At 59.4% G+C, this 55,281-nt stretch carries 62 protein-coding genes and 1 tRNA gene (2 of these 63 only partly in view); 42 read left to right on the forward strand and 21 right to left on the reverse strand.

The annotated features are described in order from the left end of the window. Positions 1-776, forward strand: the 3' portion of a protein-coding gene (locus ABD997_RS10755) for a ParA family protein (RefSeq protein WP_345317017.1). Its footprint begins 13 nt before the window's first position; the window shows 776 of its 789 coding nt (coding positions 14-789); the start codon falls outside the window, past its left edge; it ends in the stop codon at positions 774-776. Here the strand turns inward: ABD997_RS10755 and ABD997_RS10760 are convergent. Beyond that, a complete protein-coding gene (locus tag ABD997_RS10760; protein ID WP_345317018.1) occupies positions 773-1,282 on the reverse strand; it encodes an SRPBCC family protein in 510 nt (169 codons plus the stop codon). The two genes, ABD997_RS10755 and ABD997_RS10760, sit on opposite strands and share 4 nt — an antisense overlap. Positions 1,283-1,445: 163 nt before the next feature. On the opposite strand from ABD997_RS10760, the gene ABD997_RS10765 reads away from it, so the two are divergent. Next, a complete protein-coding gene (locus ABD997_RS10765) occupies positions 1,446-2,135 on the forward strand; it encodes a pseudouridine synthase (RefSeq protein ID WP_345317095.1) in 690 nt (229 codons plus the stop codon). Positions 2,136-2,148: 13 nt separating this feature from the next. Here ABD997_RS10765 and ABD997_RS10770 read toward each other — a convergent pair whose 3' ends face one another. Next, the gene (locus ABD997_RS10770) at positions 2,149-2,934 is read right to left on the reverse strand and encodes an NRDE family protein (RefSeq protein ID WP_345317019.1); all 786 of its coding nucleotides are present in this window, start codon (positions 2,932-2,934) and stop codon (positions 2,149-2,151) included. 138 nt (positions 2,935-3,072) lie between these two features. Between ABD997_RS10770 and ABD997_RS10775 the strand changes: the two genes are divergently transcribed. Together ABD997_RS10775 and ABD997_RS10780 are read left to right on the forward strand one after the other, a co-directional pair. Next, a complete protein-coding gene (locus tag ABD997_RS10775; RefSeq protein ID WP_345317020.1) occupies positions 3,073-3,525 on the forward strand; it encodes a YtoQ family protein in 453 nt (150 codons plus the stop codon). 9 nt (positions 3,526-3,534) lie between these two features. Next, a complete protein-coding gene (locus ABD997_RS10780) occupies positions 3,535-3,771 on the forward strand; it encodes a YgjV family protein (protein WP_345317021.1) in 237 nt (78 codons plus the stop codon). Here the strand turns inward: ABD997_RS10780 and ABD997_RS10785 are convergent. Continuing rightward, the gene (locus tag ABD997_RS10785) at positions 3,747-4,394 is read right to left on the reverse strand and encodes an esterase/lipase family protein (protein ID WP_345317022.1); all 648 of its coding nucleotides are present in this window, start codon (positions 4,392-4,394) and stop codon (positions 3,747-3,749) included. The genes ABD997_RS10780 and ABD997_RS10785 overlap by 25 nt on opposite strands. Before the next feature lie 221 nt (positions 4,395-4,615). On the opposite strand from ABD997_RS10785, the gene ABD997_RS10790 reads away from it, so the two are divergent. The 3 genes from ABD997_RS10790 (at position 4,616) to ABD997_RS10800 (ending at position 8,258) form a co-directional block, all read left to right on the forward strand. After that, entirely contained in the window at positions 4,616-6,775 is a 2,160-nt protein-coding gene (locus ABD997_RS10790; protein WP_345317023.1) for a S46 family peptidase, read from the forward strand. A 96-nt stretch (positions 6,776-6,871) separates the two neighbouring features. Beyond that, positions 6,872-6,945 (forward strand) — tRNA-Gly (locus ABD997_RS10795). A 158-nt stretch (positions 6,946-7,103) separates the two neighbouring features. After that, on the forward strand, positions 7,104-8,258 hold the full coding sequence (locus ABD997_RS10800; protein ID WP_345317024.1) for a PilT/PilU family type 4a pilus ATPase: 1,155 nt from the start codon (positions 7,104-7,106) through the stop codon (positions 8,256-8,258). 81 nt (positions 8,259-8,339) lie between these two features. On the opposite strand, the gene ABD997_RS10805 is transcribed toward ABD997_RS10800, so the two are convergent. Together ABD997_RS10805 and ABD997_RS10810 are read right to left on the reverse strand one after the other, a co-directional pair. Continuing rightward, the gene (locus tag ABD997_RS10805) at positions 8,340-9,239 is read right to left on the reverse strand and encodes a 1,4-dihydroxy-2-naphthoyl-CoA synthase (protein ID WP_345317025.1); all 900 of its coding nucleotides are present in this window, start codon (positions 9,237-9,239) and stop codon (positions 8,340-8,342) included. Between the two features lie 121 nt (positions 9,240-9,360). Then, positions 9,361-9,786, reverse strand: coding sequence for a (deoxy)nucleoside triphosphate pyrophosphohydrolase (locus ABD997_RS10810; protein ID WP_345317026.1), 426 nt, complete (start codon positions 9,784-9,786; stop codon positions 9,361-9,363). Between the two features lie 114 nt (positions 9,787-9,900). On the opposite strand from ABD997_RS10810, the gene ABD997_RS10815 reads away from it, so the two are divergent. Continuing rightward, entirely contained in the window at positions 9,901-10,107 is a 207-nt protein-coding gene (locus tag ABD997_RS10815) for a dodecin (protein ID WP_345317027.1), read from the forward strand. 50 nt (positions 10,108-10,157) lie between these two features. Here the strand turns inward: ABD997_RS10815 and queG are convergent, their stop codons facing one another. From queG to ABD997_RS10835, 4 genes are read right to left on the reverse strand one after another with little or no spacing between them, the layout of a single operon-like run. Next, complete coding sequence (queG, locus tag ABD997_RS10820) at positions 10,158-11,288, reverse strand: tRNA epoxyqueuosine(34) reductase QueG (protein ID WP_345317028.1); 1,131 nt, start codon at positions 11,286-11,288, stop codon at positions 10,158-10,160. A 36-nt stretch (positions 11,289-11,324) separates the two neighbouring features. Beyond that, a complete protein-coding gene (locus tag ABD997_RS10825) occupies positions 11,325-12,287 on the reverse strand; it encodes a DUF4097 family beta strand repeat-containing protein (RefSeq protein WP_345317029.1) in 963 nt (320 codons plus the stop codon). Positions 12,288-12,297: 10 nt separating this feature from the next. Continuing rightward, positions 12,298-12,765, reverse strand: a complete 468-nt coding sequence (locus ABD997_RS10830; RefSeq protein ID WP_345317030.1) for a hypothetical protein — start codon at positions 12,763-12,765, stop codon at positions 12,298-12,300. After that, positions 12,765-13,304 (reverse strand): RNA polymerase sigma factor, encoded by a 540-nt coding sequence (locus ABD997_RS10835; protein WP_345317031.1) that lies wholly within the window; start codon positions 13,302-13,304, stop codon positions 12,765-12,767. The genes ABD997_RS10830 and ABD997_RS10835 overlap by 1 nt, the downstream gene beginning before the upstream one ends. A gap of 207 nt (positions 13,305-13,511) precedes the next feature. Here ABD997_RS10835 and ABD997_RS10840 point away from each other — a divergent pair, with 207 nt between their 5' ends. Further along, positions 13,512-14,846 (forward strand): ATP-binding protein, encoded by a 1,335-nt coding sequence (locus tag ABD997_RS10840; RefSeq protein WP_345317032.1) that lies wholly within the window; start codon positions 13,512-13,514, stop codon positions 14,844-14,846. Between the two features lie 8 nt (positions 14,847-14,854). Here the strand turns inward: ABD997_RS10840 and ABD997_RS10845 are convergent, their stop codons facing one another. Further along, entirely contained in the window at positions 14,855-16,345 is a 1,491-nt protein-coding gene (locus tag ABD997_RS10845) for a GGDEF domain-containing protein (protein WP_345317033.1), read from the reverse strand. A 104-nt stretch (positions 16,346-16,449) separates the two neighbouring features. On the opposite strand from ABD997_RS10845, the gene yfbR reads away from it, so the two are divergent. Both yfbR and ABD997_RS10855 read left to right on the forward strand, forming a co-directional pair. After that, positions 16,450-17,082 (forward strand): 5'-deoxynucleotidase, encoded by a 633-nt coding sequence (yfbR, locus tag ABD997_RS10850; protein ID WP_345317034.1) that lies wholly within the window; start codon positions 16,450-16,452, stop codon positions 17,080-17,082. 60 nt (positions 17,083-17,142) lie between these two features. Next, positions 17,143-18,048 carry a hydrogen peroxide-inducible genes activator gene (locus ABD997_RS10855; protein WP_345317035.1) on the forward strand — a complete coding sequence of 302 codons (906 nt, stop codon included), beginning with the start codon at positions 17,143-17,145 and terminating at the stop codon, positions 18,046-18,048. Here ABD997_RS10855 and ABD997_RS10860 read toward each other — a convergent pair. Continuing rightward, entirely contained in the window at positions 17,996-19,099 is a 1,104-nt protein-coding gene (locus tag ABD997_RS10860; protein WP_345317036.1) for an adenylate/guanylate cyclase domain-containing protein, read from the reverse strand. The two genes, ABD997_RS10855 and ABD997_RS10860, sit on opposite strands and share 53 nt — an antisense overlap. 125 nt (positions 19,100-19,224) lie before the next feature. Further along, positions 19,225-19,893: a DNA mismatch repair endonuclease MutH gene (gene mutH, locus ABD997_RS10865; RefSeq protein ID WP_345317037.1), complete on the reverse strand. Its 669-nt coding sequence runs from the start codon at positions 19,891-19,893 to the stop codon at positions 19,225-19,227. Between the two features lie 646 nt (positions 19,894-20,539). On the opposite strand from mutH, the gene rppH reads away from it, so the two are divergent. The 10 genes from rppH to ABD997_RS10915 all read left to right on the forward strand — a co-directional run bounded on the left by rppH (position 20,540) and on the right by ABD997_RS10915 (position 29,669). Then, positions 20,540-21,100 (forward strand): RNA pyrophosphohydrolase, encoded by a 561-nt coding sequence (gene rppH / locus ABD997_RS10870; RefSeq protein WP_345317038.1) that lies wholly within the window; start codon positions 20,540-20,542, stop codon positions 21,098-21,100. Continuing rightward, positions 21,097-23,331 carry a phosphoenolpyruvate--protein phosphotransferase gene (gene ptsP / locus ABD997_RS10875; protein WP_345317039.1) on the forward strand — a complete coding sequence of 745 codons (2,235 nt, stop codon included), beginning with the start codon at positions 21,097-21,099 and terminating at the stop codon, positions 23,329-23,331. Before rppH ends, ptsP begins: the two co-directional genes overlap by 4 nt. Before the next feature lie 124 nt (positions 23,332-23,455). Continuing rightward, positions 23,456-24,250: a prolipoprotein diacylglyceryl transferase gene (gene lgt, locus ABD997_RS10880; RefSeq protein WP_345317040.1), complete on the forward strand. Its 795-nt coding sequence runs from the start codon at positions 23,456-23,458 to the stop codon at positions 24,248-24,250. Then, positions 24,247-25,080 carry a thymidylate synthase gene (locus ABD997_RS10885; protein ID WP_345317041.1) on the forward strand — a complete coding sequence of 278 codons (834 nt, stop codon included), beginning with the start codon at positions 24,247-24,249 and terminating at the stop codon, positions 25,078-25,080. Before lgt ends, ABD997_RS10885 begins: the two co-directional genes overlap by 4 nt. A gap of 121 nt (positions 25,081-25,201) precedes the next feature. Next, positions 25,202-26,371 (forward strand): Na+/H+ antiporter NhaA, encoded by a 1,170-nt coding sequence (nhaA, locus tag ABD997_RS10890; protein WP_345317042.1) that lies wholly within the window; start codon positions 25,202-25,204, stop codon positions 26,369-26,371. Positions 26,372-26,398: 27 nt separating this feature from the next. Beyond that, on the forward strand, positions 26,399-26,776 hold the full coding sequence (locus ABD997_RS10895; protein ID WP_345317043.1) for a hypothetical protein: 378 nt from the start codon (positions 26,399-26,401) through the stop codon (positions 26,774-26,776). 10 nt (positions 26,777-26,786) lie between these two features. Next, positions 26,787-27,698 carry a transcriptional activator NhaR gene (gene nhaR / locus ABD997_RS10900; protein WP_345317044.1) on the forward strand — a complete coding sequence of 304 codons (912 nt, stop codon included), beginning with the start codon at positions 26,787-26,789 and terminating at the stop codon, positions 27,696-27,698. 66 nt (positions 27,699-27,764) lie between these two features. Next, positions 27,765-28,958: a Bcr/CflA family multidrug efflux MFS transporter gene (locus ABD997_RS10905; protein ID WP_345317045.1), complete on the forward strand. Its 1,194-nt coding sequence runs from the start codon at positions 27,765-27,767 to the stop codon at positions 28,956-28,958. Between the two features lie 29 nt (positions 28,959-28,987). Next, positions 28,988-29,254: an FAD assembly factor SdhE gene (locus ABD997_RS10910; protein WP_345317046.1), complete on the forward strand. Its 267-nt coding sequence runs from the start codon at positions 28,988-28,990 to the stop codon at positions 29,252-29,254. Next, on the forward strand, positions 29,178-29,669 hold the full coding sequence (locus ABD997_RS10915; protein WP_345317047.1) for a protein YgfX: 492 nt from the start codon (positions 29,178-29,180) through the stop codon (positions 29,667-29,669). The genes ABD997_RS10910 and ABD997_RS10915 overlap by 77 nt, the downstream gene beginning before the upstream one ends. On the opposite strand, the gene nadB is transcribed toward ABD997_RS10915, so the two are convergent. Further along, positions 29,639-31,252: an L-aspartate oxidase gene (nadB, locus tag ABD997_RS10920; protein WP_345317048.1), complete on the reverse strand. Its 1,614-nt coding sequence runs from the start codon at positions 31,250-31,252 to the stop codon at positions 29,639-29,641. The two genes, ABD997_RS10915 and nadB, sit on opposite strands and share 31 nt — an antisense overlap. Before the next feature lie 200 nt (positions 31,253-31,452). On the opposite strand from nadB, the gene rpoE reads away from it, so the two are divergent. From rpoE to acpS, 11 genes are all read left to right on the forward strand, one after another. Next, a complete protein-coding gene (gene rpoE / locus ABD997_RS10925) occupies positions 31,453-32,031 on the forward strand; it encodes an RNA polymerase sigma factor RpoE (RefSeq protein WP_345317049.1) in 579 nt (192 codons plus the stop codon). Between the two features lie 20 nt (positions 32,032-32,051). Continuing rightward, a complete protein-coding gene (locus ABD997_RS10930; protein WP_345317050.1) occupies positions 32,052-32,636 on the forward strand; it encodes a sigma-E factor negative regulatory protein in 585 nt (194 codons plus the stop codon). A 2-nt stretch (positions 32,637-32,638) separates the two neighbouring features. After that, entirely contained in the window at positions 32,639-33,628 is a 990-nt protein-coding gene (locus tag ABD997_RS10935; RefSeq protein WP_345317051.1) for a MucB/RseB C-terminal domain-containing protein, read from the forward strand. A gap of 10 nt (positions 33,629-33,638) precedes the next feature. Next, a complete protein-coding gene (locus ABD997_RS10940; protein WP_345317052.1) occupies positions 33,639-34,076 on the forward strand; it encodes a SoxR reducing system RseC family protein in 438 nt (145 codons plus the stop codon). Between the two features lie 149 nt (positions 34,077-34,225). After that, positions 34,226-36,019 (forward strand): translation elongation factor 4, encoded by a 1,794-nt coding sequence (gene lepA / locus ABD997_RS10945; RefSeq protein ID WP_345317053.1) that lies wholly within the window; start codon positions 34,226-34,228, stop codon positions 36,017-36,019. Positions 36,020-36,023: 4 nt separating this feature from the next. Then, positions 36,024-36,941 (forward strand): signal peptidase I, encoded by a 918-nt coding sequence (lepB, locus tag ABD997_RS10950; RefSeq protein ID WP_345317054.1) that lies wholly within the window; start codon positions 36,024-36,026, stop codon positions 36,939-36,941. Next, a complete protein-coding gene (gene rnc, locus ABD997_RS10955; protein WP_345317055.1) occupies positions 36,938-37,615 on the forward strand; it encodes a ribonuclease III in 678 nt (225 codons plus the stop codon). Before lepB ends, rnc begins: the two co-directional genes overlap by 4 nt. Then, complete coding sequence (gene era, locus ABD997_RS10960; RefSeq protein WP_345317056.1) at positions 37,612-38,517, forward strand: GTPase Era; 906 nt, start codon at positions 37,612-37,614, stop codon at positions 38,515-38,517. Before rnc ends, era begins: the two co-directional genes overlap by 4 nt. Next, positions 38,504-39,229 (forward strand): DNA repair protein RecO, encoded by a 726-nt coding sequence (gene recO, locus ABD997_RS10965; RefSeq protein WP_345317057.1) that lies wholly within the window; start codon positions 38,504-38,506, stop codon positions 39,227-39,229. The genes era and recO overlap by 14 nt, the downstream gene beginning before the upstream one ends. Then, positions 39,207-39,941 (forward strand): pyridoxine 5'-phosphate synthase, encoded by a 735-nt coding sequence (pdxJ, locus tag ABD997_RS10970; protein WP_345317058.1) that lies wholly within the window; start codon positions 39,207-39,209, stop codon positions 39,939-39,941. Before recO ends, pdxJ begins: the two co-directional genes overlap by 23 nt. Continuing rightward, positions 39,941-40,321 (forward strand): holo-ACP synthase, encoded by a 381-nt coding sequence (gene acpS, locus ABD997_RS10975; protein WP_345317059.1) that lies wholly within the window; start codon positions 39,941-39,943, stop codon positions 40,319-40,321. Before pdxJ ends, acpS begins: the two co-directional genes overlap by 1 nt. A gap of 100 nt (positions 40,322-40,421) precedes the next feature. Here acpS and ABD997_RS10980 read toward each other — a convergent pair whose 3' ends face one another. The 3 genes from ABD997_RS10980 to ABD997_RS10990 all read right to left on the reverse strand — a co-directional run bounded on the left by ABD997_RS10980 (position 40,422) and on the right by ABD997_RS10990 (position 43,030). Beyond that, a complete protein-coding gene (locus tag ABD997_RS10980) occupies positions 40,422-40,838 on the reverse strand; it encodes a hypothetical protein (protein ID WP_345317060.1) in 417 nt (138 codons plus the stop codon). A gap of 42 nt (positions 40,839-40,880) precedes the next feature. Then, positions 40,881-42,149, reverse strand: a complete 1,269-nt coding sequence (locus tag ABD997_RS10985; RefSeq protein WP_345317061.1) for an HlyC/CorC family transporter — start codon at positions 42,147-42,149, stop codon at positions 40,881-40,883. A gap of 89 nt (positions 42,150-42,238) precedes the next feature. After that, the gene (locus ABD997_RS10990; RefSeq protein WP_345317062.1) at positions 42,239-43,030 is read right to left on the reverse strand and encodes a cytochrome C assembly family protein; all 792 of its coding nucleotides are present in this window, start codon (positions 43,028-43,030) and stop codon (positions 42,239-42,241) included. A 245-nt stretch (positions 43,031-43,275) separates the two neighbouring features. On the opposite strand from ABD997_RS10990, the gene ffh reads away from it, so the two are divergent. The 7 genes from ffh to tyrA all read left to right on the forward strand — a co-directional run bounded on the left by ffh (position 43,276) and on the right by tyrA (position 49,196). Then, on the forward strand, positions 43,276-44,643 hold the full coding sequence (ffh, locus tag ABD997_RS10995; RefSeq protein WP_345317063.1) for a signal recognition particle protein: 1,368 nt from the start codon (positions 43,276-43,278) through the stop codon (positions 44,641-44,643). A gap of 166 nt (positions 44,644-44,809) precedes the next feature. Then, entirely contained in the window at positions 44,810-45,061 is a 252-nt protein-coding gene (rpsP, locus tag ABD997_RS11000) for a 30S ribosomal protein S16 (RefSeq protein WP_345317064.1), read from the forward strand. Positions 45,062-45,082: 21 nt separating this feature from the next. Further along, the gene (gene rimM, locus ABD997_RS11005; RefSeq protein WP_345317065.1) at positions 45,083-45,613 is read left to right on the forward strand and encodes a ribosome maturation factor RimM; all 531 of its coding nucleotides are present in this window, start codon (positions 45,083-45,085) and stop codon (positions 45,611-45,613) included. A 16-nt stretch (positions 45,614-45,629) separates the two neighbouring features. Next, a complete protein-coding gene (gene trmD, locus ABD997_RS11010) occupies positions 45,630-46,376 on the forward strand; it encodes a tRNA (guanosine(37)-N1)-methyltransferase TrmD (protein ID WP_345317066.1) in 747 nt (248 codons plus the stop codon). 30 nt (positions 46,377-46,406) lie between these two features. Continuing rightward, positions 46,407-46,754 (forward strand): 50S ribosomal protein L19, encoded by a 348-nt coding sequence (gene rplS / locus ABD997_RS11015; protein WP_345317067.1) that lies wholly within the window; start codon positions 46,407-46,409, stop codon positions 46,752-46,754. 217 nt (positions 46,755-46,971) lie between these two features. Next, positions 46,972-48,060, forward strand: a complete 1,089-nt coding sequence (locus ABD997_RS11020) for a 3-deoxy-7-phosphoheptulonate synthase (protein WP_345317068.1) — start codon at positions 46,972-46,974, stop codon at positions 48,058-48,060. Then, positions 48,060-49,196, forward strand: coding sequence for a bifunctional chorismate mutase/prephenate dehydrogenase (gene tyrA / locus ABD997_RS11025; RefSeq protein ID WP_345317069.1), 1,137 nt, complete (start codon positions 48,060-48,062; stop codon positions 49,194-49,196). The genes ABD997_RS11020 and tyrA overlap by 1 nt, the downstream gene beginning before the upstream one ends. A 78-nt stretch (positions 49,197-49,274) precedes the next feature. Here tyrA and ABD997_RS11030 read toward each other — a convergent pair whose 3' ends face one another. Both ABD997_RS11030 and hpf read right to left on the reverse strand, forming a co-directional pair. Next, positions 49,275-51,164 carry a chorismate mutase gene (locus ABD997_RS11030; RefSeq protein ID WP_345317070.1) on the reverse strand — a complete coding sequence of 630 codons (1,890 nt, stop codon included), beginning with the start codon at positions 51,162-51,164 and terminating at the stop codon, positions 49,275-49,277. Between the two features lie 207 nt (positions 51,165-51,371). Next, complete coding sequence (gene hpf, locus ABD997_RS11035; RefSeq protein WP_345317071.1) at positions 51,372-51,716, reverse strand: ribosome hibernation-promoting factor, HPF/YfiA family; 345 nt, start codon at positions 51,714-51,716, stop codon at positions 51,372-51,374. 216 nt (positions 51,717-51,932) lie between these two features. On the opposite strand from hpf, the gene ABD997_RS11040 reads away from it, so the two are divergent. Further along, on the forward strand, positions 51,933-52,136 hold the full coding sequence (locus ABD997_RS11040) for a hypothetical protein (RefSeq protein ID WP_345317072.1): 204 nt from the start codon (positions 51,933-51,935) through the stop codon (positions 52,134-52,136). Between the two features lie 48 nt (positions 52,137-52,184). Here ABD997_RS11040 and ABD997_RS11045 read toward each other — a convergent pair whose 3' ends face one another. Next, on the reverse strand, positions 52,185-52,352 hold the full coding sequence (locus ABD997_RS11045; protein ID WP_345317073.1) for a cytochrome c: 168 nt from the start codon (positions 52,350-52,352) through the stop codon (positions 52,185-52,187). Positions 52,353-52,729: 377 nt separating this feature from the next. Here ABD997_RS11045 and trpR point away from each other — a divergent pair, with 377 nt between their 5' ends. Together trpR and ABD997_RS11055 are read left to right on the forward strand one after the other, a co-directional pair. Continuing rightward, positions 52,730-53,014, forward strand: coding sequence for a trp operon repressor (gene trpR / locus ABD997_RS11050; RefSeq protein ID WP_345317074.1), 285 nt, complete (start codon positions 52,730-52,732; stop codon positions 53,012-53,014). 32 nt (positions 53,015-53,046) lie between these two features. After that, positions 53,047-54,303 (forward strand): amino acid permease, encoded by a 1,257-nt coding sequence (locus ABD997_RS11055; RefSeq protein ID WP_345317075.1) that lies wholly within the window; start codon positions 53,047-53,049, stop codon positions 54,301-54,303. A 75-nt stretch (positions 54,304-54,378) separates the two neighbouring features. Here the strand turns inward: ABD997_RS11055 and ABD997_RS11060 are convergent, their stop codons facing one another. Further along, a complete protein-coding gene (locus ABD997_RS11060) occupies positions 54,379-54,990 on the reverse strand; it encodes a YjaG family protein (RefSeq protein WP_345317076.1) in 612 nt (203 codons plus the stop codon). Positions 54,991-55,001: 11 nt separating this feature from the next. Then, on the reverse strand, positions 55,002-55,281 hold the 3' end of the coding sequence (gene barA, locus ABD997_RS11065; RefSeq protein ID WP_425557065.1) for a two-component sensor histidine kinase BarA. Its footprint extends 2,435 nt past the window's final position; 280 of the gene's 2,715 nt are visible here — the last part of the coding sequence; the start codon falls outside the window, past its right edge; it ends in the stop codon at positions 55,002-55,004.

The raw sequence follows: 55,281 nt of genomic DNA on the forward strand, positions 1-55,281 counted from the left end.
TGTTTAACCAGAAGGGTGGTGTGGGGAAGTCCAGTCTCAGCACTAACTTGGCGGCGATCAGCGCCGCGGCAGGGTACCAGACGCTGCTGGTGGATCTGGATGTGCAGGGAAACAGCAGTCACTACCTGGGCTTTGATCCTGAGCCGGGCCGACCGACGGTCGCGGATCTGTTCAAGCAGACGGTAGGCTGGTTGAGCCGTCCTCAGTCACCGCAGGAGTTCGTTTACGATACCGAGTGGGACAAGTTATGCCTGCTGCCCGCCTCGCCCCGATTGGCGGAGATTGAGCGGGATCTGGAGAGCCGTTACAAGATCTTCAAACTGCGGGACGCGCTGGATCTCCTGGCGCAGGAGTTTGACCACATTTTTATCGACACCCCGCCCAACTTCAATTTCTACTCGAAGTCGGCGCTGATCGCCGCCGATTCGGTGATCATTCCTTTCGACTGCGACACCTTCTCCGCTCAGGCTATTGAGCGACTGCTGGACAATGTGTTGGAGCTGAAGGGGGATCATAACCCTGAGTTGCAACTGGAGGGGATCGTGGTGAACCAGTACAACCCCCAGGCCAGGTTACCCCAGAGCCAGGTCGCGGCACTGAAAGCCCAAGCGTTGCCGCTGTTTGACACCCTGCTCGGGTCATCGGTGAAGATGCGGGAGTCACACCAACTTCGCCAACCGCTTATCCATTGCGCGCCCAAACATAAGCTCACCGCTGCACTGCTGACCCTGTTCGAGGAGATGGAGAGTCGGCAGAAAGCTTTGGCAGAGGCCTAGCGGTCAGGGTATTGCGGTGAGGATGGCTGTGTGGAGGGAGACGTCGCTTTTCCGGTGGGGCCATCGTCACTCTCCCACTCATCGGACTCGGCAAACCCTTTGAACTGCTCCATGCTCTTCTGGGTCTGGCGCCGGAAGAGCCAGGGCACCAGCGCCATCAGGCGCATCGCACCGCGAAAGGTAAATTCACACTCCATCTGCCATAGGGTACTGGAACCCTCGTCGATAAAGTGATGGTCACAGCGGTTATCGACCTGCCGTGTCTGGTAGCGTGCAACAAAGCGATCCGGCAGGGCCCGATCCAGCACCGTCTCCAGCACAGGCACATGCTTTTTCCCCATCCGGTAAAGTAACTGGCACTGGGCACCCGGCTGCCCCGGCACACCCTGTACCGGCTCTATCTCCAACAGTTGCGGCTGCCACTTGGGCAGGTTGTACGGGTTATCGAACAGTGCGACCACGACATCTCGGGGACGCGCGATGCGAACCTGGCATTCATAGCGCATGAGTCTGTCATCCCTAGGTAAAGCCTTGGAGGATCAGTGTAGACGGCTCTGGTCCGGTAACGGGAGGGGGCGCATTGGCTTGCGCGGGAGTGCAAAGGTTGAGAAAAGTGCACATCCTGTCGGAAAAGGCCCGATAATGCCGGTCTCAAAGGGGGAAGTGATGATGCGATTGGATAAGTTTTTAACGGCCTGTACCGAGCTGACCCGAAGTCTGGCCAAGCGGGAACTCAAGGCCGGGGCGGTAGAGTGCGATGGCGAGGTGATCCGTGATCCCGGCTTCCAGGTCGGAGAGGAGACCTCTGTCCTGTGGCAGGGGAGGAGACTGAGCCTGATCCCCACCCGCTACCTGATGCTCCACAAGCCCGAGGCGTACCTCTGCTCCAATGTGGATGAGCACTATCCCTCGGTGCTGGGCCTGATCGATCTGCCCAGGGCGGATCGATTGCGCATAGCCGGCCGCCTGGATGTGGATACCACCGGCCTAGTCCTGCTGTCAGAGGATGGCCAGTGGTGCCACCGTATCACCTCGCCCCGACGACAGTGCGCCAAGCGCTACCGCGCCTGGCTGGCGGATCCCCTGGTGGGGGATGCTGAGGCGCGTTTTGCCGAAGGGGTGGAGCTGCACCAGGATGGGTTGACGCAGCCCGCGGCCCTGGTCCGGGTCAGTGATACCGAGGTGCTGCTGACCATCAGCGAGGGAAAGTATCACCAGGTGAAACGGATGTTTGCGGCGCTGGGGAACAAGGTAGTGCGGCTGCACCGGGAGTCGGTGGGGCCGGTAGAGTTGGATCCTGCCCTGGCACCGGGCCAGTGGCGCCCACTGACCGAGCAGGAGGTCACCGCGCTCGGTTGAGGGGAATACCCCGTTAGTGGTTGGTCAGAAGCAGCGAATCGCCCTGGTGGGTTGGAAGTCGATGATGGCGTACCGGGCCCAAGGCCCCCTGGTGGTCAAAATGCTGCACGTGCCAATCCAACCGGCCGTCGGCGTGTTGCCGCCACAGCGTGGTTGTACGGGTGCCGTAGTCCGGTGAGTGGATGAAGATGGGAGAGAGGCGTCGCTCCAGCGCCAGGCCAACACCGGTGTCCGGTAACGCCGCATCCTCGGCCGCGGTGGGATCCCGCAGCAGGGCCAGCAGCGCACCGTCGCTGGCCCCGGAGTCTAGGCCCTGGGCCAGAGCTTTTTTAAGCCTCTGCACCTTGGGCCAGGGCGTATCGAGCAGGTGGTTGCTGAGGCCATACAGCCCGGGCTGAAGCGTCCTCACGCACCCCTCGCGGTTACTGAAGTAGTAGAGGCCATGGCGGTCGCCCAGCAGCAGGTTGAAACCAGCGAACTGTCGGGCCCTTGGGGCGATCCGGGTGAGAAACTTCGGCGCCAGTTCCGGTCGGCCGAGATAATCCAGCAGTAACTGGCCCCGGCTGGGCCCGGACTGCGGGGGCCACTCCCGGTAGTTGGTGATCAGGCCCCAGCGTCCGTCCGGGTGGTGCGCCATCCAGGTGCCACCGGCTTGTTGGTCCTGGCCGGCAAACAGGCCATCCGGCTTGCGCCAGCGGTGCGGCGGCAGGGTCGGGCGATCATAAAACTCATCCCGGTTGGCGAGCAAAACCAGGGGCGTGGGCGCCCCAGGCTGCCAGCGAAAAGCGACAAGGCACACGAACATTTCCCCCTTAACCGTTGGCGGATTGGTTCGCCAACGGTGTGCAACTTTGGCAAGCTGCCCGCCTTGGCGGGCCTTGGCCTACTACCTTACAGCGAACGAACAGAAGGAAACACCCCGATGAAAGAGCCGTCGATGAAATGGCGTGTCTACCTCTCCGGTGAGATCCACACCGATTGGCGTGAGCAGATCGCTCAGGGCTGTGCCGAGCGTAACCTGCCCATCACCCTGTTGGGGCCGGTCACCGACCATGCCGCCTCCGATGCCGCCGGTGATGGCCTGGTCGCCACCGATGGCGGGTTCTGGCGGGATCAGCAAAGTGCTCGGGTGAACCAGATCCGGACCCGCACCCTGATAGAAAAGAGTGATTTAGTGGTGGTGCGCTTTGGCGAGCAGTACCGTCAGTGGAACGCGGCGTTCGATGCGGGTCTCTGTGCCGCCCTGGGTAAGCCCTACATCACCTTGCACGATGAGAGCCTGGTGCATCCCCTCAAGGAGGTGGATGCCGCGGCCCAGGCCTGGGCACAAACCCCGCAGCAGGTCGTGCAGTTGCTGGCATACACTTGTAGCTCCGCCTGCGCTGATTGAGAGCCTTAGATGGATAACGCAACGATCTGGGAATGGGTGGGATACGCCGCATCGGTGCTGGTGGCGATCTCGCTGATGATGACCGACATCAAGAAGCTGCGCTGGTGGAACACCGCCGGCTGTGCCCTGTTCTCCGCTTATGGCGTGGCGATCTCGGCGTACCCGGTGGCGCTACTGAACGGCTTCATTGTCCTGGTCAATCTGTACTATCTCTGGCGGATCTACCGCTTCGAGCAGTCTGACTGATCGAAGTAGCCGTAACGCAGGAACTGGTCGGTCTGCCTCGCCACTTCGGCGGAGAGCAACATGCTGGTATGGGTGACCGGGAGGACCTTGTGGTCGCGCATGCCTGCGATGCGGGTTTCCTCGATCAACACGGTGCCATCGCTGTCCCGGCGTGGTGCGCCCAGTAGAGTTCCCATGCCAAAGCCGGTGCCACCGGCGAGACTTCCCAGGGCGGCGTCGCTGTGCCAGACCACCGGTTGGTCCCGCAGCAGGCCATGTTCGCCGGCGTTGCCCAGCAGGGCACTGAGGTTCCATTGGGCCAGTCGACGCGCCAGCAGTGCGCCCTGCAGGGGACTGCCCAAGGTGACAATGCGACTGCCCAGGGGAAGGGGCACCGCATGGGCGAGATGGTAAAGCAGTACCCCGCCGAGGCTGTGCCCCACCAGATAGGCCGGCTGATCCTGGGGCAGGGCAGAGAGGATTCGGTCGTAGAGGGACTCCGCCCGAATGGCCACGCTGTTGTAACTTAAGCACTCGGTCTCCCACTCTCTCTGTTTCAGGCGCTGGGCCAGCGGCCACATCACCGAGCCATGCATGTAGAGGCCGTGCAGCAGCAGGACTTTATTCCGTTTTTTCTTCCCCATGGCGCTGTTCGCTTTCCTATTTCGCCCTGCCGGTGAGAGAACCGGCTTCCTACCAGCAAACTACCAGTCTGCCCCCAAGGTTGGCTAGTAACACGATGATTTTCTCCAGTTTGTATAACTGTGACCAAATGTGTCTGGCCAGGTGAAATGCCCCCATCCCCCATGTTAACGTCGGCCCGTTTCGGGCCGCCGTGGCCCGCTTGCTTAAGATGGAGCCAATCATGAGAAGATGGACTTTTCCCCTGCTAGCCGCGGTGTGCACCCCGGCACTGGCGGTGGAGGGAATGTGGCAGCCTCATCAGTTGCCGGCACTGGGCCAGGAGATGAAGCAACTGGGATTGGAGCTGGATCCCGCCAGCATGGCTGATCTGAATGCCTTTCCGCTCAACGCCGTGATCAACTTCGGCGGCTGTACCGCCTCCTTCGTTTCTCCGAAGGGGCTGCTGGTGACTAACCACCACTGTGGTTACGGTGCCATCCAGTACCACTCCACACCGGAAGATAACATCTTGGAGAACGGCTTCTTGGCGCAGTCCCTGGCGCAAGAGAAGACGCCGGTACCGGGTTATAAGATCTGGATCACCGAGTCGATGACCGATGTCACTGATCAGGTCGTGGGCGGTTTACCGGCGGACCTGAGCGGGGTGGATTACTACCAGGGGGTGGAGTCTCAGCGGAAAGCCCTGGTCGCACAGTGCGAGGCGGATGGGCCGTACCGCTGCCAGGTGTCCAGTTTTCATCATGGGGCCAGCTACTACCTGATCAAGGCGATGGAGATCCGCGATGTTCGCCTGGTCTACACCCCCTCTCTCTCCGTGGGCAAGTACGGCGGCGATATCGATAACTGGATGTGGCCCCGCCACACCGGCGACTTCGCCTTCTTCCGCGCCTATGTCGGCCCGGACGGCAAACCGGCGGAGTACAGCGAAGAGAATGTCCCCTACCAGCCGCAACGTTTTCTGAAGGTCTCCGCCTCCGGCCTGGATGAGGGGGATTTTGTGATGGTAACCGGCTACCCGGGCAGCACGGACCGCTACCGCACTGCCCAGGAGGTGGAGATTTACTTCGAGTCACTCTATCCCGCGGCACGGGATCTGCGTAACCAGGTAATCGCGGTGATCGAACAGAGCAGTGAGCCCGGCTCCGACGCCCGGATCAAGTACGAAAGTACCCTGGCGGGATTGGCCAACTACGCCAAGAACTACCAGAGCATGGTGGAGTCCTACCAAAGCACCGGCTTTGGTGAGGCTAAGCAGCAGCGGGAAGCACAGATGTGGGCCTGGGTCGAGAGCGATCCCGCCCGGGCTGCCAAATACGCTGATGTGAAATCAGGGCTGGCCGAGCTGATCGATCAGAGCTGGCAGCATATGGAGCGGGATCTGATCCTCGGTTACCTGCGCTATGCCCAGCTGCCCGATACCGCGGCCCGTCTCTACCGCCTGGCTCAGGAGAAGAAGAAGCCCGATGCCGAGCGGGAAGCCGGTTTCCAGGAGCGCGACTGGGAGGGGATCGAGGCGGCGATGAAGCGGATGGATCGTCGTTTCGACGCCAAGGTGGAGCAGGCCATACTGGCACACCTTTTGAGCCGTTATGCCGAGCTGCCGAGCAGCGAGCGGGACCCGGTAATCGATCGTACCTTTGGTCTGTCGGCGGATCTGGATCCGCAAGCCCTGGCCGACAAGCTGGCGGGAATGTATGCCAAGACGCAGCTGACCGACCTGGAAACGCGACTGGCCTGGCTGGAGGCCTCGCCGGAGCGCTTTGAGCGCAGTGACGATCCCTTCATCCGCTTTGCGGTGGCGGATTATGATCGGGTGATGGCTAAGGAGCAGACGGATAAGCGTATCAGCGGTGAACTGTTGCAGCTTCGTCCCCGTTACATGGCGGCGATCATCGATTATCAGCAGAGCCAGGGGCACAGCGTCTATGCCGATGCCAACTCCAGTCTGCGTGTGACCTTCGGCACTGTTCAGGGTTACTCGCCCCAGGATGGACTGTGGGCCACACCCTTCACGACCCTGGAGGGGCTTGCCCGTAAAGCCACCGGCGAGAAGCCCTTTGATGCTTCCGATCGTCAACTGACTTTGATCAAGGAGAAGCAGTACGGCGGTTTCGACATGCCGACGCTCGGCTCCGTTCCGGTCAACTTCCTGTCTGATCTGGACAGCACCGGCGGCAATTCCGGCTCTCCGACCCTTAATGGCAAGGGGGAGTTGGTGGGGCTGCTGTTTGATGGCGTCTACGAGTCGATCATCGCCGACTGGGATTTCAACCCGGATAACGCTCGCTCTATCCACGTCGATAGCCGTTACATGCTGTGGGTGATGAAGGAGCTCGATGGGGCCGACCACCTGCTCAAGGAGATGGCGATAGTTCGTTAATCCGGCAGGGGGATGCCAGGTTGCTCAAACAAGCGTCAGTCGGGAGGCTGTCGCTTGCCAAGTGGCCACACAAATGAGTATGTTATTCCCTATCAGGCGACCATCGTATAATGGTATTACCTTAGCTTCCCAAGCTAATGACGCGGGTTCGATTCCCGCTGGTCGCTCCAGAATTTGATAAACCCTGCGTCTTTCGGACGCGGGGTTTTCTCGTTTTCAGGGGCCAGGAACTTCGTGAGGGCTGCCGTGGTCTCTTGCCAGGCTTTAGGACTTGCACCCGTTTTAATCTGACGGCAGACTCGGAAAAGTCTAATGATTTGAGGCAAATATGGATTTTCATCATTTATTGGATCGTCTGGCGAAAGAGGATGGATCCGATCTTTATCTGACCACAGGGGCACCGCCCATGGCCAAGTTCCAGGGCAAGCTGGTACGCATGAGCGAGGAGATTCTGACGCCGGAGTTGCTGTCGCAGATCGCCCATGAGCTGATGGACGGCGAGCAGCGGCAGGCGTTCGAGAAAGATCTCGAAATGAACCTGGCGGTCAGCCTGAACGGCATTGGCCGCTTCCGTGTAAACATCTTTCAACAGCGTAATGCCCTGGCGATCGTTGCACGGAACATCAAGACCGAGATCCCCAGGTTCGAGGATCTGCGTCTGCCCGAGGTGCTTAAGGACGTGATCCTGACCCAACGGGGACTGGTGCTGTTTATCGGTGCCACGGGATCGGGGAAATCCACCTCGTTGGCGTCCCTGATCGACCACCGTAACCGCAACAGTGAGGGCCACATCATCACCATCGAGGACCCGGTGGAGTATGTGCATCAGCACCGGGGTTGCCTGATCAACCAGCGTGAAGTGGGGGTGGACACCCGCAGCTTCCATGCCGCTCTTAAGAACACCTTGCGCCAGGCGCCTGACGTGATCCTGATCGGTGAGATCAGGGACCGGGAGACCATGGAGCACGCCCTGGCCTTTGCCGAAACCGGGCATCTGGCGATCTCCACCCTCCACGCCAACAACGCGAACCAGGCGATGGACCGTATCATCAACTTCTTCCCGGAGGAGCGGCGACCCCAGCTGCTCAACGATCTGGGCAACAACCTCAAGGCCTTCGTGTCCCAACGCCTGGTGCCGACGGTTGATGGCAAGCGGTGCGCGGCGGTGGAGATCCTGCTGGGCACCTTGACGGTGAGGGACATGATCAAGCGTGGCGACAGTGGCGAGTTGAAGCCGATCATGATGAGGTCCAAGGAGCTGGGTATGCAGACCTTTGACATGGCGCTGTTCGACCTGGTGATGGAGGAGCGGATCAGTGAAGAGACCGCGATCAAGTACGCCGACTCTCCCACCAACCTCAAACTGGAGTTGAAACTGCAAAAGGGCACTGTGGCTGAACCGTCGGAGCCCAGTGCCAGCCCGGCGCGCTCTGCTGGGTTGGAGCTCTCGCTGGAGCCCTTGAGAAACCATCTGGATCGCTAGGAGCAGCGGTTCCTACTCTGGACTAGCCAAACAAAAACGGGGCCCGTAGCAGGCCCCGTTTTTTGTCACGCCCTTTGGCGGTCAGTAGTGCCAGGGGAATTTGGAGAAATCCTTGGCGCGCTTCTCCAGGAAGGCGTCACGCCCCTCCTGGGCTTCTTCGGTACCATAGGCCAGTCGGGTGGCCTCACCGGCAAACAGCTGCTGGCCGACCAGGCCATCGTCCGGAAGATTAAAGCCGTACTTGAGCATACGCATGGCGGTGGGGGATTTACTGTTGATGGCCGCGCCCCAGCGCAGCGCCTCCTCCTCCAACTCAAAATGGGGCACCACCTTGTTGACCATCCCCATCTCGTAAGCCTCCTGGGCGGAGTAATCGAAACCGCAGAAGAAGATCTCCCTTGCCCGCTTCTGGCCGATCATTTTCGCCAGGTAGGCCGAGCCGTAACCGGAGTCGAACGAAGCCACGTCGGGATCCGTCTGCTTGAACACGGCGTGCTCCTCGGAGGCGAGGGTCAGGTCACACACCACATGGAGGCTGTGGCCACCGCCAACTGCCCAGCCGGGCACCAGGGCGATCACCACCTTGGGCATAAAGCGGATCAGACGTTGCACCTCCAGGATGTGCAGGCGCCCCATTCGGGCCACATCCGCCTGCCCCGCCTCGCCCTCATATTTGTAACCATCTTTGCCCCGGATCCGCTGATCGCCGCCGGCGGAGAAGGACCACTGCCCCTTCTTCGAAGGTCCGTTGCCGGTGATCAGAACACAGCCCACATCGGACCATTGCCGGGCATGATCCAGGGCCGTGAACAGCTCATCCACGGTCTTGGGACGGAAGCTGTTGAGGCAGTCCGGGCGGTTGAATGCGATCCGCACGGTGCCCTGATCTTTGGCTCTATGGTAGGTGATGTCGTCGAAATTGAAGCCGGGGACGGCGTCCCAAAGTTCGGGGTTAAAAATGGATTTGGCGCTTTGAGTCATGTTGAGGCCACTGGTTGCTCGCAAGATGGGAAAAGGCTAGGTAGTTGCCCCCCCGGCGTCAATCTCTACGCCTGAATTCCCTGATCGGGAACGAGTTTTAATCCGACTTCCGCTTCGTTTGCTAACGCTGAGAGGGGGACTGGAGCCGCGCGATCAGCGCCGTCAACAGGGGGTGATCCGCGGGAGCCAGGGTATCCATCCGGATCGTCTCGGGCGCTCGCCAGCAATAGCGGTCATGGCTGCCGGTCAGGTTGATGGGCTGCGCCTCCCAGGGGCAGAGGTAGCCGTGCAGGCGAATGCACTTTTCGCCTCCCCCGGTCAGGGGGTAGCGGTGTTCGCTGCTGGCGAGGTAAGGGCCGACCCTGAGCTGGACACTCAACTCCTCCTCGAGCTCCCGGGCCAGCGCCGCCTCCGGGGATTCTGTGGGCTCAATTTTGCCGCCCGGAAACTCCCACCACCCGCCCTGGGCAGCGTCCGGGTGACGGCGGGCGATCAATACCCGCCCGTCGTTACGCAGGATAAGTGCTGCCACCACATTGATGATCATGTCGTTACTCCTTAGATCCTGTTTGCGGCTCCTAAGACCCCGCCTCCCGCTGCGGCAGGGGACGCTACCGTGGCTATACTTGGCGCTACCTATCTCCGGCTTCGGGAGCCAGCCATGTCACACACTTACAAGAAGATCGAGTTGACGGGATCCTCGCCCGTCAGCAGTGATGATGCGATCCGCAACGCCATCGCCACCGCCCATGAGAGCTTGGAGCATCTGCGCTGGTTCGAGGTGGTGGAAACCCGCGGCCACATCGAGCAGGGCAAGGTGGCCCACTGGCAGGTCACCATCAAGGTGGGTTTCACCCTAAACCACTGAGCGTTTTCGGCGCCTGCTCTATCGGCCAATCGCCCAAGCGGAACTCTTTCTCAGGCGTCCCTCGCTAATCCCTTTTCGATGATCCGAATAAGGCGCTGCTGGCGCCGATCCGTTTCCGGGCCCTGCTGACGCTGTCGCGCCAGGGCCCAGTCGATATGCTCATCGACCATTGAATCGACGCGACCACGTCCCTGTTCCAGAGCCGAGATGATGGCATCGCTGTGCGGGGCATTGCCCAGGGCAACAGCCAGGTTACGCTGCCAGCGGCGATAGCCGATGCGGCGGATGGGGGAGCCCTCGGTCTGTTTCAGAAAGGTCGCTTCATCCCATTGCCACAGTGTCAGCAGCGCCGGTTGGTGCAGGCTCTTGCGGATATGGAAGTCGCCCTCGGCGGTGATTGGGGCCGCCCGGTTCCAGGGACAGACCAGCTGGCAGTCATCACAACCGTAGATGCGGTTGCCCAGGGCGGGACGCAGGGCCTCTGGAATGGGGCCGTCGGATTCGATGGTGAGGTAGGAGATGCAGCGACGCCCATCCACCACGTAGGGTTCGACGATCGCCCCGGTGGGGCAGGCGGTTAAGCAGGCGGTACAGGTGCCACAGTCGCCGTCGTGGCGCTTATCCGCCGGCAGCGGCAGATTGACCAGAAGTTCGCCCAGGAAGAACCAGCTGCCCGCCTTGCGGTTAAGCAGTAAGGAGTGCTTGCCAACCCAGCCAAGGCCGGCATTGCGGGCCAGGGGACGCTCCAGGAGCGGGGCGGAGTCGACGAAGGGGCGAAACTCGCAGGGGGGCATCTCGGCGCGGATCCACTCACCGAGTTGCTTCAGGCGTTGACGCATCACCTTGTGGTAATCCCGACCGCCGGCGTACCTTGAGATGTAGCCCTTCTCGGGGGATTTCAGGGTCTGGGCGAAACCGGCGTTGGGGGGGAGATAGTCCAGGGCAACGGTGATCACCGCCAGCGTACCTGGCAGCAACTGGTTCGGATGGCAGCGCATCGACTCGTTGCGGGCCATGTAGTCCATATCACCGTGGTACTGCTTGGCGAGCCACTCGCGCAGGCGTGGGGACTCCTCGCTGAGGTCGAGGTCTGCGATCCCTACGGCGCTGAAGCCCATCGCCTGGGCCTGACGTTTGATGCGGGCCGCGAAGGCGGCCCAGTCCGGTTGCTCTTTGATCATGGCCGCAAGGGTATCAAAAGCGCCACCACAGTGGGATCACTTTGCCAGGGTGATGGTGCCACTGACGGTGTTGAGCCGAGCGGTGGCGCCGCTGCCGGAGAGGCTCAGGCTCTCGCTGCGGCTGTACTTGCTGATCAGCGGCTTAGCGTCACTCCAGCGATTTCGGATCTCCCCGCCGGGGCCGCTTTGAGCCTCGATGGTGATCGGGGTCTGGCTTCTCAGGGTCATATCGCCACTGACCGTCTCCAGGTTGAGTATCGTGTTGGCCTGAGTTTGCTGCCACTGCACCTCGAGATCACCGCTGACGCTGCGGCCGCTCAAAGCGGTGAGTCGGCTCGCCTGAACCTCGACATCGCCGCTGACCGACTCCACCTTAACGGCGCCCTCGCTGCTTCTTACCTCGATGTCGCCACTGACACTTTGCAGGGTTAACTCCCCTTCCCCCTGCGAAAGCCGGATATCGCCACTGACGCTTTCGGCCCTCAGGTTCTCCTTGATCCCGTTCAGGGTGATGTCGCCGCTGATACTATTGAGCCGGATCTGCCCCTCACTGTTGCTGAGCTCGATATCGCCGCTGACGGTTTGAACCATCAGCAGGGTCAGGTTATCGGCAACCAGATCCGTACTGACGGACTCCATAGAGAGGGCGATGCTTCGAGGCAGGCTCAGTTGTAGATCGCTGGCGCCCTTCTGGTTACGATCCTGGTGCCACTGCTCAGGCAGCACGACCTTCAGAAGGATCCGCTGGTTTTGCACTTCGAACAGAAACTCACTGGCTTCCTCATCGACCCGCCCCTGCAGGTGCAGGGTGTTGCTGTCGTTACCGGTCAGCTTCAACTGACCCCGGGGCAGTTCAATTTCCACCGGCAAACTGCCGTCCCAGGTCAGGGTCTGGTCAACCTCCTTGGCTGATAATGGCAGGGAGAACAACAGGATCAACGGAAGGATGATCGCCCCGGCGGCACGGGTAAGCGCGGCATAAGTGGCTTGGAATAACATGGCAAGGCTCCTATAGGGGGTGGTAACTCTGTTGGGGATGACGAGTCTGCTGCTGGGTCAGATCGAACTCCCGCTGCTGGGTCCAAAGCAGCAGATCCAGCAGCGCCAGGTTGTCCGGCTGATTGCGCAGCGCCTGCTTCAACTCCAGGCGGGCTTCGCGCAACAGCCTGAGGTCGGTATTTTCGCTCTGGATCACCGTTTGCATTGTGTGGGGTTGGGGAAGGCTGGCCAGGCGTTGCTGGTGCTGCTGTTCCAGTAGCTCCAACAGGCGCTCGGTACTGACTGAAGGCACCGGTTCAGCGAGCCAAAGAGGACGAAGCTGACTGCCGATCAGCAGCCCGATAAACAGCGAGGCAGCCAGGGCCCAGGCACTGGTGCGGCGAACCGAGGGTTGAAGCCGGGACTCGATCCCGGGCCACAGGTCTCGCTCCGGCACCAAGGCTTTGGGGGCGTCTTGGATGAGGCGATCGAGTTCCATTACAGCAGCTCCTTCAGTTGTTGGCGGGCGCGATGATAGTGGGCTTTGCTGGCGCCTTCGCTGATTCTCAGCAGATGCGCAATCTCTTTGTGTTGATACCCTTCGATGGCGAAGAGGACAAAGACCTGGCGGGGCCGGGTAGGGAGGTTGGGAAGCAGTCGATCCAGCGGGCTGGGCTCGCCCAGTTCGGTCAGCGGTTCCGGTTGCTGGCCCAGGGGCAGCAGGCGCTGCCACCAGTGGGCCTTCCTGGCTTGGTCCAGTGCCAGGTTGACCGTAAGGCGATGCAGCCAGCTGCTGAACTGGGCTTCGAAGCGGAACTGGGGCAACCGTTGCCACACCCGGACAAACACCTCCTGACAGGCATCTTCCGCCGGCTGTGGGGCGCCGCATAGACGCAGACAGAGGGCGTAAACCCGTCCATGATGGATCCGGTAAAGGCGGGCAAAGGCGTGACGATCCCCCTGTTGGGCCAGCGTGATCAGGTGCTCCTCTTCCGAGCCTGAATGCTCGGGCAGTTTTCGCAGTGGTTCTTGACTCACCATGGGATCCTATATTTGGATTTCTCTATTAGACGAATGCAGTGAAGGAAAAGGTTTAACCGGGAAAGCGTTTTTTTCGCTGTCGTAAACACTTGGTGATCGGCAACAGGCAAAAGGGTGATCCCGATCTCTGGTCAAGCTCGGGCTGTGATGGCAAACTGCGCGACTTTTCGCCGCTTGGTTAAGGGACTTCCTGCTGTGACATCGATGTACCGACAAATTGTGGTTTGGCTCGTCCTGCTTCTGCTGCTGTGCAGCGGCTTGGGCGTGGCCGTGGCGTACCATGTCGGCATCGCTAAGTCCCGCGCCCTGCTGGACGGTAACCTGGTGTTTCGCAACCAGCAGTTGTTGCGCTTTGTCGAGATGGAGCACAGCGGCCTGAGTCTGAAGCAACGTCTCTCCAACCTCATTGAATCCCTGGATCACGCCCAGCTGCCCATCGAACCGGAGTTGGAGTCGTTCGAGGGCCATGCGCCCACGCCTTTTCGGATTCAGCTCTGGCGTGGCGATCACTGCGTTCGCGGTCTGCTCGCCCCGGTTTGTCAGCATGACACCGCCTTGAGGCTGACCCAGAGCGGGTTTGACGACCAGCAGTTGGGTGGCCAGGCGTGGCGAGTCCACTCTATCTACTCGGTCAAGCACGATGTCTGGCTGCAGGGTGCTTATCCTGCCTCGCTGCCGGTCTCGCTCAGCCGTGATGCCCTCGAGCGTATCGGACTCCAGGCCTGGTTTTTGATACTGGGATTGGCCGGTGTGGTTATCTTTGGCGGGGCTTACCTGATCCTGCGTCCCTTGCGCCGCTATACCCAGTTGATGATGACCAGCTCGTCGATCTCGGATCTCCCGCAGGGGGGCTGGCCCAAGGAGCTGGATAGGCTGCACCAGGGGATCCTCCTGCAGAAACGGCGTAGCGATGATCGGCAGCGGCAACAACTGAACTGGAGTCGTCATACGGTAGCCAAGCTGCAATCGTCCGTAGCCAAGTTGGAGCGGGCGATCGCCGATGGAGAGCTGGGTAGCGTTCGCGCCCAGTATCTGCTGGAGAAGATCCGTCGCCAGCTGCAGTTGCGGCAGCTGACGATGGCCCTGGAGGAGGGCAAGCATGAGGCCAGTGAGCCTCTGTCGCTGGCCGACGAGTTGGCCGCTTGCATCCGCCGGGCCAGGCCTCTTGCGAAGAAACGTCAGTTGATGATTGAGTTGCAGGATTGCTCCGGATTGGGTCCGGTCGAGCTGCCTCCGGCGGTACTGCAGGTGGTGTTGGATTCTGTGCTCGAGTCGGTATTCCGGCACAGTCTCCGCGGTGAGCGGGTTGTGATTGCAGTGACCCCTCAGGGGGAGCACCTGAAGCTGACATTTGCGACGCCGCGGCCGGGCGCCGGTTCGGCGGTTCGCCCGGATTGGGGGAGTTCGGAGCAGGGCTCCGCCATCGGTTCCAGTGTGAGACGCCTGGCACAAGCCTATGGCGTTAACCTGGGCGGGGCCGAGCCCCGTGCCAACGTGGGTGCCCAGCAGACCCTGCTGCTGCCCCGCTACCAAGGTTAACTGAGCCCTCAAGAGAGCGCCGGAAGTGGTGCCGACCGGGCGCATACCACCCGGTTTCGGCCCTGCAGCTTGGCCTGATAGAGCGCATCATCTGCCAGTTTCAGGAGCTGTTGTTGCGGCTGCGAGCTGACGTAGACCTCACTGGCGCAGCCGATGCTGATACTCAGCTTCAAGCTCTCCTTCCCAACGACGTAGGGCCGCTCACTAATGGCCCTGCGGAGCACCTCCGCAACGTGCTGGGCCCCCTGCTCATTGGTATCCGGCAGCAGGATCACGAACTCCTCTCCCCCAAAACGGCACAAGGCGTCGGCGGGCCGGCGTAGTCTGTAGTAGAGCCGCCGCGCCACCTCTTGCAGCACGGCATCGCCCGCAGGATGCCCATAGTTGTCATTAATCTGCTTGAAATAATCAATATCGACCATCAATAGTCCCAAGGGCGTTTGGTTTCGGGCACTGCATTGAAGCTCTGATCGATACTGGTCGTTGAAGTGCTGCCGGTTGCGCAGTCCTGTGAGTGGGTCAACCAGGCTTTTCTCATGCAGAATGCGGTTCTTGTCCGTGAGGGAGCGGATCTGGGTTTTCAGCCTGTTGAGGGTCGGCAGATGTGACTCCGGCTGGGGGTCCTGAGGGCGCCTGAGGGCGAGCGTTCTGGAGAGCTTGAGCAGGGGGCGGGAGAGTTGCGCATACTGCCACAGGAGCAGCAGCGTCAGTGCTATTGCCACAGGCGTGGCCGACCGCAATGGCAGCTCAATGGCACACAGCAGCAATGGCAGCGGCAACAGACGCTCCATGGCACTGAGTGCGGGGAGCGTCACCTGCCAACACAGCAGAGGACACAGGGTCAGCAGAGGCAACCAGCTTAGCAGGTTGCTGTCGAGCAGCCACAATGCGTCAATGACCACAGTGCTTACCAGCAGAGCGGCAACCGTCGTGCCCAGGGGCCAGCGCCATTGGGGCGGTGGGGGAAAGCTGATTGCTGACAGCAAGATTAATAGCGGGGCAGCGACCAGGGGGGGAGTGAGGAAAAACAGCAGCACCCAGACACTCAGGGCTGCCTGTTGCAGCAAACGCCGAGTTTGCCCGGCACTCAGCATCAGTTGGATGGAGAAAAGGGCCGCGGCAGCGCCGGCCAGTAGCGCACTGAGGCGAGCGTTTGCGGGACCAGTCCAGAGTCGGGCGCTGCCCATGGGCTGCCACTGCAACTGCACTAGGGCGGGCTTGTCGAAGGTAAATTGCTGCACCGGTTGGGTAAGGGTACTGACACCGAGGGTACTCAGCAGTACCTCGGGGCCCTGCTGTAACTGTAGCGACTGCGGCGTAACGCTGAACAGGTTCAGTGGATGGTGAGCATCGAGAAGCAGGGTGCGGGGGCGCTCGTTCAGGGGCGCGAGCCCCAGCGGGGTGGCCAGCTCCAATGCAAAATAGAAAACCCCCAGGCAGAGCAGTATGCCCACCCCACCTCGAAGCCATCCGATACCGGTTATTGCCATCCTTGCCATTAACCAATCCATTCCATGGTGAGTCATTTTTAACATTTACAGATCCGGCGGGCCAGCCTAATTTTTCTTATTAAAATCACCTAGTTCTGACTTAAGGAGACCCTATGCAACCGGTATTCTTCGCACTGCTGTCGCGAATGCAGAATGTGCATAGATGGGGGAAGTCCAACCCAACGCGCACGGAAAATGTGGCAGAGCACAGCTTTCAGGTCGCCCTGTTTGCTCACGCCCTGGGGGTGATCCGCAACCGGGTATTCCCTGACCAGCCCCCTTTGGATGAGAACCAGCTGGCGGTAGCAGCCCTGTTCCACGATGCCCCTGAGGTGCTGACCGAGGATGTGAACAGCGGGGTGAAGTACGCGGCACCAAGGATGCTGGCGCTTTGCCGGGAGATGGAGGCGATCGCAGCCGACCTGATGCTGGGCACCATCCCCGAGGTGCTCAAGCCCAGCTACGCCCCTCTGCTTGGTCATGATGAGGAGGAGGAGCTAGCCCGATTCGTCAAGGCGGCAGATCTGCTCTCCGCCTATACCAAGGCGCTGTCAGAGCTTAGGGCGGGTAATACCGAGTTTGAAGGGACGGAGCGGAAAGTGCTGGCGGCGCTGCAGCCCTTTATCGACGATCTCCCGGAGGTGGGTTGGTTCATGGCCCACTTCGTGCCGGCTTTCCATATGACCATCGATGATCTGGTGGAGGCGGCATTTGAGCCTCAGGGCACAAGTGGGGAGAAAGAGTAGGACGGTGTGGCCGAAATATGAGATAAACGTATAAACAAACTATTTATAATCGGAAAACCCATGAGCAAACTTCCGAGCCTAAAGAATCTCTACTACCTGGTGCAGCTGCACCGAGAGCAAAACTTCAATCGAGCCGCCAAGGCGTGCCACGTCAGCCAGTCGACCCTCTCCTCCGGGATCCAGAACCTGGAGGAGCAGCTCGGTGGTCAGTTGATCGAACGGGACCACAAATCCTTTATGTTCACGGCATTGGGCGAGGAGGTGGTCAATCGCTCGCGAAACCTGCTGGCGTCGGTTCAGGAGATGACGGACCTGGCCCGAAGCGCGGGTGAACCTATGTCCGGCACCATCCGCCTGGGTTGCATCCCTACCATCGCCCCGTTTCTGCTTAATCGGGTCGTTAAGGTCGTTGGCAAGGAGTACCCGGGCCTCAGCCTACTGCTTCGGGAGGACACCACGGAAAACCTAATCGCGGCCTTGGGCAGTGGTGAGCTGGACCTGCTTCTCCTGGCGTTACCGGTGGATACCAGCGGCTTCCACAGCATGTCCGTGGGCGTGGACCCCTTCAAGCTGGTTGCTCATCGGGATCAGCCTTTGCTGGGGGAGATCGAGTATGAGGCCCTGCCGGATGAGAGTATCTTCCTGTTGCAGCGGGAGCATTGCATCACCGGCCATGCTATCAGTGCCTGTGAGATGAAAAACCGGACGAAGATTAATCCATTTGCTGCCACCAGCCTGCATACCTTGGTGCAGATGGTGGACAGCAAACTGGGCACCACATTCCTGCCGCAGATGGCGATCGATGCGGGCATTCTCAATGGTACGGACCTGGAGGTATACCAGCCTCCTGGAGAAGCGCCCTACCGGGAGATAGGTTTGGTCTGGCGCCAGACCTCGAGTCGCCTGCGTACTTTCAGGACACTTGGGCAACTGATCCAGACACTGTTGCCGGCGAAGGGGCCGTAACGGCGTAAACCTCGACCTCATGCTGCTTGCCTTTTAATCGCATGGGACCGATGGAATCCAGCTGGTAATGGTTATCCTGCGCCAGCTGGGACGCAATCTGTCCGGAGATCAGCAGATCACGCTTCAGGGGACCGCACTGGTCCTGCAAGCGGGCCAGGGTGTTGAGCACGTCAGAAAAGTAGCTGATCTCCTGCTTGGTCACGCCCACGACGGCGGTCATCACCTTTCCTCCATGGACGGCACCCTTGAATCTGGGTAGGAAACCGTACTGCTCCTGGAAGTAGTGTCGGTTCCAGTACAGCATCTGTACGAACTCGTGGTAGAGATCCAGCGGCCGCTCCAGCTCCTGTCGGGGCCCCATCTTCCAGCTGATCATGACCGCATCACCGATGTAACGGTAGATCTCCCCCCGCTGCTGCTGAACGCAGCGAGAAAGCAGGTCGAAACAATCCTGCACCAGGCGGCTGAAGCGGTAATCACCCAGGGCTTCCGCGTGTGCGGTTGAGCCGACCATATCGATATAGAGGAACAACCGGTGCTCCTGCCGTGGACGGTGATACTTGCCAAGCCCCATGTTGATCAGGTTGCGCTGGCCCACCAGCAACACCATCTGCTCCAGGAACGCCAGACAGAGACGTACCCAAACCAGGTAGATAATCAGTGATTGAGTGGCCGGGCTATTGAGGATGTTCTGGGTGAGTGCGCTGTACTCCAAGTCCAGGTGCGGGGAGGGGGTCCAGGTGTTGATCCAGAGCGTGATTTTGATCAGCAGCAGTGCCCCGATCAACAGGAAAAGGCCCTTGAAGACGACGATCACCACATAGCTCATGCGGCGGATAGGGCTGGTGGCGCTGATCAGGTTGGATAGCCAGTGCAGGCAGCCCAGAATGGTTCCGAGATAGAGGCTCAGCGTGATCATGTCGGCGCTGGTGGCAGCCCACGCCATCGTCTCCGGGCTTTGGGCATACCGGAAGAAGACAAAGACACCCATCGCCAAAGTCCAGGCGATAACAGCGAAGGTAAATTTTCTGAGTTCGTGGCCAGCTTGCAAGATAAAGTACTGCTGTATCGCTTAGTAGGAAAGGAAAATAGGGTTGTGCGCGGCGGATTCTAATCAATTAGCTCCGCTTCATCTAGTGACCTAAGGCACTATCAACGCAATAAAGATGATCCATGTCATAGAAAATGGCTTTGCAGCAATGCCTTGGTAAATCGGCTTCGAAGATAAAAACCTCGGGGTAGGGTGCGGATCACCTCGCCCTCCGGGCCAATGGCATCGGTAAGGACCCGACGGTTGGCGGCTTTAGGGCGTAGCTGAAGTACTTCCCCCTGGTGGGCGGTGATGCGTTCGACCTGCCCCAAGGCGACCTGTTCGGTTAGCTCCTCCCAATCTTGCTGCAGCTGCTGCATCTGGTCGGGCGTGGGGTGCCAGAGCAACGGCATACCGATGATCCGATCCGAGGGGGGCAGGCGGCGATCACCCTGGATCGGGATCCAGAGCACCTGCCGTAACTTGTGGTACACCACCGAATCCTGCCATCTCAGCCCCTGCAGACCCGTCAAGGGGCAGACACAGATGTAGGTGGACTCCAGCGGGGCACCCTGGTTGTCCACGGGAATGGTTTTCAGCTCCACGCCCAACTCGGGGAAGTCGGGTTCGGGGCGAGAACCGGCGCTGGCACCCAGCCAAAGCTCCAGCAACTGGCCGCTCCAGCCCTTGTGGCGGCGCAGGTCTTGCGGTGGCTGAACCTGCAATGCCAAAGCCAATTCACCGAGTTGCCAGCCGGCAATATGGTGGGCACGTTCGAGCAGTTGGTCGATGGAGGTGGGTGGGGGGATTTGCATGGCGGCATTATAAAGTCACGCCCCTCAGACCACCAGCCCCACCGACCGCTCATTGCCCAGCGGGTGCGGTTATAAAATCACCACTTTTTCATCTCGAGAGTTACCAACAGACCTTTTTTAGGATAAGTGAATGAAAATATGGGATTTATCATGTCCCTGTTTGGCAGCTTTTCCCGAATTGTCCCCACTCTGGGGAAACTTGGGGGGCATTATGCACAGTCTCATCCACAAGATGTTGGGATAACTGATAAAACTTGCCGTAAACCTCGGGCTCATTGGGCAAGTCCCGGCAAGGATCGGATCAAAATGTGGATAACCTTGGGGGTTTTCGAGGACTTCCGGATCTTGTGCCCGATTGTCGAATCCCTGAGCAAATTCCTGTGTTCTACGACAAGCGCACTCGGCTTTTATTTATGTGCATGATTTTTATCTGTTTATTTTTGTTTCGTGGGTGGTTTATATACCCTGGGCGATAGGGGAGTGTGGTTATCATACAGATCCTGACAGTTATTCACCTGGTTATCCACAGAGTCTGTGGGTATCTTCTGTTTATAACTTGCCGAAGAGGGGCAACGCCACCGCGATTGCTGAGGGGGAGGCTTTGTGGAACAATCCCAACAAGTTACGAATTTTATCGGAATAGCGTGTGATCGATAACGACGGCTTTCGAGCCAATGTTGGGATCATTATCTGTAACCGACAGGGTCAGGTTTTGTGGGCACGACGTCATGGCCAACACTCCTGGCAGTTTCCCCAAGGTGGCGTCAATGAGGGTGAAAGCCCGGAACAGACGCTTTATCGGGAGCTGTATGAAGAGGTGGGCCTGAAGAAAGAGGATGTCCGCATCCTGGCCCGCAGTCGTTCCTGGTTGCGTTACCGTTTGCCGAAGCGCCTGGTGCGCCACGACAGCAAACCGGTGTGCATCGGTCAAAAACAGAAATGGTTTCTGCTGCAGATCCAGACTTCAGAGTCCCGTATCAACCTTTCGGCCACGTCTCACCCGGAGTTCGATGACTGGCGATGGGTCAGCTACTGGTACCCGGTGCGACAGGTGGTCTCTTTCAAGCGAGAGGTGTACCGTAAGGCTTTAAACGAGTTCATTCCGGTGGCCCTCTGGGGTCAACCACCGGTGGCCAAACCCCTCAAATCCAGCTCCAAGGATCGGACGGAGGCACCCCGCCATCGCCGAAGGCGTCGAAGCCGATGATCCATACCTTGCGTCAGATTGTGCAGCGCGTCAGTCAAGCCGAATCGGTAGAGCATTCGGTTGAGGAGCTGGTGCAACTGACCAAGGAGGCGCTTGGTGCCGACTGCTGCTCACTCTACCTGAATGACGACCAAGGTCTGGTGCTTTGTGCCACTCAGGGATTGGCGCCCGAGTCCGTTGGGCGGGCCCGCCTTCGCCTGGGAGAGGGGATCGTCGGAACCGCCGCGCAGCGGGAGGAGATCCTCAATCTGGCCGATGCCCCGCTCCATCCCGCCTTCAAACCATTGCCCATGACGGCAGAGGAGCCGTTCCGAGCGTTTCTGGCGGTCCCCCTGATTCATCGTCGCAAGCTGGTTGGCGTTCTGGTCGTGCAGCAAAAAGCCGCGCGTCAGTTCAGTGAGGAGGAGGAGTCCTTTGTCCTCACTCTCGCGTCCCAACTGGCGCCGGAACTGCGCGGTCGGGCGCTGACCCGCACTTTTACCCAGCGCCAGCACCACTTCAAGGCACTCAGCGCCGCCCCGGGGGTTGCCATCGCTACAGCGTGCCTGGCCCGCCCCCGGGTCAGTCTTAAGCGACCTCCTCAACGGGCCGACCACCCTCAGAGCGAGTGGGCTCGTTTGGCGTCGGCGCTTTCCCGTACCTCGGAGGAGTTGGAGCGGTTGATGACCCGGCTCGATGACGACCTGGGTGAGGAGATCCTCCAGATCTTCGACAGTTTTCAGCTGCTGTTGGAGGACAAGATGTTGCATCGCGCGCTACAGCGTCAGTGTCAGGCGGGCTGGAGCGCGGAAACTGCGGTATCTAAGGTGGTGTCGGAAACCGTCGAACGATTCGAGGCGATGGAGGATGAGTACCTGCGTGAACGGGCAGCGGACGTTCGTGATCTGGGACAGCGGGTGCTGGAACAACTGGCCCGGCCCGGTGGCCGTCAGGAGCGCTGGCAGGAGCCGGTGATCCTGGTGGATAAGGAGATCAGCGCCACCATGCTGGCCGAGGTGCCAGTGGAGAAGTTGGCGGGGATAATTAGCCTCAAAGGTGGTGTCAACTCCCATGCCGCGATACTGGCCAGAGCGATGGGGATCCCAGCCCTGGTGGCGGTGGACGGTGCGCGCGCTCAGCAGCTGGAGGGGAAAATCCTGCTCCTGGATGCCTTGGGAGGCCAGTTCTGGCTTGAACCGGACGAAGGCCTGTTGCAGCAGTACCGGCAGATCAAACGCAGTCGAGAGCAGCGTCAGGCTGATCTTGATGCCGAGCTGGTGCAGCCCTGTATCAGCCAGGATGGGGTCCAGGTGTCGTTGCAGATCAATGCGGATCTGGAGCTAGGCAGTGGCCGGCTGCAAAGAGCGGGGCTTGCCGGGGTTGGCCTGCTACGCACCGAAGCGCTGTTCATGTCCTTTAACCATTTCCCCACCGAGTTACAGCAGGAGCGCTTCTACCGTCAACTGCTGTCGCAGGCGGCGGGCAAGCCAGTGGTGATCCGCACGCTGGATGTGGGCGGGGATAAACCACTGCCCTACCTGCCTATCCGCGAGGAGAACCCCTTCCTAGGCTGGCGCGGGGTGCGCTTGTCGCTGGATCACCCTGAGCTGTTCCTCGGCCAGTTGCGCGCCTTGGTGCGGGCCGATCAAGGCCTGAACAACCTGCAGATCATGGTGCCGATGATCTCCCACCTGGATGAGATCCGTCAGTGCCGCCGGCTGTTGAGCCGGACAGTGCAGGAGTTGACCGAGGAGTTGGCGCAGCCGGTCAGAACACCACCGCTGGGGATCATGGTTGAGGTGCCTGCAGCGGTGCTTCAACTCTCCAACTGGTTGAGTGAAATAGATTTTGTTTCGGTTGGGAGTAACGATTTGACCCAGTACCTGCTGGCGGTGGATCGAAACAATGCCCAGGTGGGGGAGCAGTATGACCCCTACCATCCGGCCGTGCTGTCGGCCCTGGAGATGGTGGCGCGTCAGTGTCCGGTGGAGAAGCTGAGTCTCTGTGGTGAGCTGGCATCGGAGTTGCCCGGAGCCTTGATGCTGCTCTCACTCGGCTATCGGCGGTTGAGCATGAACGTGAATGCCCTGGGGGCGATCCACTACCTGATCCGCCACCTGGATTTTGCACAGTTGAGCGCCCTGCGTCAGGCGCTGCTGAGCGCGGAGGACAGCAAAACGGTGCATCGCTTGTTGCAGGCTCAGCTCCACCAGCCGGCGCTGGCCAAACTGTTGCCCTTCTATGCGCGATAGCGCCGTGCGGCGACGGCGTTACCTATCAAGCTCACGGGTCCCAGGGCGCCGGCATTGCCCAAGCGAAACAGAGTCTCTATCCTAGAGCCCTATTTTATCAGTCACTTTCCTAATTGAGCCCGGCATGTCAGAACCTTGGTTTACCTTTCCCAACATTGATCCCGTGATTGTCGCCATCGGACCGATCGCGCTGCACTGGTACGGTATGATGTATCTGCTCGGGCTGCTCGGGGCGATGTGGATGCTTAATCGCCATGCGGATAAACCCAATTCCGGCTGGACTCGGGATCAGGTGGCTGACCTGCTGTTCTACTGCTTTTTGGGGGTGATCGTCGGAGGCCGACTGGGCTATGTGCTGTTTTACGGCTGGCAGTGGCTGCTGGAAGATCCTCTTTACCTGTTCCGTATTTCCGACGGCGGCATGTCGTTCCACGGAGGCCTGATCGGGGTGATCACCGCCATGGGCTTTGTCGCTTGGCGGCAGAGGCGGGGCTACTGGGAAGTGGCAGACCTTATCGCACCCACCATCCCTATCGGATTGGGGCTTGGCCGCATCGGTAACTTTATCAACGGTGAGCTGTGGGGCCGAACCACAGAGATGCCCTGGGGCATCGTGTTTCCCGGCGCCGGACCTTTGCCCCGTCATCCCTCGCAGCTGTATGAAAGTTTTCTCGAGGGGTTGGTGCTGTTCCTCCTCCTGTGGTGGTTCTCCAAGCGGACCGATAAACCCGGTGCCGTCTCCGGTTTGTTCCTCGTGGGGTATGGCGTTTCCCGCTTCCTGGTGGAGTATGTTCGAGAGCCCGACGCGCACATGAGCCTCTACCTTGGGATGACGATGGGGCAGCTGCTGACAGTTCCGATGTTGGTGTTTGGTTTCTATTTGATGGTTCGACCGGTGCGAAAGGAGAAACAAGAATGAAAGCCTACCTGGAGCTGCTTCAGCACGTGATGACTCAGGGGACCGATCGGGGCGACCGGACCGGGACCGGTACCCGCTCTGTATTTGGTCACCAGATGCGCTTTGACCTGAACCAGGGGTTCCCGATGCTGACCACCAAGAAGCTGCACTGGAAATCGATCGTCCACGAGATGCTGTGGTTTCTCTCCGGCGATACCAATGTGCAATACCTTAGGGAAAATGGGGTTCGGATCTGGAATGAGTGGGCCACGGAAGAGGGAGAGCTTGGGCCGGTTTACGGCGTGCAGTGGCGCCACTGGCGAACGCCGGAGGGTGAGGAGATCGACCAAATCGCTAAAGTGATCGAGGACTTAAAGCAGCGTCCCACCAGTCGCAGGATCATCGTGTCCGCCTGGAACCCGTCTGATCTGCCCGATGAAGCCCTCTCTCCCCAGGAGAATGTCGCCGCTGGAAAGATGGCACTGGCCCCCTGTCATGCATTCATTCAATTCTACGTTGCCGATGGCAAACTCTCCTGCATGTTGACCCAGCGTTCCGTCGACTGTTTTCTTGGTTTGGCGTTCAATATTCCGAGCTATGCTTTGCTGACCCATATGGTTGCCCAACAGTGTGGACTGGAGGTTGGGGAGTTCATCTGGAGCGGCGGCGATGTGCATATCTATCGTAACCACTTCGAGCAGGTTGGATTGCAACTGCAGCGGCAGCCCACGGCTCTGCCACGGTTGGAAATTGTTCGGCAGCCGAATTCCATCTTCGACTACCGTTATGAAGATTTTGTTCTGCACGATTATGTGGCACAACCGCATATCCCTGCACCGGTAGCGATTTGACATCAAAGAGAGCGTGATGGACTTCACAATTCGGTATTCCCGATGATATACGGAGAAAGAAACGATTTTCTCGGTAGTAAGACTCTGATTACACTCACTCTGTTATCCCTTGGAGAAGTGTATGAAGCACGCGATTAAAAACTTTCTAAGTCAGGAGTCTTCCGGTGGAATTCTCCTGATGATCGCCGTGGCCATCGCCATGGTTTTGGCTAACTCCCCGCTCAGTGATCTTTACCAGGCCTTTTTGAACGTGCCCGTGCAGGTGCGGGTCGGTGCCCTCGACATCGATAAACCGATGTTGCTGTGGATCAACGACCTCCTGATGGCATTTTTCTTCCTGTTGATTGGTCTCGAAGTGAAGCGGGAGCTCCTGCAGGGGGCGCTCTCCAGCAAGGAGAAGGCAGCACTGCCGACCTTTGCCGCTATCGGGGGTATGGTTGCCCCGGCGTTGGTCTACTTGGCCTTCAACTACTCGGATCCCGTTGCCGCCAACGGTTGGGCCATCCCGGCGGCGACGGATATTGCCTTTGCCCTGGGCGTCCTTGCCCTGCTGGGCAGCCGGGTACCCTCCTCACTGAAAGTGTTCCTCTTGGCCCTGGCGATCATCGATGATCTGCTGGCGATCATTATCATCGCGTTGTTCTACAGCGATTCTCTGTCCGCGGCCAGCCTGGCTGTGGCGGCCGCTGCGGTTGTTGCGCTGACGCTTCTGAACCAACGTGGCGTGCGTAATTTGGGCCCCTACATGCTGATCGGCCTGGTGCTCTGGGTTGCGGTGCTCAAGTCTGGTGTTCATGCCACCCTCGCCGGCGTGGTTCTGGCCTTTACCATCCCGCTCAAGAAGGATGAGAAGGGGCACTGCCCAAGCGAACATTTGGAGCATGCACTTCACCCCTGGAGTTCGTACATGATCCTGCCGATTTTTGCCTTCGCCAACGCCGGCGTGAGCCTTTCCGGAATGTCGTTAAGCGACCTGACCGCGGCATTGCCGGTCGGTATCTCACTCGGCTTACTGCTGGGTAAGCCGCTGGGTATCATGTCCTTCTCTCTTATTGCTGTGAAGCTGAAACTGGCCGCGCTGCCGGAAGGCATGAACTGGAAGGGGCTGTTCGGCGTCTCGGTGCTCTGTGCCATCGGTTTCACCATGGCGATGTTCATCGCATCCTTGTCTTTTGAGTCTGGATTGATGAATTATGGAGACTTGGCACGACTCGGGATCCTCTTGGGATCTGGCATCGCGGCGGTGGGTGGTTATTTCTACCTAAAAGCAATTCTGCCCGAGCCCAAGTAGATCCCGCTCCATGATGAGTGAGGGAAGATGAAACATGCAAAGGGATTGCTGTTGGCGCTGGTGCTCTGTGCACCAGCCTCTGCCCAAGGGCCGGACTGGTCTTACTGTGATGAAGGGTCTGCGTCGGAGCGCTGTCTTGCCTATCTCTCCGGAGTGATAGACGGGGCCTTGATAATGCGGGAGATGGCTCATCCAGAACCGTTCAAAGGCCAGTCGCTCTCTGAGCGGGCGCTAAAATATCGCGTTGGTCAACGCTTCCAGCAAGCGAACAGGGCGCTGTGCGAGCAGAATCAGCCGCAACGAGACCATATGGTGACGGCGGTACGCGATCTGGTGGCTGACGGCGAGATCCGTTCTCAGGACGATCTGAAACAGGCGTTGACGGAGCTGATGCAGTGCCCATAAGCGAGAACCCATGGCTCATCTGAATTACAACCATCTCTACTATTTCTGGATGGTGCGCAAAAAGGGTTCGGTCGCGAAAGCGGCCGAGGCCCTTTTTTTGACTCCGCAGACCGTGACCGGGCAGATCCGTCAGTTGGAGCAGCGGATGGGGGGAAAGCTGTTTAAGCGACAGGGGCGCCAACTGGTGACCTCCGAGCTTGGAGAGTTGGTGTTTCGTTACGCCGATAAGATGTACAGCCTCTCCTACGAGATGCTGGACCTACTCAATTACTCGCAGGACAGCTCCATCCTGTTCGAGGTGGGGACTTCGGATGCCCTGTCCAAATCCCTCGCCAGTCGTCTTCTTTTGTCGGTGGTACCGGATGATGGCTCAATCCACCTTAACTGCTACGAGTCCAGCGACGATGATCTTATCGAGCGACTGTCACAGCACAAGCTGGACATCGTGCTGTCCGGCAGTGACTCCGAGTCCCTGAAGTACCCCGGGATCCTCAGTAAAAAACTGGGTCAGTGTGGCGTCAGTTTTGTGTCATCCAAACCCATCGAAGGGGAGTTCCCTGCAAACCTTGCCGAGGCTCGCCTGCTGATCCCCCATCGAAGAACGGCGCTGGGTCAGCAGTTGATCCGCTGGTTTGATGAGATTGGCCTCAGTCCCAATATCATGGGGGAGTTTGACGACGCGGCGATGATGAAGGCGTTTGCCCGCCTGAGTAAAGGGGTGTTTGTGGTCCCGACCCTCTACAGAGAGGAGATCCTTGGGCGGGGCTTCGTGCTGATCGGTGAAACCGATGAAGTGCAGGAGGAGTACCACGTTATGTTTGCTGAAAGGATGATCCAGCACCCCTCGGTGCGGAGACTACTGGACGCAAACTTTGCCGATTTCTTTGCAGGTCATGAAGCCTCCCGGTTGGCTACCGATTAAATTGTCCTTGCTGTGATAGGGGTTTAGCGCGATCCTAACCGGATTGTTGTTCCCGGAAGCCACTTTTTGTCCCGTCCCTCTTACTCACTGCTTATCGCCCTGCTCGGTGCCTTAGCGGGGTTGACTCCCCTCGCCATTGACATGTACCTGCCGGCGATCCCGGCACTCTCCGAGGCGTTTGGGGCTCCGGTGGAACAGGTACAGGTCAGCGTCAGCGTTTACCTGCTGGGCTTCTCTCTCGGACAGCTCTTTTACGGTCCCATCACCGATAGCATTGGTCGGATCCCGGTCCTGCTGTTTGGCATGAGCCTCTTCACCTTGGGCAGCTTGGGTTGCGCACTCTCTGGTGACCTGGAGCAACTGCTTGGATTCCGGGCACTGCAGGCGGTGGGGGGAGCCAGTGGTTCGGTGGTGATGATGGGCATCATGCGGGACCTGTTTGGTGGTGACCAGTTCGCACGAGCCGTCAGTTTCACCATGCTGGTGATGGCCCTCGCCCCTTTAGCTGCACCGATGATGGGCGGCTATCTTCTGCTTGCCTTGGGGTGGCGCAGTATCTTTTTTCTCCTGGCCATCACCAGTTTGTTTTTGATGGTGCTTTTTTGGCGAATCATTGGCGAGACACTGCCGGCAGAGGGGCGGCCGGCTCTGGGGTTACGTTCGGCGCTGCGCGGATACGCCAAGATCCTGCGTCACCGCCTTTGCATGAGCTACCTGCTGGTGGGGATCTTCGCTTCGGGTGCCCTGTTCTCCTTTGTTACCGGTGCCCCCTTTGTCTACATCGAATTCTTTGGTGTGGCACCGGAAAATTTCGGTTACCTGTTTGGTCTGAACATCGTCACCATGATGATGGTGACGAGCCTCAATGCCCGCTACGTGGCCCGGCTGGGATCGCCGAGGATGCTGCTTTACGGCGTGTTACTCTCCGCCTTTGGTGCTTCGCTGCTGCTCGGTTTATACCTGGCTGAGGTCAGGACGCTGATGGCCGTGGTCGTGCCGGTGATGCTGATCTTCGCCCCCGTCGGGCTGGTCTCCGCGAACGCCACCAGTCTGTCCCTGCAGCAGTTTCCCCACCTTAGTGGTTCGGTAGCGGCCCTCGGCGGCTGTTTGCGCTTTGCCGGCGGGGCGATGGCGGGGATCGGAGTCAGCCTGGCGCACACCGGAACGCCTCTGCCCATGGTCGTGGTCATGTCACTGTGCTCGCTCTGTTCCGCTGGGATCTATATCTACACGAGGCGTGGTAGACTGCGGGCGGAATAAGAGATCGAGCACGATCCCAAGGAGAGAGAATGAATACTGGCCAAGAGAACGCCATTCGGCGTCTGAAGTGGGCCTGCCGTCGCGGCATGCTGGAACTGGATGTGTTGTTGGAGCCCTTTGTTGACCACGACTATGCGGAACTGACACCTGAGCAGCAGCAAGCATTTGAGCGTCTGCTGACCTGTGATGATCCTGAGCTGTTCGCCTGGTTCATGGGCCATGAGAAATGTCCGGATCCGGTTTTGGCCGCGCAGGTGGCGCTGGTCCTGGAGCGTAACCTTGCCCGCGGCGCCTGATCGCTTTCAGCCCCAACCTTCCCGACAAGCCCGATATCTCCAGATGTCGGGCTTGCTGCTGTTACTGGTATCCGTCTGGAGTTGGCCGGGACCCATCCACGCTTTCTGGTGGGTAGGACGCCTGCTGCTCACCCTGTTTCTGATGTGGCAAATTTGGCGGTCACGGACGATGATGGTGCCCCCGGCCTTCACCCTCAGCCCGGACGGGGAGGGGCGCTGGAGCGCGACTGGGGAGCGCTTTGAACTGAGCCCCGCCAGTCGCCTGCTGCCGGGGATTGCCCTGTTGCGGATAGTCTCAGGTCAACAAAGGTACTGGCACTGGTGTCACCACGACAGCTTCGAAGAGCGACACTGGCGTCGGCTCTGCCGCGCAGTCTTGGTGGCTCAGCGCCGTGGCGTCAGCACTGTCGGCTGAGCGGTCGGCAGGGGGGCCGGGTAATCCAGGGTAAAATGCAGCCCGCGACTCTCTTTGCGGGCCATGGCGCTGCGCACGATCAGCTCCGCAACCTGCACCAGGTTTCGCAGTTCCAGCAGGTCGTTGCTGATCTTAAAGTCGGCGTAGTACTGCTGGATCTCCGACTGCAACATCTCCACCCGTCTCAGGGCGCGCTGCAGTCGCTTATCGCTGCGTACGATGCCCACATAATCCCACATCAGCAGTCGTAGCTCGTGCCAGTTGTGGCTGATGACGACCTGCTCATCGGAGTCCACCACCTGACTGTCGTCCCAGGCCGGCAGGTGGTCATGGGGTTGGGGAGCCGGCTGGGAGAGTCCTTGTCCGATAGCCTGAGCCGCTGCCCGGGCAAACACCAAGCACTCCAGCAGCGAGTTGCTGGCCATCCGGTTGGCCCCATGCAAACCGGTGTAGGCGACCTCGCCGATGGCATAGAGCCCCTTCAAATCTGTGCGGCCGGTTAGATCTGTCATCACGCCGCCACAGGTGTAGTGGGCCGCCGGTACGACGGGTAAGGGATCCCGGGTGATGTCGATCCCCAACTCCAGGCAGCGCTGATGAATGGTCGGGAAATGCTTGATGATGAAATCTGCCGGCTTATGGCTGATATCGAGGTACATGCAGTCTGCGCCCAGGCGTTTCATCTCGTAATCGATGGCGCGCGCGACCACATCCCGGGGGGCCAGTTCTGCGCGCTCGTGCACGTCCGGCATGAAGCGGCTGCCATCGGGGCGTCGCAATAGGGCCCCTTCGCCACGCAGGGCCTCGGTGAGCAGAAAGTTTTTTGCCTGGGGATGGTAGAGGCAGGTGGGATGAAACTGGTTGAACTCCATGTTGGCGATCCGGCATCCGGCGCGCCAGGCCATGGCGATACCGTCGCCGGAGGCAACGTCCGGATTTGAGGTGTATTGATACACCTTGGAGGCACCGCCGGTGGCCAGAACGACAAAGTGCGCAGCGATGGTTTCCACCGTTTCGCTGTTCCGGTTCCAGACGTAGGCACCAAGCACCCGATTCTCCCCAGCTTGACCCAGTTTTTTGGCAGTGATGAGGTCCACCGCGTTATAGCGCTCCATCACCTGGATATTGGGGTGGTCCAGGACGCGCTGTTGCAGGGTCTGCTGCACCTCTTTGCCGGTGGCGTCGGCGCTGTGCAAAATGCGCCGATGGCTGTGTCCACCCTCCCGGGTCAGGTGGTAGCGACGGTGACCGCAGGCATCAGTTTCGGTATCGAAATTTGCCCCTTTACTGATCAGCCACTCGAGACTGGCTCGGGCTTCCCGGGCGGTAAATTCCACCGCCTCCCGTTCGCACAGGCCGGCACCGGCAACCAGGGTGTCCTCTATATGGGAGTCGATGGTATCGCTTTCATCGAAGACGGCGGCGATCCCCCCCTGCGCGTAGTAGGTCGAGCCATCCATCAGGCGCCGCTTGGCGATCACCATGACATCAGCGTGTTGCGCCAGCTCCAGAGCCAATGTCAATCCGGCAGCACCGCTGCCGATGACCAGTACGTCTACGCGGTGTTCGAGCCCTTGTTTCATCCGGTAAAATGCTATTTAGAAACGATTGACGTATGGTACTCCCGAACATGCCAAACTCCCAATTCCCATTACCCCTTGGCGTTTTGTGCATCGGATCATGTTTTATTACGAACTTTTTTGAAACACCGTAGTCTGAATTAGTGCGCTTGATACGAGTGGATTAAAAATCAGTAGGTTAGCTAGTAGGAGAGAGCTCTCGAGTGAGTGGGCCGACAAATGATCAGCAACTGGTCGAGCGCGTACAGCAGGGTGATAAGCAGGCTTTCAATTTGTTGGTGGTGAAATACCAGCACAAGGTGGCCAACCTGATTGGTCGCTATGTGAAGAATCCGGGAGACGTCGCCGATGTTGCTCAGGAAGCTTTCATAAAGGCCTACCGCTCTTTACCGAATTTTCGCGGCGAGAGTGCTTTCTACACCTGGCTGTATCGAATCGCCGTGAATACGGCAAAGAATTACTTGGTGTCCCAGGGACGCCGACCGCCTGCCAATGATGTCGATGCAGGGGAGGCGGAATTTTACGACGGTGCGGATGCGTTGCGTGACGTGGCGACGCCCGAGCGTCAAATGTTATCGGATGAGATCCGGCAGATGGTGTTTGCCACCATCGAAAGCCTGCCGGAGGAGTTGAAGGTGGCGGTCACCCTGCGCGAGTTGGAAGGCTTGAGCTACGAAGAGATCGCGGCAGTGATGGATTGCCCCGTCGGTACGGTTAGGTCTCGGATCTTCCGCGCCCGGGAAGCCATCGACAAGAAGATACAGCCGCTGCTGGAGCGGTAACAGAACCTAAGGTGATTATGGTGACAGTGCGTAATGAACAGGTATCGGCAATGGTCGATGGTCAGACTCACGATAGTGTGTTGGACCAGATCAGTGGCGACCCTGAAATGATGGCCCAGTGGCATCGCTACCATTTGATCGGCGATGCAATGCGGGGCGAACTGCCCCAGCAGATCCAACTGGATATTGCAGACAGAGTTGCTGCCGCCTTGGAGCAGGAGCCGGCCATTCTGGCGCCGAAAGTGGCGAAGCGTCGCTTCTCTGTTCCAGCCAATGCCATCGCCTGGGGGCAGAAGATGGGCCAATACGCCATCGCCGCCGGTGTGGCCGCCATTGCGGTGGTCGGGGTGCAGCAGTATGGCGGTGAAGGGGCTCAGGATGGCAGCCCGCTGTCGGTGCTGCAGACGACACCGATCCTGGGGGCGCCGACACCGGTTAGCTACTCCGTTCCCGGTATGGGCGCGGAGATCTCCCAGGAGCAGCGTCTCAGCGAGCAGGAAGCTCAGGAGCAGCAGCAGCGAGCTAATGCCTTCCTTCGCGACCATCTGCTTCAGCAGCGGATCAACGGCATCGTGCTCGAATCCGCCAGCGCCTCGGGTAAATAAACTTGTTGCGACTCTTTCTGATCGGTCTGGCCCTGTTCGGGCTACCCGCCCTACAGGCGGCGGAGGGTACTTCTGGTGAATTGGTCTCCGCAGATGCCGACAGCGGCGAACTTGCCGCACTCCCCTGGCTGGTTCGGATGGAGCATGCACTCAACCACGCCAACTTCCAGCTCTCCATGGTGCAGATGCAGCGGGACCAGATCCGCTCCCTGCGCTATCTGCATGGCGTGATGCCTGAAGGGCAGGTTGCGCTGCTTGAGCATCTCAATGGTCCGGTAAAAAATGCCATCCGTATCCACAACACCGTGGCCTTTCTCGAGCATGACGTCCAGCCCTATAGCGTCCGCAGCGATCGGATCCCCGGCCTGTTTCCTGGCGTCTTTGCGGGGGGGATCAATGGCCTCGAAGCGCATTACCGATTTGTAGAGGGTGGCCGCAACCGAGTGGCGGGGCGCACCGCGCAGCTGGTTCGCATCGTGCCCGCGGATCAGTACCGTTTTCAGTACCGGGTTTGGCTCGACATCGATACCGCCCTACCGTTGCGAGTCGATACCCTAGACCCGGATAACACGCTATTGGAGCAGTTGCTGGTTATCGAACTGCACCAGTTCGATAAAGCCCCGCCGCTGCTTGAGGAGCTGAGCCAGCGGAGCTGGCCTGAGGTGCTCGAAGCGCCGCGCTCGACGTTCGAGTTACGCTGGCGTTTCGGCTGGTTGCCCAAAGGGTTCACCGTCACTCACTATGACCAGCACCGCCTCCTGGGTCTGAACGAGCCGGTAGATTACATCGCCTTGAGCGATGGCCTGGCGGAGTTCTCGGTCTACATCGGCCGTGCCGGCAGGGTAGACCTGCCCGATGGACTCACCACCAGCAATGGGCTGGCGATGGCCACGGCGCAGCATGGCGAGGTCGAGGTCGTGGCCGTGGGCAAGGTGCCCTTGAGCGCCCTGGTCAATGTGGTGGAGAATATCTATCCTGCCGAACAACCCTGAGTAGAGTGCCGTGATTGAAGCTGTCGCCCGAGTGGAAGCCTGTGATGCCGGTCAGCTCACTCTGAGCTGGACCAGTCAAAGTGCATGCGGGCATTGCCAGCAGAGCGACGAGTGCGGCACCGGCATCGTTGCAAAGGCGCTGGTGCCGAAGCAAAACCGGTTGACGATGCCAAGCTCCCGGGACTATCCGGTCGGTACCCTGATTCGCGTCGGTATCGGCGAGCAGGATCTGCTGACCATCTCCGCCGCTATCTATCTTCTCCCTTTGCTGACGGGGATCCTGCTGGCTGTGTTGGCCCAATTGGCCTGGAACTCTGAAGGCTTGACCATCCTTTCGGCCCTGGCTGGCGGCGGAGTGGGTTTTTTGTTTGCCCGCCGCTGGGCCGAACGACAGCCTCGTCCCCTGGTGATTCTTGGTGAGCTTGGGCCACCGATTGAGGGTGCGTAGCCCAGCGCGCAAAAATCCGCTAAAATCGCTCCCCTTATACCGATTGCGCTCACTATGTGATCTATGGGGTAGCCTCCGGCTGCCGAGTGTCCCACATAGTGAGTACGATTGATTTTGATCACTAAGACATTTGCGAAGTAGCCGCACTGATGAAGCACATCCGAAATTTCTCGATTATCGCCCACATTGACCACGGTAAGTCCACCCTGTCTGATCGTCTGATCCAGCACTGTGGCGGCCTCTCCGAACGTGAAATGGAGGCCCAGGTTCTGGATTCTATGGACCTGGAGCGTGAGCGTGGCATTACCATCAAGGCCCAGAGTGTCACCTTGGACTACAAGGCCAAAGATGGCGAGACCTACCAGCTCAACTTCATTGATACCCCCGGGCACGTAGATTTCAGCTACGAGGTGTCCCGCTCTCTGGCCTCCTGTGAGGGGGCGTTGCTGGTAGTGGATGCCGGTCAGGGGGTTGAAGCACAGACCCTGGCGAACTGTTACACCGCCATTGAGATGGACCTGGAGGTGTTGCCGATCCTCAACAAGATCGATCTGCCTCAGGCCGATCCTGACCGGGTTGCGGAAGAGATCGAAGATATTGTTGGTATCGATGCCATGGAGGCGGTGCGCTGCTCCGCCAAGACCGGCATCGGTATTGAGGATGTGCTGGAGTGTATCGTTAAAGATATCCCCGCCCCGGAAGGTGACCCTGAGGCGCCGCTGCAGGCCTCGATCATTGACTCCTGGTTCGACAACTACCTTGGGGTAGTGTCCTTGGTACGGATCAAAAACGGCAAGCTAAAGAAGAACGACAAGATCAAAATCATGTCTACAGGCCAGGTTTGGGGCGTGGATCGGCTGGGGATCTTCACCCCGAAACAGGTCGATAAGCAGGAGTTGAACTGCGGCGAGGTGGGCTGGGTTGTCTGTGGTATCAAGGAGATCCACGGGGCACCGGTGGGGGATACCATCACCCACGCCAAGAATGGCGCCACTGAACCCCTGTCCGGATTTAAGAAGGTTAAACCGCAGGTCTACGCCGGACTCTTCCCCATCTCCTCGGAAGATTATGAGTCGTTTCGTGATGCTTTGGCCAAGCTCTCCCTGAACGATGCTTCCCTGTTCTACGAGCCGGAAACCTCGGCGGCGCTGGGCTTTGGCTTCCGATGTGGCTTCCTGGGGATGCTGCATATGGAGATCATTCAGGAGCGTCTGGAGCGGGAATACAATCTCGAGCTGATTACAACGGCGCCCACGGTGATCTACAAGGTGACCCAGACCGATGGTGAGGTGGTGATGGTGGATAACCCCTCCGGCCTGCCTGCCATCAACAAGATCGAGACCATCGCTGAACCCATTGTTGAAGCCAATATTCTTGTTCCTCAGGAGTACTTGGGGAATGTGATCACCCTCTGCATCGAGAAGCGTGGTGTGCAGAAGGATATGACCTATCACGGTAACCAGGTCGCGGTGAAGTATCACCTGCCGATGGCCGAGGTGGTGCTGGACTTCTTCGACCGACTCAAGTCCACCAGTCGTGGCTTTGCGTCGCTGGATTACAACTTTGTCCACTTCCAGGAGGAGGACATGGTCCGGGTGGACGTGATGATCAACGGCGATCGTGTTGATGCACTGGCGATGATCACGCACAAGGAGAACGCTCAGTTCCGCGGCCGTCAGTTGGTTGAGAAGATGCGTGAGCTGATCCCTCGTCAGATGTTCGACATCGCCATCCAGGCGGCCATCGGTAACCACATCATTGCCCGTTCCAACGTCAAGGCGCTGCGCAAGGATGTGACCGCCAAGTGCTACGGCGGTGACGTGAGTCGTAAGAAAAAGCTGCTTCAGAAGCAGAAAGAGGGTAAGAAGCGGATGAAGCAGGTCGGCAACGTCGAAGTGCCCCAGGAAGCGTTCCTGGCCATTTTGAAAGTGGGAGACAGCTGATCCTATGGCAACCCTGTTTTCGCACCTGTTAGTGCTTCTGACCCTGGCCACCGGATTGGTGTGGGCCTTCGATCACTACCTGCTGAGGCCCAAGCGCCTTAGCCAGGTGGCGGCCCTGGAGGCGAACGGCACCGTGGCACTGGATCCCGACAAGCGGGACGAGTTGTTGCGCGAGGGGCCCATTGCGGAAAACTGCCACGCGGTGTTTCCGGTTTTGGCGGTGGTATTGGTACTGCGCTCCTTCCTGTATGAGCCTTTCCAGATCCCATCGGGTTCCATGATGCCGACCCTGCTGGTGGGGGATTTTATCCTGGTCGAGAAGTTTTCTTATGGCATCAAGGATCCCGTCTGGCGCAAGACTTTGATGGAGACGGGGAAGCCTGAGCGGGGCGACATCGCCGTATTCAAGTATCCGCAAGACCCCAGCATCGATTACATCAAGCGGGTGATTGGCCTGCCCGGGGATACGGTTGTCTACAGTAACAAGGAGCTGTACATCAAACCGGCTTGCCCCTCAGGGCAGGGGTGCGAACCTCTGCGGGCGGTGTCCCGAGCCCTGGTCAACCGGGATGAGTTCTATCACTCTGGGGTAGCACTGCAGCGCCACCGTGAGCAACTTAGTGAGGTGACCCACGACATCCTGATCAACCCACGTCAGCGGGACCGGGTCGAGTATTACTACCCGCAACCCGGAACCCAGACCGGTGAGTTTGTGGTTCCTGAAGGCCAGTACTTCGTCCTTGGGGATAACCGGGACAACAGCACCGACGGACGCTTCTGGGGCTTTGTCGACGAATCACTGCTGGTGGGTAAAGCGGTATTTATCTGGATGTCCTTTGAGTTTGACCGCAATGCCGACAGCATCCTACCCGGCTGGATCCCGACCGGCGTGCGTTTTGACCGAATTGGAGGCCTTGAGTGAATCAGGCGAACCTGAACCGTTTGCAGGATGCACTGAACTACTCATTCAAGGATGGCAAGTTGTTGACCCTGGCGCTCACTCATCGTAGCGCTGCGGCTCAGCATAACGAACGTCTCGAGTTTCTTGGCGATGCGATCCTGTCGATGGTGATCGCCGAAGAGCTCTACCGCCGCTTTCCCCGGGTGACCGAAGGGGACATGACACGGATGCGGGCAACTCTCGTCAAAGGGGTGACCCTGGCCGAGCTCGGCCGGGAGCTGAAGCTGTCCGAGGTGATTCGTCTGGGCCCCGGGGAACTCAAATCCGGCGGCTTCCGTCGAGAGTCGATCCTGGCTGACGCGGTGGAAGCGATCTTTGGCGCTGTGTTTCTCGACGGGGGCATTGAGCAAGCCAAGCCCCTGATCCTCGCTCTCTACCAGGAGAGGCTGACCCAAATCAAACCGGGCAGTCGACAGAAGGATCCGAAAACCCGCTTGCAGGAGTACCTGCAGGGGCGCAAAAAGGCGCTGCCGGAGTACTCGGTACTGAGCGTCGAAGGGGACGCCCACGACCAAACCTTTACTGTCCGTTGTGATGTCGATGGTCTGTCTGAGCCAGTGATTGGCCGGGGAGGCTCCCGTCGCAAAGCCGAGCAGGCTGCGGCCGCTCAGACCCTGGAGCTCCTGATCCCATGACCGATAAAACATACTGTGGCTTCGTGGCCATCGTTGGCCGACCCAATGTGGGCAAATCAACCCTGCTCAACCGCATCCTGGGCCAGAAAATCAGCATCACCTCCCGCAAGCCGCAAACGACCCGGCACCGCATCATGGGGATCCACACCGAGGGTGCGTATCAGACCATCTTTGTGGACACGCCGGGATTGCACAAAGAGGAGAAGCGCACCATCAACCGCCTGATGAACCGGGCGGCGGCCAGCTCCATCGGCGATGTGGAGATGGTGATCATGATGGTCGAGGGCACCAAGTGGACCGAAGACGACCAGATGGTGCTCAATAAGATCAAGCGGGGCGCCGGCGGACGGAAAACCGTCCTGGTGGTCAACAAAGTGGATCAGGTTCAGGACAAGGCGACCCTGTTTCCGCACCTGCAGTGGCTGCAGCAGCAGTTTCCCTTTGACGCCATTATTCCGATGTCTGCCGGTAAAGGGGATGACCCGACCCAGCTGGTTAAGATGGCTCAGGAGCTGTTGCCTGAAGGGGTTCACTACTTCCCCGAGGACTATGTCACCGACCGCAGTCAGCGCTTCATGGCGGCAGAGATCCTAAGGGAAAAACTGATCCGCTTCCTCGGCGACGAGCTGCCCTACTCTCTGAACGTGGAGATAGAACAGTTTGCCGTCGATGAGAAGGGCACCTACCACATCAATGCCCTGATCCTGGTGGAGCGCAACGGCCAGAAAAAGATGGTGATCGGCAATAAGGGTGAGAAGATCCGTACCATCGGTCAACAGGCCAGGATCGACATGGAGGAGCTGTTCCAGACCAAGGTCTATCTCGAGACCTGGGTCAAGGTTCGGTCCGGTTGGGCTGATGATGAGCGTGCCCTACGTAGCCTGGGCTATGGTGACGACTGAGTCACTGCAGCGGGCTTATCTGCTCCATGCCCGCCCCTACCAGGAGAACCGGCTATTGCTGGATCTCTTACTTGAGGAGGGGGGACGTATCGCAGCCGTTGCCCGCGCCGGTGGCCGCAGCGGTCCTGCCAAGAGGGCCCAACTCCAACCTTTTCGTCCCCTGCTGGTCGGCTTAACCGGCCACTCCAGCTTACGCACCCTGGCGCAGCTCGATGCGCCGTCGCTCCCCCTCCCCCTGACCGGTGACGCCTTGTTTGCCGGTCTCTATCTCAACGAGTTGTGTCAGCGCCTGATCAAAGAGGGGGATCCTCTCGAGGGGTTGTTTGACAGCTATCACCAGGCGCTGGTCGCCCTGGCATCGGAGTCGCCCCTCCAGCCGACGCTGCGCCATTTTGAGCTGCAACTGCTGCAGGCCCTGGGACACCTGCCTCCCTTGCACTATGATGCCCAGGGCGTTGATATCGTTGAACAACAGCATTACGCTTGGCGCGTTGGCATGGGCCTGATGGCCACGGCCCAGACAGGTAGGGGCTACCAGGGGGCGATGTTACTGAATTGGCAGGCCCAAAGGCTTGCCGATGAGGAGCAGCTACGCCAGGCCAAACACCTGATCCGTTCCATCCTACGCCCGTTACTGGGGAACAAACCCCTGCATAGCAGGACGCTATTTGAGAAACAGCGAGGACGACATGAGCATTCTTCTGGGCGTTAACATTGATCACATCGCCACCCTCCGACAAGCCCGGGGCACCGCTTACCCGGATCCCGTCCATGCTGCCGCCATTGCGGAGCAGGCCGGTGCAGATGGCATCACGGTTCATCTTCGGGAGGATCGCCGTCACATCATCGACAGGGATGTGGAGCTGCTGGCCCTGACGCTGAAAACCCGGATGAACCTGGAGATGGCGGTGACCGAGGAGATGCTGGCTATCGCCGAGCGGATCCAACCGACCTATGTCTGCCTGGTGCCGGAGAAGCGCGAGGAGTTGACCACCGAGGGCGGCCTGGATGTGGCGGGTCAACAGGGGAAGATCACCGATGCGGTGGCCCGCTTGGCGGCCTGCGGCATCAAGGTATCGCTGTTCATCGATGCCGATCCCAAGCAGATAGACGCGGCTGTGGCGACCGGCGCTCCCTTTATTGAGATCCATACCGGTGCTTACGCCGATGCCGAGTCCGATGCCGAGCAGGCGGCTGAGCTGGCCCGCATTGCCGAGGGGGCCCGTTATGCGGCGGGGCAGGGCCTGGTGGTGAATGCCGGCCATGGCCTGCACTACCACAACGTCAAGCCCATCGCCGCCATCCCCGAGTTTTATGAGCTGAATATCGGCCACGCCATCGTTGCCCGGGCTGCTCTGGAGGGGCTGGCCCCGGCAGTGAGCACCATGAAGCGGCTGATGCAGGAAGCGCGGCAGGGGATCTGATGGCGATTATCGGGCTGGGCACCGATGTGGTGGAGATCCTGCGTATCGAAGAGCAGGCTTCGCGCCTCGGCGTACGGTTTGCCCAGCGGATCCTGACGCCCAGCGAGCTGGAGCAGTGGCGCACTCACAAGGCGCCATCACGCCTGCTGGCAAAGCGTTTCGCCGTCAAGGAGGCGGCGGCCAAGGCGCTGGGCACCGGGATTGGACGGGGCGTCTCTTTTCAACATATCGAACTGCGTCACAACGAAGCCGGCGCGCCGCTGCTCCACCTCAGCGGTGGCGCCGCCGAGCGCCTGGCTGTCCTTGGCGGGCGCCATTGCCATGTCAGCCTGTCCGACGAACGTGACTACGCCGTGGCCACGGTGATCCTGGAAAGTTAGGTGAGCTGGGCCATTGTGGCCGCTGAGTGCTGGCACCTTTAGGGTTGCCTCAAAGCCCTGAAAACCGGAGAGGCAGGCCCTGGGAGAGTTCCTGCAGGCGTTAAAACTGGTAGCGAGCGGTCAGCGCGAGACCCAACTGATCCGCCAGAGGCAGGTCGTCGCTGTGACGGATATTCAGGGTAAAAGAGGCGGGGCCGCGGCGCACTCCGGCGCCAAATCGGGCTCGCCATTCGGGCTCGGGGGCGCCGGGGCGTAAGGCCAACGATTGAGTCGTCAAGGCACTGCCGATAAACCAGCCCTCGGCTTTGAGTCGCAGAAGCGCTTCGTCCGAGGGGGCCAGGGGATCTTTTTGGATTGCTTCAACGCCATAGCGTTGTTCAGCGGAGAGTAGGGCCAAGCCAGAGGGAAGGGCGAGAGTGGAGTCGCCCTCATCCCCCTGGGCGCTGACTTGACTGGCGGTGAGGCAGGCACACAGCAGTGTCCCGACAACGCCGATAACGCTTCCCTGACGTATCATGGTCGTCCCCCGATTGGTGGACCTTAAGTGTAGACCACGGCATCAGTCGTTAGGTTGGATCCGGACAAATTTGACCATGTTTTCCGCTACCTCCACCACCTCAAGGTGGTGTCCGGCGACCTCCAGCCGAGTACCCGGAGCGGGAATATCCTCAAGCTGCTCCAGGATCAGACCATTGAGGGTTTTCGGGCCATCGGTAGGCAGTTCCCAAGCGGTCTCACGGTTGAAATCCCGCAGGGTGATGCTGGCATCCACGAGCAGACGCCCATCCGCCTCTTGGGTGATGTCGTCGCTGGGCGGGGTTTGCAGGCCGGTGGTAAAGTCGCCGACGATCTCCTCGAGAATATCCTCCAGCGTTACCAGCCCCTGGATGTCACCGTACTCATCCACCACCAGTCCGATACGCTCCTTGGCACGCTGGAACTTCAGCAGCTGCACATTCAGCGGCGTTCCCTCGGGAATGAAGTAGATCTCTCGTACAGCACGCAGCAGGGTCGCTTTGTCGGCTTCCCGCTGTCCCTCTTTCGTCAGTAGCCGTAGGACATCAGAGAGGTGCACAAAGCCCACCACATCATCGATATTGTCCCGGTAGAGCAGTACCCGGGTGTGGGGACTGTGAGTCAGCTGACGGATGATGGCGCGGTAGTCGTCGTTGATGTCGATGGCGTAGAGCTCGGCACGGGGGATCATGATGTCCTCCACCGTGACCTTCTCCAGATCCAGGATTGACACCAGCATCTCCCGGTGGCGCCGGGGGATCATAGCGCCGGCCTCATGCACCACGCTGCGCAACTCTTCGGCGGAGAGGTGATCCCCCTTGCCGTGGACACCGTGGACCCCGAGTAGCCTCAACAGGGTGTTGCTGATCAGGTTCACCAACCACACCAGGGGGTAGAAGAGGTTCATCAGCGGCTTTAACACCAGGCTGTTGGGGTAGGCCAGCTTCTCCGGGTGCAGGGCCGCCAGGGTCTTGGGGGTGACTTCGGCGAAGATCAGGACCACCATCGTCAGAGCACCGGTGGCAATGGCGATGCCCCAATCACCGAAAAGGCGCTGGCCGATAATGGTGGCGATGGCGGAGGCCAGGATATTGACCAGGTTATTGCCGATCAGGATCAGCCCGATCAGGCGATCGGGCCGCTGCAGCAGCGCCTCGGCCCGGCTGGCGCCCCGGTGTCCCTGTTGGGCCAGGTGGCGCAGGCGGTACCGGTTGAGCGACATCATCGCGGTCTCGGTACCGGAGAAAAAGGCGGAAATTACAATTAAGAAAGCAAGGAGTAGCAACAGGCTACTGGTGGATATGTCGTCCAACGGAGCGTCTCAGGTCTTTTTCAGGACCCTAATGAAACGAAGATCCCGCCGCAGTGTCAAGTTTACTGCAGCGGAAGCGGGGTATTGGCCTAGCTATTTAGGATAAGTTCCTTGACCACCCGGCTGCCAAAATAGGCCAGGGTCAGGAGTCCAGCACCGGTCAAGCTGTAAGCGACGGCAGTGCGGATCCGCACGCCACGGGTGTGGTGTTGCAGCAGCATGGCGGCGTAGACCAACCAGGCGACCATGGAGAGGATCGCCTTGTGCCCCTTTCCGTCCCCCAGGAAGTGATCCAAAAAGACCCAGCCGGTCACCAGCCCCAGGGTGAGTAGAACAAAGCCGACCCAGATAAAGTGATACAGCTGTTTCTCCACCGTCATCAGCGGCGGCAGATGGCTTGAAAGCATCAACTGCCGATCCTTCAGGCGACGGTCGATGGCGGCCAGCTGCAGGGCATAGAGTGCGGCCAGCATCATCACCGCGTAAGCCAGCATCGCCATGATGACGTGCAGCAGCGCCGCGGGCTCCGCTTCGAAGTGGGTAATGTATTGCGGCGGCAGCAACCAGAGGCCCGCGACCGCCAGGATGGCGCTGGCGTAAACGGTCGGTGCGGCCACCAGTACCTTGAGGCGCGGCAGCATCACGGTAATGGAGAGGGCGATAAACCAGATCAGCAGCGACAGGGTGTTGGTGAGGCTAAAGTTTTGGCCGTTGTTCAGGATGATTGCATCCAACAGGGCGATGGCGTGTGCCAGTAGGGCAATACCGGCGACCAGGGTGACAAGGCGTCGGTTTGGCCCCTCCGGGTGGACCAGGCGCGACGCCAGCAAAGAGAAGGCGATGACGTAGCCCAAAATCGCCAAGACTGCGAATAACTCCATGTGATCCCTTTTTGCTTCTGAACGGCCGCACACTGACGGCGTGTAAATCGGTGTTACCGACAGCTTATCATGGGGTTACACCTTTGCGCATCGACCTCAGTGGTACAGATGTGATCCAGGCAGCGTCTGCAGCGAAAGGGAAAGAGTGCGCACCGCGTCAGGATCTCCCTCGCGATGGCATTGTCCCTGAGGATCCCCTGTCGCTATAATGGCCACTGGTTTCTCTAAGTGGTACGACACAGGCGATGTTTCAGAATCTCTCCGAGCGTCTCAATCAAACGCTGAAAAGCATCAGCGGTCGCGGTCGACTGACCGAAGACAATATTAAAGATACCCTGCGCGAAGTGCGCATGGCGCTGTTGGAGGCGGACGTCGCCCTGCCGGTGGTGCGGGAGTTCATCAAGCGGGTGCGCGAGCGCGCGGTTGGAACCGAGGTGAGTAAGAGCCTGACCCCGGGACAGGCGTTCGTAAAGATCGTCCGTACCGAGCTGGAATCCGCTATGGGGGAGGCCAACGAGGCGCTCAACCTGGCGACGCAACCGCCCGCGGTGATCATGATGGCCGGCTTGCAGGGGGCGGGTAAGACCACCTCCGTGGGTAAACTGGCTAAGCATCTGAAAGAGAGACAGAAGAAATCCGTCCTCGTGGTCAGCGCCGATGTCTATCGCCCCGCGGCCATCAAGCAGTTGGAAACCTTGGCCGGTGAGATCGAGGTGGAGTTCTTCCCCTCCAGCGTGGATCAGAAGCCGGTCGCGATCGCCAATGCGGCCATTGAGCACGCCAAGAAGAAGTTTCTCGATGTGGTGATCGTCGATACCGCAGGTCGCCTGCACGTCGACGAAGCGATGATGGCGGAAATTAAGGCACTCCACGCCGCCATCAACCCGGTGGAGACCCTCTTCACCGTCGATGCCATGACCGGTCAGGACGCCGCAAACACCGCGAAGGCGTTTGATGAAGCGCTGCCATTGACCGGGGTGATCCTGACCAAGGTGGATGGTGATGCCCGCGGGGGTGCGGCGCTCTCCATTCGCCATATCACCGGCAAGCCGATCAAGTTTCTCGGTGTGGGGGAGAAGACCGACGCCCTTGAACCTTTCCACCCGGATCGTGTCGCTTCACGGATTCTCGGCATGGGGGACATGCTCTCCCTGATTGAGGAGGTGGAAGCCACGGTCGATAAGGAGAAGGCGGCCAAGCTGGCGACAAAGTTGAAGAAGGGCCAGGGCTTCGACCTGACCGACTTCCGCGAACAGCTTCAGCAGATGAACAACATGGGCGGCATGATGGGGATGCTGGAGAAGCTTCCCGGTGTCGGTCAATTGCCGCCGGAGGCACTGGCGCAGGTGCAGGATGGCAAGATGACCGCCCGTATGGAGGCGATCATCAACTCCATGACTCCGAAGGAGCGTACCCGCCCGGACATCATCAAGGGCAGCCGTAAGAAGCGGATCGCCGCCGGGGCCGGGACCAACATCCAGGAGGTGAACAAGTTGCTGAAACAGTTCACCCAGATGCAGAAGATGATGAAGAAGATGAAAGGCGGCGGTCTCAAAAAGATGATGCGCGGCATGGGCGGCATGATGCCCCCGGGGATGAAACTGCCCCGATAATTCACCACACCGGTTTATCGCTGCTGGCTAAACTTAGCCGGCAGATGGCGATGAATTGTCCCGATCGGTTGCATTGAGCGCGAGTTCAGGTAAAATCGGCGGGCTTTCTACCTTGGGGCCGTTTCGGCCCCAGTTTTATTGAACACCATTAGAGGATGTAAACCGTATGGTAACCATTCGTTTGGCTCGCGGTGGCGCGAAAAAGCGTCCGTTCTACTCTGTAGTTGTAGCGGATAGCCGTAACAAGCGCGACGGCCGATTCATTGAAAAAGTGGGTTTCTTCAACCCTATCGCAACTGGTCAAGCTGAAAAGCTGCGTCTGGATCTGGCTCGTGTTGAGCACTGGATCGCCCAAGGCGCTGGCGTTTCCGACCGCGTTGCAACCCTGATCAAGGACGCCCGCAAAGCGGCTGCCTAATTGGGTTTAGGTGAGGCACAGATGACCAACTCCCAGGACATGATCGTCGTCGGCCGACTTGGCGCGGCGTACGGGATCCGCGGTTGGCTGAAGGTCAATGCCTTTACCGACGCACAAGAGGGTATCTTTGATTACTCGCCCTGGTACGTGCAGTTTCAGGGTCAGTGGCAGGAAGTGAAGATCGCCAACTGGCGTCGTCACGGCAAAGGCATCATCTGTTTGCTGGAAGGGGTCAATGACCGCAACCAGGCCGAGCAGTACATCAATGCCGATATTGCCATCCTGTCTGAGCAACTCTCCGAGTTGCCGGAAGACGAGTTCTACTGGCGTGACTTGGTGGGATGCCAGGTGGTCAACACTAAAGGCTACGACATGGGAGAGGTGACCGGGATTCTGGAAACCGGCTCCAATGACGTGCTCGAAGTGAAAGCCAAGGGTAACGATGCCTTCGGCAAGCGGGAACGTTTGATTCCGTTTGTCACCGAGCAGTTCATCCTCGAGGTGGACCTGCCCGGAAAACAGATTAAAGTTGACTGGGATCCGAGTTTCTGACCGGCAGGAGCAATCTATGTGGCTAGGGGTCGTCACCCTTTTTCCTGAGATGTTCCGTGCTATCACAGACTTCGGGGTAACCGGTCGGGCCGTTAAAAACGGCATACTTCAAGTACAGATGTGGGATCCTCGTGATTTCACCCATGATCGACATCGTACCGTGGACGATCGCCCCTATGGCGGCGGACCGGGGATGTTAATGATGGTGCAACCCCTGCGGGATGCGATCCGCGCCGCGCGAGCGGAAGCGGGGGAGGGAGCCAAGGTGATCTACCTGTCTCCCCAGGGACGCAAGATGACTCAATCTGGTGTTGAGCAGCTGGCGACCTACGAACGCATGGTGTTGGTGTGCGGTCGGTACGAAGGTATCGATGAGCGCATCATCGAAGCCGAAGTGGATGAGGAGTGGTCCGTTGGGGATTACGTTCTCAGCGGCGGTGAACTGCCGGCCATGAACCTGATCGACGCTGTGGCCCGTTTGGTGCCAGGTGTCTTGGGTAAAGCGGCCTCGGCAGAGCAGGACTCCTTCTCGGACGGCCTGTTGGACTGTCCCCACTATACCCGTCCAGAGGTCTTGGATGGGCAGGCGGTACCTGAAGTGTTGCTGAGCGGCAACCATGAATTGATCCGGAAATGGCGCCTCAAGCAGTCCTTGGGACGGACTTGGGAGCGGCGGCCGGAACTGTTGAATAACCTAGCTCTGACTGACGAGCAGGCGACTTTGCTTGCAGAGTATGTCACTGACAGTTCAGTGAAACGTTAGAGTTTTCAGTATATCTAGGATGAGAAGATTATGAGCAACATCATCAAGCAGCTTGAACAAGAGCAGATGAAGAGCGACGTTCCGGCCTTCGGCCCGGGTGACACTGTCGTTGTTCAGGTACGTGTAACCGAAGGCGACAAGACTCGTCTGCAGGCCTTCGAAGGTGTGGTTATCGCTAAGCGTAACCGTGGCCTGCACTCTGCGTTCACTGTTCGCAAGATCTCCAATGGTGAAGGCGTAGAGCGTGCGTTCCAGACTCACTCTCCGCTGGTAGAAAGCATCACTGTGAAGCGTCGCGGTCGTGTTCGTCGTGCCAAACTTTACTACCTGCGCGAGCGCAGCGGTAAGTCTGCACGTATCCGTGAGCGTCTCAGCTAAGATCGTTCTCGATTTTAGCCACGGTCCTGCAAGCCCGCCTTTTGGCGGGCTTGCTTGTTTTTACCTCGCCCTCGCTGATCCAGTGAGAAAAACTGTTCTTTTCCCGGCTTTGAGGCCGGATTGCCCACCCAGTCGCTATTTACATAGATTGTCTCCCTTGGCAATCTGGCAGACAGACCGTGATACCGCGGCGAGATCCCATGTAGCGAGGCCGACAGTGCACAAGGACAGCATCAACAACATCCACATCGATTCCGAGCGGGTTCTTATCACCCCGGCACAGCTCCAGCAGCGTCTGCCCCTGTCAGAGTCGGCCCGTCGGTATATCCTCGATGCTCGCCGGCAGGTTGCCGACATCGTTCACAAACGGGATCATCGTTTGCTCATCATTGCCGGTCCCTGTTCTATCCATGATATTGATGCGGCCAAAGAGTACGCCCGAAGACTCAAGGCGCTGCATGATGAGCTGGGAGAGCAGTTCTATGTCCTGATGCGGGTTTATTTCGAGAAGCCACGCACCACCGTGGGTTGGAAGGGGCTGATCAACGATCCCGACATGGACGGCTCCTTCAACATCGAAAAAGGGTTGAGTCAGGCGCGGGAGCTGTTGATCTGGCTGGCGGAGCTTGAACTGCCCGTGGCAACCGAAGCCCTGGATCCCATCAGTCCACAGTACCTCGGTGAGCTCTTTGCCTGGTCCGCCATCGGTGCCCGAACCACAGAATCCCAAACCCATCGTGAGATGGCTTCGGGGCTCTCCATGCCGGTGGGGTTCAAAAATGGCACGGATGGCAAGTTGGATGTGGCGATCAATGCCCTTCAGGCCGCCTCACACCGCCACCGCTTTATGGGGATCAACCCGGACGGCCAGGTTGCCCTAATGACCACTCAGGGCAACCCTGATGGTCATGTGATCCTCCGTGGGGGGAAGCAGCCAAACTACGACTCGGTGAACGTGGCTCTTTCGGAAGAGGCGCTGCACCGGGCGGGGCTCAACGCCCGTTTGGTGGTGGATTGCAGCCATGGGAACTCCAGTAAGGATCATGCCCGGCAGCCGTTGGTGGCACAAAACGTGTTCCACCAGATCATGGATGGCAACACCTCCATCATCGGCCTGATGCTGGAGAGTCATCTCAACGAGGGCAGCCAGTCTTCGCTGGGCGGGCTGTCGGAGCTGAAGTACGGCGTTTCTATTACTGACAAATGTATCGACTGGTCCACAACCGAGTCTCTGCTGCGGGTCGGGGCCCAGGCGCTCGCTGCCAAACTGCCACAGCGATTCAAACCCCAGGGGGAGGCGTCCTGATGGGAGAGATCAGCAGTCAGGCCCTGGAAGGGTTGCGTCATAAGATCGACGAGGTGGATCAGGAGCTGTTGCACCTGCTGCGCCGAAGGCTGGATCTGGTCGCCGATGTGGGGGCGATTAAGCACAAAGAGGGGGTGCCGATCTACGCCCCGGCTCGGGAAGCCAGCATGCTGGCCAAGCGACGTGCGGAAGCGGAGGCGATGGGGGTACCACCGCAGTTGGTGGAGGATCTGCTGCGCAGGATGATGCGGGAGTCCTATGTCTCAGAAAAGGATGTGGGTTTCAAACGGATTGCCACGGATATCGGCCCCGTGGTGATTGTTGGCGGCGCGGGTAAGCTCGGCAGCCTGTTTGCTCAGCTCTTTACGCTTTCCGGGTACGAGGTCCGGATCCTGGATAAAGAGGACTGGGGAGATGCGGAAACCCTGTGCGCGGGGGCTGGCGCCGTGGTGATTTCCGTGCCCATTGCTTTGACCGAGGCGGTGATTGCCCGTCTGCCGCCGCTGCCGCCGGAGTGTGTGCTGTTGGACCTGACCTCGGTCAAGCAGGCTCCCCTGGCGGCAATGCTGAAGGTTCACGCCGGACCTGTGCTGGGTTTGCACCCGATGTTTGGGCCGGATGTGAGCAGCCTGGCCAAACAGGTTGTGGTGGTCTGTCATGGCCGACAGGAGCAGAGCTACCAGTGGCTGCTGGAGCAGATCCGGATCTGGGGGGCGCGTCTGCACGAGGCACCGGCGGCGGAACACGATCAGGCGATGCAACTGGTGCAGGCGATGCGTCACTTCACCGCTTTTGTCTACGGAGTACACCTTAAGCGCGAGCACGCCGATCTTGAGCAGCTGCTGCAGTTCAGCTCACCCATCTATCGACTGGAGTTGGCGATGGTGGGGCGGCTGTTTGCCCAGGACCCTGCCCTGTACGCCGACATCATTTTTGCCCAACCTGACGCCCTGGCCCGCGCCCGGCACTACCTGGCCCGCTACCAGGAGGCGCTGGCGATGCTGGAGCGGGGGGATAAGGCGGCTTTCTGTGCGGAGTTTGACGAGGTGGCTCACTGGTTTGGTGACTTCGCCGAACAGTTCCGCAGCGAGAGTGCCAACATGTTGATGGTGGCCAACGATGGCCGCGTCGGCTAAGCCCGGCAGAGAAGATTGGAGGGCCCTGGCGGACGTTGCCAGGGCCTTTTTGATTGCGTGATTTATTTTGGGGCGGGATCAGCGATAGAACTGGCTCATCAGGGTGGGCAACTGGTCGACACCCAGGCTGCTATCCAGGCTGAGCAGGGCACCATCCGCACCGGCACTGCGCGCCGCCTGCAGCAGCGGCATCGCCATGTTACCGCCGTCGCCCGGTAATTGCGGCGCCACCAATACCGGAAGATGGGAATGCTGTTTCAGCCAGGCTACCGCTGCCAGGTCCAGTACCGGCAACTCCCCCTCCAGACGACCGGGCTCGCACAGGATCACCTGCTGGTTGCCGCCATCGAGGATCTGCTCGGCGGCTTTGAGCAGAGCGTCCAGCGAGGCTCCGGGCTGACGACAGAGGATCACCGGATGCTGGCTTGCCCCGGCCGTGGCCAGCCACTTTGTCTGATTCATCCGCTCCGGCGGTAAAAGCCAAAGGTCCCCGTGGGCATACTCCTGCGCCTGGGCGGGCTCTTCCAGGGAGACGATCACCGGCAGGTTGAGTTCTGTTCCTAGCTCAAAGAGCGGATCGAGCGCAGCATCACGACTGTGCCATCCTCCCCAAAGGGCGGCTCCGCCATACTCCTTGAGAGTACGGGCACAGAGGCTGAGATCCCCAGGGGGGCCATCCGCCGGGCCGGCCATGATCAGGAAGTTTCCGCCCCCCAGGCTTTGGTGGCCCAGGGGGATCTCAGTCCCGACGGGCTTATGTTTCCGGCTGTGCAGGGCGGGCTGATCGGACAGACGGGGGTCTGCGGCCAGTGCCTGACTGTCCAGTTCGGTGGGCAGTATGGTTTCGCTGGGGTAGCAGCCAAGCACCTTGATGAAACGGGTCAGGCGGGTGAGCTGGCGCAGCGCCAACTGCATCCGGTCGTGCTGGACGTTGGCCGCCACGTCCAGGTAGAACATCTCCTCCCAGGGGTTGCCGTGGATCGGCCGAGACTCCAGCTTGGTCATATTGATGCCATTATCCCGAAGCACCTGCAGTGCCTCCACCAGGGCGCCGGGCTTTTGCCCGGTCGCCATCAGCAGGGTGGTCTTGGCGGGCACTTGGGGTGGGACTTCGACCCCTTTGCGGGCCACGATCAGGAACCGGGTCTCGTTGATGGGCTGGTTGGCGATCTCCCGCTGATAAACCTTCAGACCGTACAGGGCACCGCCCCGTTCACTGCCGAGGGCCGCACTGTTTGGAGTGCTGGCCGCACGCTCCATCGCTTCGGCGCTGCTGGCGCAGTATGTCTGAGGTTTGTTGAGTGTCGCCAAGTAGCGGCTGCACTGGGTGTGCACCTGGGAGTGGGCGAAGATCTGGGTCACCTCCGCCATCTCTGTTCCCGCCGGCAGAAGCACGCAGTGGGGGATAGACTCGGTGGTCTCACCGACGATCTGCAGGTGGGTGTGCTGGAGCAGGTCAAACACTTCATTGATCGACCCGGAGGAGGTGTTCTCCACCGGCAATATGCCGTAGTCCGCCTTTCCCTGTTCCACGGTACTGATGATGGCATCGAAACTGGGCTGCCCGAGCTCCTGAAGCGCTAAATCTCGCCGCTCGAAGTAACTCTGGCAAGCCAGGTGGCTGTAGGAGCCTCGGGCGCCCAGGAAGGCGACCCGGGTCTGCGCCGGTGCATCGGCGTTATGCTGTGCCTGAAACCAGGCCTGCTGGCGCAGCACCGAATCTTCAATGATGACGTGAAACAGGCGGGACACATACTGGCCATCCAGTCCCAGTGCGCGCCCCTCGGCCACCAGGCGGGTCAGCAGGGCACTTTCACGCTCGGCATCGCGCACGGGCTTGGTGACGTCGGCCTTGGTTCGGGCCACCTCCAGGCTGAGCTCACGGCGCCGGGCCAACAGTTGCAGCAACGCTCGGTCAAGTTCGGTGATCTGGCGCCGTATCGGTTCCAGCGGGTGTTCCTGGGTCATGATTGGATCCTTTCCAACAAAAAAGCCTCCCGGGTGGGGAGGCTTTCGGCGTTGCCGGGCGCATCGTGCACCACCTCCTACAGGCGGTGCATAAAGAACGTCGACGTGGCAGCGTGATTCGTTTTCATCTGGGCCAACGTACTGGCTTCTGATGAACCCTGTCAAGGGCAAAAACACCCGCCTTGTTGGCGGGTGTTTTTGGGGGGGTCAGGCAGCCTGCTCCTCCTGCTCGCTGTCAATGGCCACGACATTGGTGCGGTCGTGACGGCGAGCGGTCTCTTTATGCGTCACCTTATTGAGTTGACGCTCCAGTTTTTGTCCCATCTTGTTGATGGCGACATAGAGATCATCATGCTGGTCGCTGGCAAAAAGCTGGCCGACATTGGTGTTCACCTTGGCTTCGATATGAAACTGCTTGCCCTCCTGAGTGATGATGGCGTGGCTGGTGATGATATCGACACTGTGGCGCACCAGCTTATCGATGCACTCTTGTACCCGGTTTTTCATGGGGGTGGTAATGGCAACGGACTTGCTCGTGATCTCTACATGCATACAGGTTCCCCTTTGTTGACCATTGCTTAACTTCACCTTCAGACTAACGCCGCTTCTGGCGACAAAAAAGTGATTTGGATCACATGATGGTGCGCTTGGGCAGAGACTGAGCGATTGATTTCATTTGAGCAGAAATCTCGCCAAAAGTGGTTGTTTTATGTCGAATTGAGATCAATATTGGATGGGATAAGTCGAACCGATTTGGGCCGTTCAAGGATGAAAGTGCCGGTTTGGGACGAGGTCTTACGACTCACCCACTGGGCCGTAGTACTGTTACTGGGGTTATGCTGGTTCAGTGCGGAGCAGGGTGAGATGGCATGGCATCAGACCTTCGCCTACCTGCTCCTGGCGGTGTTGCTCACTCGCCTCTCCTGGGGGCTTTACCGCAGCGGTACCGCTCGACTCAGGACGCTGTTTTAGCCTCCGCTAGGGGTCACTTAGTCGGCTTTAAAGCTATCGTGGCAGTCTTTACAGCTTTTTCCCTCGGCTCGCTTTGGCCAGTGCCAGGCTGCTGGCCAGAAAGTGTTTAGCCTTCTCTTCAACTATCTGGCGCTCCTGCCAGATCGTCTCCAGTGCGGCGGTATCACCACGGTCGGAGCCGGCGATAAAGCCGGTGAAGGGGATCTTCGCCAGCATCGCCAGGTGCTACGCCCGCTGGTTAAACTGCACGGCGTCCATCGGTTTTTCCTCTTCGGCATGGCACCCATGTCGGCAAAATTGACTTTGATCAGGCCTAAGGCAACCTGGCGATCACCTCATCGGCATCGTTAAAAGGCCCTTGTGCAAATACCGGGCTAGCCAACAGTAGGGCAGTGCCAAGCAGTGTGGTGGCAACCTTCATTATATGTCCTTGTCTGTGATGACAGCACCGGGCACGAGGATGGGCTGAGTCGTTCGCACTCCCGAACGCACTCGAAAATCGTGATCCATGTCGCAACTTTCTGCAGTCCACTGGCTCGGCTCCGCCGGGCGTGATGTACTGCCGCACCATTACAGCATGACGGAGAGCGAAGATGGTCGATGGTCGTTGGCAGGCCCTGCTAGGGTTGCTAGCCCAGGAGTCCTCGGAGGCGGGGTTGGATACCTTGCTGCGGTTGTTGCTCAGCCATGATGAGCGCCAGTCGGTTGCGGGGAGGCTGGAGGTGTTCAAAGCCCTCTTGGCGGGTGATCGCAGTCAGCGCCAGATCTCGGCGGATCTCGGGATCAGCATCGCCACCATTACTCGTGCTTCCAATACCTTGAAAACCCTGAATTCGGCCGAGCGAGAGCGTCTGTCTGTCGCGCTTGGCCTGTCCTGAATAACCATAACAAGAAAGCTCGGAGTAAAGAGATGTCTGAAATCGTCGCCAACACAGCGGTGAGCAAGAAAGTGCCGGGGATCCTCGGTGGGGCCATGATCGTGGCCGGTACCTCGATAGGTGCGGGCATGTTTGCCCTGCCGGTTTACAGCGCCGGCATGTGGTTTGCCCTCTCCATCGCGATGATGACACTGGTGTGGTTCTGTGCCTACAGCTCCAGCCTTTACCTGACCGAAGCCAGTCTTCATTACCGAGCGGGCGCCAGCTATGCCACCATCGCCGAAGACACCCTGGGTCCCGTCGGTAAATTATTGGCCACCGGCACCGTTGCTTTCGTCTGCTTTATCCTGACCTACGCCTACATCTCCGGCGGCAGCTCTGTGGTTGGCCACGGGGTTGAAAGCGTCACTGGCACCGAGCTGGGCCATGGCAGCTCGGCGGTTCTCTTTACCGTGGTGCTGGCGGCCGTGGTGATCGCCGGCTCCCGGGCGGTGGATCGCGTTTCCACCATCATGCTCGGTGGCATGGTGCTGACCTTCTTCAGTGCCACCTCCATGCTGGTGGGGGAGGCGTCCGCCACCACCCTCTTCCCGGCGATCTCCCTGTCAGAGCCGCTGCCCTACCTGTGGGTCGCGATCCCGGTCCTGGTGACCAGCTTTGGTTTCCACGGTACGGTTCCCTCGCTGGTGAAACACTACAACCAGGATCCTCGTAGAGTACGCCTGGCGCTGCTGTGCGGCACCATGCTGACCATGCTGGTTTACGTCGTTTGGCAACTGGCGATCATGGGGAACGTTCCCCGTGACCACTTCGGTGAGGTGATTGCCCAAGGGGGGAACGTGGCCACTTTGATCCAGGCAGTGGGTCAGTCAACGGACGTAACCGGCCTGGAGAACACCTTGATGCTGTTTGGCAATCTGGCACTGGCCAGCTCCTTCATCGGTGTAGCCCTGGGCCTGGTGGACCTGATCAAGGATCTGTTCAAGATGGATGACAGCCTCAGCAGCTCCTTGAAAGCGGCAGGTGTCTCCTTTGTGCCCGCACTGCTGCTCTGCATCGCCATGCCCCATGGCTTTATTACCGCCATCGGTTTCGCTGCCCTGGCCGCGTCGATCTTCGTGTTGGTTTTGCCTGCGCTAATGGCGCGAGTCTTGCGCCGACGTGGCATCCATAACGGTTTCCAAACCCGGGGCGGAATGCTGCGGCTGGACTTCGTACTGGCCTTCGGTGTCCTTGCCGTCCTGGTCGAGGTAGTTCATCTGCTCGGATGGTTGCCCCAGTTCGGCTAAGCCATCAGTCTATAAGCAAAAACGCCGCCCCATCGGGCGGCGTTTTTGTTGTTTGGGTGGGCGTAGAGGCTGCGGTCAGGCCTCGTCGGTCAGGGTCACTCCGATATTGGAGACCCCTTCGTCGCGGAGCTCTTTTCTCAACGCTTTGACCGCTTCGGGATCGATGGGGTCTTGCTCTTCGACCCATTCGAGCAACTGGTTCTGGATCTCACGCTCCTGAGCCATCAGGGGGTGGCTGAAGACAAAGTCATCCAGCGCTTCCTCGCTCTCCACCTCCGGCTGTTCCGAGGCCTCGATGAAGGCCGCTACCGTGCTGCTGGAGAGTTTGGAGAGGTTAATCAGATCGGTATCCACCTTCTGTTCCATGGCACTGAGGATGGTGACCATCGCCACCAGGGCATCGGTTGCCGGGTAGACCCCGTAAAAGTCGTATTCCTCAGGCTCCGGGATCAGGAGTTCCAGCTGATCCTGCATCCGCTCGTAGTTGAGCTTAAAGTTCCGGGTATAGAGCGATTGCCACAACATGTCCTGAATGGTCGCCGCTTTTTGGCTGTCGGCCTGTTCGGTGATCTGGGCAAACAGCAGGTAGTTGGGCAGCATGCGCTCGGACAGCGCGATGGCGAACAAAGTCAGTTGTTTGCTGTTAAGGGCTTTGATGCGGTTGAAAAAACCGGGTTTGGCAGTCATTACGCTTCCTGTCATGCCGCCAGGTAGGGGCGGGCGGCGGTGGCTACGAGGTTAAGTTGGTCCTGCAGTTCCATCAGTTCCGGCTCCAGGTGTTCCATCTCCTGGCCCTGCTTCAGGCTGGACTCGATCTGCGCACAGATTTTTTGCAGGTCTGGTACTCCAGAGTAGCAGGTGGCGCCGTGCAACTTGTGCACGCAGCGCAGCAGGGCGTCATTCTCGCCCATGGTGATGGCATGATCCAGCTCTGCAAGGGTCTCTGGAATGCTGTCCACCAGCATTGCGAGCATCTCT

Origin of the sequence: Ferrimonas gelatinilytica (genome assembly GCF_039544205.1) — a bacterium.
In the GTDB taxonomy this organism is placed as follows: domain Bacteria; phylum Pseudomonadota; class Gammaproteobacteria; order Enterobacterales; family Shewanellaceae; genus Ferrimonas; species Ferrimonas gelatinilytica.

Coding starts and splice junctions, on each gene's coding strand:
- rpsP (WP_345317064.1), top strand. CDS start 44,810: ATGGTAACCATTCGTTTGGCTCGCGGTGGCGCGAAAAAGCGTCCGTTC.
- nhaA (WP_345317042.1), top strand. CDS start 25,202: ATGAAGCACGCGATTAAAAACTTTCTAAGTCAGGAGTCTTCCGGTGGA.
- ABD997_RS10765 (WP_345317095.1), top strand. CDS start 1,446: ATGCGATTGGATAAGTTTTTAACGGCCTGTACCGAGCTGACCCGAAGT.
- trmD (WP_345317066.1), top strand. CDS start 45,630: ATGTGGCTAGGGGTCGTCACCCTTTTTCCTGAGATGTTCCGTGCTATC.
- mutH (WP_345317037.1), bottom strand. CDS start 19,893: ATGCAAATCCCCCCACCCACCTCCATCGACCAACTGCTCGAACGTGCC.
- ABD997_RS10760 (WP_345317018.1), bottom strand. CDS start 1,282: ATGCGCTATGAATGCCAGGTTCGCATCGCGCGTCCCCGAGATGTCGTG.
- ffh (WP_345317063.1), top strand. CDS start 43,276: ATGTTTCAGAATCTCTCCGAGCGTCTCAATCAAACGCTGAAAAGCATC.
- ABD997_RS10855 (WP_345317035.1), top strand. CDS start 17,143: ATGAGCAAACTTCCGAGCCTAAAGAATCTCTACTACCTGGTGCAGCTG.
- ABD997_RS11060 (WP_345317076.1), bottom strand. CDS start 54,990: ATGACTGCCAAACCCGGTTTTTTCAACCGCATCAAAGCCCTTAACAGC.
- ABD997_RS11040 (WP_345317072.1), top strand. CDS start 51,933: ATGAAAGTGCCGGTTTGGGACGAGGTCTTACGACTCACCCACTGGGCC.
- rplS (WP_345317067.1), top strand. CDS start 46,407: ATGAGCAACATCATCAAGCAGCTTGAACAAGAGCAGATGAAGAGCGAC.
- yfbR (WP_345317034.1), top strand. CDS start 16,450: ATGCAACCGGTATTCTTCGCACTGCTGTCGCGAATGCAGAATGTGCAT.
- tyrA (WP_345317069.1), top strand. CDS start 48,060: ATGGGAGAGATCAGCAGTCAGGCCCTGGAAGGGTTGCGTCATAAGATC.
- ABD997_RS10785 (WP_345317022.1), bottom strand. CDS start 4,394: ATGGGGAAGAAAAAACGGAATAAAGTCCTGCTGCTGCACGGCCTCTAC.
- nadB (WP_345317048.1), bottom strand. CDS start 31,252: ATGAAACAAGGGCTCGAACACCGCGTAGACGTACTGGTCATCGGCAGC.
- ABD997_RS10815 (WP_345317027.1), top strand. CDS start 9,901: ATGTCACACACTTACAAGAAGATCGAGTTGACGGGATCCTCGCCCGTC.
- acpS (WP_345317059.1), top strand. CDS start 39,941: ATGGCGATTATCGGGCTGGGCACCGATGTGGTGGAGATCCTGCGTATC.
- ABD997_RS11030 (WP_345317070.1), bottom strand. CDS start 51,164: ATGACCCAGGAACACCCGCTGGAACCGATACGGCGCCAGATCACCGAA.
- ABD997_RS11045 (WP_345317073.1), bottom strand. CDS start 52,352: ATGCTGGCGAAGATCCCCTTCACCGGCTTTATCGCCGGCTCCGACCGT.
- ABD997_RS10845 (WP_345317033.1), bottom strand. CDS start 16,345: ATGGCAAGGATGGCAATAACCGGTATCGGATGGCTTCGAGGTGGGGTG.
- ABD997_RS10980 (WP_345317060.1), bottom strand. CDS start 40,838: ATGATACGTCAGGGAAGCGTTATCGGCGTTGTCGGGACACTGCTGTGT.
- pdxJ (WP_345317058.1), top strand. CDS start 39,207: ATGAGCATTCTTCTGGGCGTTAACATTGATCACATCGCCACCCTCCGA.
- hpf (WP_345317071.1), bottom strand. CDS start 51,716: ATGCATGTAGAGATCACGAGCAAGTCCGTTGCCATTACCACCCCCATG.
- ABD997_RS10800 (WP_345317024.1), top strand. CDS start 7,104: ATGGATTTTCATCATTTATTGGATCGTCTGGCGAAAGAGGATGGATCC.
- lepA (WP_345317053.1), top strand. CDS start 34,226: ATGAAGCACATCCGAAATTTCTCGATTATCGCCCACATTGACCACGGT.
- ABD997_RS10790 (WP_345317023.1), top strand. CDS start 4,616: ATGAGAAGATGGACTTTTCCCCTGCTAGCCGCGGTGTGCACCCCGGCA.
- ABD997_RS10810 (WP_345317026.1), bottom strand. CDS start 9,786: ATGATCATCAATGTGGTGGCAGCACTTATCCTGCGTAACGACGGGCGG.
- ABD997_RS10910 (WP_345317046.1), top strand. CDS start 28,988: ATGAATACTGGCCAAGAGAACGCCATTCGGCGTCTGAAGTGGGCCTGC.
- ABD997_RS10775 (WP_345317020.1), top strand. CDS start 3,073: ATGAAATGGCGTGTCTACCTCTCCGGTGAGATCCACACCGATTGGCGT.
- era (WP_345317056.1), top strand. CDS start 37,612: ATGACCGATAAAACATACTGTGGCTTCGTGGCCATCGTTGGCCGACCC.
- ABD997_RS10825 (WP_345317029.1), bottom strand. CDS start 12,287: ATGTTATTCCAAGCCACTTATGCCGCGCTTACCCGTGCCGCCGGGGCG.
- lepB (WP_345317054.1), top strand. CDS start 36,024: ATGGCAACCCTGTTTTCGCACCTGTTAGTGCTTCTGACCCTGGCCACC.
- trpR (WP_345317074.1), top strand. CDS start 52,730: ATGGTCGATGGTCGTTGGCAGGCCCTGCTAGGGTTGCTAGCCCAGGAG.
- lgt (WP_345317040.1), top strand. CDS start 23,456: ATGTCAGAACCTTGGTTTACCTTTCCCAACATTGATCCCGTGATTGTC.
- recO (WP_345317057.1), top strand. CDS start 38,504: ATGGTGACGACTGAGTCACTGCAGCGGGCTTATCTGCTCCATGCCCGC.
- nhaR (WP_345317044.1), top strand. CDS start 26,787: ATGGCTCATCTGAATTACAACCATCTCTACTATTTCTGGATGGTGCGC.
- ABD997_RS10830 (WP_345317030.1), bottom strand. CDS start 12,765: ATGGAACTCGATCGCCTCATCCAAGACGCCCCCAAAGCCTTGGTGCCG.
- ABD997_RS10990 (WP_345317062.1), bottom strand. CDS start 43,030: ATGGAGTTATTCGCAGTCTTGGCGATTTTGGGCTACGTCATCGCCTTC.
- ptsP (WP_345317039.1), top strand. CDS start 21,097: ATGATCCATACCTTGCGTCAGATTGTGCAGCGCGTCAGTCAAGCCGAA.
- ABD997_RS10885 (WP_345317041.1), top strand. CDS start 24,247: ATGAAAGCCTACCTGGAGCTGCTTCAGCACGTGATGACTCAGGGGACC.
- ABD997_RS10780 (WP_345317021.1), top strand. CDS start 3,535: ATGGATAACGCAACGATCTGGGAATGGGTGGGATACGCCGCATCGGTG.
- queG (WP_345317028.1), bottom strand. CDS start 11,288: ATGATCAAAGAGCAACCGGACTGGGCCGCCTTCGCGGCCCGCATCAAA.
- ABD997_RS10840 (WP_345317032.1), top strand. CDS start 13,512: ATGTACCGACAAATTGTGGTTTGGCTCGTCCTGCTTCTGCTGCTGTGC.
- ABD997_RS10805 (WP_345317025.1), bottom strand. CDS start 9,239: ATGACTCAAAGCGCCAAATCCATTTTTAACCCCGAACTTTGGGACGCC.
- ABD997_RS11055 (WP_345317075.1), top strand. CDS start 53,047: ATGTCTGAAATCGTCGCCAACACAGCGGTGAGCAAGAAAGTGCCGGGG.
- ABD997_RS10895 (WP_345317043.1), top strand. CDS start 26,399: ATGAAACATGCAAAGGGATTGCTGTTGGCGCTGGTGCTCTGTGCACCA.
- ABD997_RS10915 (WP_345317047.1), top strand. CDS start 29,178: ATGAGAAATGTCCGGATCCGGTTTTGGCCGCGCAGGTGGCGCTGGTCC.
- rimM (WP_345317065.1), top strand. CDS start 45,083: ATGACCAACTCCCAGGACATGATCGTCGTCGGCCGACTTGGCGCGGCG.